We start from the raw sequence: 57,671 nt of genomic DNA, 5'->3' as shown, positions 1-57,671 counted from the left end.
GCCCAAACACACTGTAACCACAATGCTTTGGAAGGAACATTTTTTTCGTTGAGAGTTGCTGCACCTTTAAAAAACAAACCATCTTTTGCCATGGCATAAAACAAACGTGCTCCTGCTAACACCAATCCGTTGTTGCAACCAAATGTAGAAACCATAATTAACGCAGCCATAATAAACGCGGCAGGCGCACCAAAAATCATAGATGCAGCTGCTGCTCCTACTCTATCATTACTCGGAAACATAATTCCTTGTCCTAGTGCATCTGTTGCATTCGGATCACCATGCAATGGCAAGAGTGATAAATACGCAACGTTTGCTAAAATATAAATGATGGTCACGATGAATGTTCCTAAAAATAAGCTACGTGGAATATTTTTTTTCGGGTCTTTTATTTCGGAAGCAATGAAGGTGACATTGTTCCAAGCATCACTTGAAAACAACGAGTTAATAATGGTTGCACCCATCGCACCCAAGAGCGCTGAACCTGCTAAGGGTATAACACTGATTGTTCCATCTGGAGCGAGCGTTGTTTTACTGGCTTCCCACATGTTTGTAAAATTCGCAACCAACACGTCTCCTTTAATTCCGATTGCGATTCCTAAAACAATCAAAGCAAAGAGTGCGAATAATTTTGCGGAAGTAAAAATCAACTGAATGGTTTTTCCATTTTGAACGCCTCTACTATTGATATAAGTAAGAAAAACAACACTTGCCATACCAACAATCTGAGCATAGGTAACTTTATAAGACGCACCAATTTCCAAAATTGTATTGTTTAATTCAGGAAAAAAAACGGAAGTGTATTTTGCAAAGGCTACTGCAACAGCAGCAATTACACCTGTTTGAATAACAGTAAAAACGGTCCAGCCATAAAGGAAAGAAATCATTCGCCCATAAGCGCGTTGAATGTAAATGTATTGTCCGCCTGCGTTCGGCATCATTCCGGCTAGTTCACCATAACTCAATGCAGCAAATACAGTTATCAATCCAGTGAGCAACCAAACCACCAAAAGCCAACCTGCAGAACCGACATCACGTGCCATTGCAGAAGTAACAATAAAAATTCCGGAACCAATCATTGAACCGGCTACAATGCTGGTAGCATCAAGCAATCCGAGTGTGCGTTTTAATTCCGGTGTTTCTGACATTTCTATTATTTTTATCTTTATTCCTTTACAGAAAAAGGACTTTAAAAAAAAGGACGGGGTAAGCCGTCCTTTAAATATTAAAAAACTAAATTCTATTCTTTGTCCTTATCGGGATTATTTAGTTTACTATTCTTTATTCCATATCCAAAATAAATTACCACACCAATCAACATCCAAACACCTAATCGAGCCCAATTAGGCCATCCTAGACCAAAAATCATCGCACCACAAACCACAATACCAAGAATAGGAACTAATGGAACCAATGGTGTTTTGAATTGACGTTTTAACTCTGGATTTTTCACTCGCATAATCCATACACCAGCACAAACTAATATGAAAGCAAACAATGTTCCTATACTTGTCATATCACCAACAATATCTCCTGGAACAAATGCAGCAAACAAACCAACAAACCCTAAAAAGAAAAGATTTGATTTATATGGAGTTCTGTATTTAGGGTGAAGAGTTGAAAACATTTTCGGAACAAGACCATCCACACTCATTGAATAAAACACACGTGATTGCCCCATTAACATTACCAATATTACTGAAGAGAAACCAGCTAAAATAGCTACCGTTACCAATTTTGCTAACCAACCATACTCCAGCATATACGTATTAATTGCATACGTTACAGATGCCTCACGACCATTATTTCTAAAATCATCAACAGAAGCAACACCCGTTAATACATGAGCAAATAAAATGTATAAAATTGTACAAATTGCTAAAGAACCTAAAATACCAATCGGCATATCGCGTTTTGGATTTTTTGCTTCTTGAGCTGCAGTAGAAACGGCATCGAATCCTATAAAAGCAAAAAACACAACTCCGGCAGCGCCAAGTATTCCCATTATTCCACCATAATTATGCGACAATCCAGATGAATCAACATAGGTTGTAGCTTCAGGAATGTAAGGAGTATGATTTACTGGATTCATATAAGACCAGCCAAAAAGAATAAATAAAATTACAATCGCAACTTTAGTGATTACGATAATTCCGTTTACCCATGCCGATTCTTTAGTGCCTTTTATCAGAAGGAAAGAAAGAAGAGCGATAATTAATAAAGCGGGAATATTCATCATACCATGCGCTGTAACAACACCCGCAGCATCTGTGATTTTTTCAAAAGGAGAATGACACCACTCATAAGGAATGTGCATCCCAAAATATTCTAACAACTTATTTAAATATTCACTCCAAGCAATTCCAACCGTAGCAGCGCCCAATGCATATTCTAGTACCAAATCCCAACCAATAATCCAAGCTACAAATTCACCCATTGTAGCATACGAATAAGTGTATGCACTCCCGGCAATTGGAATCATGGAAGCAAACTCAGCATAACACAAACCAGCAAATGCACAACCGACAGCAGCAATAATAAATCCAATTGTTACAGCAGGACCAGCATTGTCTGCTGCTGCTGCTGCTGTTCTCACAAATAACCCCGCTCCAATAATAGCCCCAATTCCAAGAGCGACTAAATTACCTGCAGATAAGGTTCTTTTTAATCCTTTTTCACTATCTCCGGCCTCAGCCATTAATTTGTCAAGAGATTTTTTTACCCAAAGATTTGCCATATTTTTTGTTTTGAATGAATTCCAAATATATACAAGTTTTGATTATAAATGCAAAAATATCAATTCTGTTTTGTTATTTTTACAAACATGATGAATGCATTAATCATAAGCATTTTTGTAATTGGATATATTGCAATTGCCTTTGAACATCCCATTAATATCAACAAATCAGCGACTGCACTTTTAACAGGTGTATTGTGCTGGACTGTTTATATTTTAATGGGTAGCGATAGTCATGCTATAAATGATCAACTGACAGAACATATTGGAGAACTCTCCGGAATTTTATTTTTCCTGATGGGTGCCATGACACTTGTTGAATTGATAGATGCGCACGATGGATTTGATGTGATTACCTCTCGAATTACGACCACCAACAAAAAAAAGCTGCTTTGGATTATTTGTACGATTACCTTTTTTCTTTCGGCTGTACTGGATAATCTAACAACAGCGATTGTGATGGTTTCTTTGTTACGTAAACTAATTGACAATAAAGAAGATCGTTTATTATTTATTGGAATGGTAATTATTGCTGCCAATGCAGGAGGTGCCTGGAGCCCAATTGGCGATGTCACCACCACGATGTTATGGATTGGCGGTCAGATTACTGCCCCCAACATCATGTTAAAATTATTAATTCCAAGTATTATTTGCCTGATTGTGCCTTTATTGATTTTATCCTTCAAGCTAAAAGGCTCGGTTACTCGTCCGGAAATAAAAGAAAACGCTTCCCCGAATCCAACAACTTCTTTAGAACGCAATGCAGTATTCTTTTTAGGAATTGGGGCCTTGGTTTTTGTTCCGGTGTTTAAAACCATCACTCACCTTCCTCCTTTTATGGGTGTTTTATTTGGTTTGGGTGTTTTGTGGGTGGTTACAGAAATCATTCACAGTAAAAAAGATGATGAAGACAAAGATTCATTGTCAGTATTGCACGCTTTACGTAAAATCGACATGTCGAGTATTTTATTTTTCTTAGGAATCTTAATCGCCATTTCTTCTTTACAATCAACAGGGGTATTAGCAAGCTTAGCAAACTACATGAACGACAGCATTGGGAACTTAAACATCATTGTTCCCGCCATTGGTTTATTATCTGCCATCGTTGACAATGTTCCGCTAGTTGCTGCAAGCATGGGGATGTACGACATCAACACTTATCCGACTGACTCTTACATCTGGGAATTTTTAGCGTATTGCGCAGGAACAGGCGGAAGCATTTTAATCATTGGTTCTGCAGCAGGTGTTGCGGCAATGGGAATGGAAAAAATTGATTTTATCTGGTACCTAAAAAAAATCGCCTGGCTAGCCCTTGTCGGTTATTTTGCAGGTGCGTTTGCATATATGGGTATCGAACATTTCTTTCATCTCTAAACTTATCCTATCTTTGCTCATAGGTATTCCGAATGGAATTAAATTTTAAATGTTACAAAAACTACTACATACAATCACTCGTCCTTTCAACGCTCTTTTGATTGTTGTAATTGCATCTACTCTTTTTTCTTCTCCCCTTTTTGCTTCTGAATCAACTGACTCAGAAATTTCAGAAAAGCACATTGATTCACTTTTGATTGTTTTAAAAAATTGTGACAAAGAAGATACGTTGAAACTGAACACCTTGATGAATTTATCATCTGCCTATGAATCGGTAGACCGATCGAAGTCTTTTGAATATATAAAAGCGTCACTTGCACTTGCAAAAAAATTAGATTTCAAAAAAAGAATCGGAATCTGTTATAATTATTTCGGTGATTTGTATTGGTTCTCGGGAGACTATACAAATGCATCCAACAGTTATTTTGAAGCACTCAAAATTTTTGAAGAACTAAATGATCCCTATCGTATATCAGAATGTTACAGGAATATCGGATGGATTTATCAAGGTCAAAACAACTGGCCACTTACTTTAAAATATTACAACGCTGCTTTAGAAATAAATTTAAAAAATGATTTCAAACGCAAACTGATTTCGAGCTACGATGATTTAGGAATTTTGTACAAATTAATGGGCAAATATCCTGAAGCGATTGAATATTGTCACAAAGCAATTGATGTTGCGAAAGAACTTAAAGCCGACAGAGGAATTGCTGCCGGCTATGGAAATTTAGGTTCAACTTATTTCCAAATGAAAGAATATGCTCTTGCAATTGAGAATTATTCTATCGCTCACAAAATTCACTTACAAATCAACGACAATTACAACACGGTTGAAGATTTCAATGGATTATCGGAATGCTATTTACAGCTGGGGCAACCTGGAAGAGCAGTTGAATATTCATTACAGGGATTAGCACTTGCAAAGAAACACGGATACAAAAACAGTGTATCAAATGCCTACAATAAGTTAGCACAGGCCTATGAAAGGCAAAAAAATTATCAACAAGCATTTGAATACCTTCAATTGTATACTGACTTAAAAGACTCGACCTATAATGAACAAAATAGCAGACAAATCAATGAGATGTCGGCTAAGTATGAATCAGAGAAAAAAGAATTAATCATTAGTTCTTTTGAAGAAAAATCAGCTCAGGATAAAAAATTCAAAATCTACCTCGTTATCTTTTGTAGCTTAATTGCGGTGTTTACTATTTTTTTATTCAGAAGTTTTTTGCAAAAGAAAAAAGCGAACAATTCTTTATCTCTTGCCTACAAAGAAATTGAAGTAAAGAACAAAGATATTACCGATAGTATTAATTACGCAAAACAAATTCAACGAGCTCGCCTTCCGAATCCGGCTATCATTCTCAATCGCCTGCCCGATGCATTTGGATTATACAAACCGAAGGATGTAGTAAGTGGAGACTTTTACTGGTTTGCCGAACATGAAAACGGAAAAATATTGCTAGCAGCTGCAGATTGCACAGGCCATGGAATCCCGGGCGCTTTCATGAGTTTGATTGGAATTGATGAGCTTAACCATGCTGCGTTAGAAAAACGACTGGACGATGTTTCTTCCATCCTTTCATCCGTAAACAAAGGTGTAAAAAAAGCCTTGCGTCAAAACGAACAAAATTCTATGTCGCGGGATGGAATGGACATTGCATTATGTATTTTTGATTTAGCCAACAGCATACTCGAATATGCCGGTGCAAACCGCCCACTTTACTATATCAGAGAAAATCAACTCTTCGAAGTTGCTCCTACAAAAGCTGCAATTGGAGGAACCACATCCAATGAACAAGAATTTAAAAGCCATTCCATTGATATAAAAAAAGGTGATATGATTTATGTTTTCACTGATGGTTTTGCGGATCAATTTGGAGGAGACAGCGGTAAAAAATTCATGACCAAGCGTTTTAAAGACTTGTTGCTTTCTATTCACCACTTGTCTGCTGTTGAACAAGAAGCCGCATTAGAAAAAGCTTTAAATGAATGGAAAAAAGACATCAGTCAGGTAGATGATATCTTGGTGATGGGGATACGAATTTAATCAATGATGTTAATTTTCAACTCTTCGTCACCCTGAGCGGAGTCGAAGGGCGCACTATCGGAATACATGATTGGTGTTGTTTTTACAGGCGGCTAGCTCTTGGATTTTAGACCAATTTTCTTCAATCAAAGCTTGCTTTTTCTTTCGACTCCATCCTTTCAGTTTTTTTTCAAAAGCAATTGCGCTAATTGGACCATCAAATATCTGATAATACATTAGCTCTAATGGTCTTCTATCAAAAGTATAGCATCCTTTATTAATTCCTTTATGATGTTGTTTCAGGCGATTCTCTAAATCATTTGTAACTCCGACATAATAGGATCTATCAGAGCAGAGTAAAATATATACATACATATTTTTCATAGATCCCATAGTTATGCTTTCCTCTATTCAATCAGCTACCCTTCGACTCCGCTCAGGGTGACGTTTTAACAATTTACATCATGGACAATGAATAATCTACAATTGTTCATCCAACACTTTTAGTCCTTCTTCGAAGGTGTGAGGACCATATCCTAAATCTTTTCTTGCTTTGCTGATATCAAAACCTGTGCGAGGCGGGCGTTTTGCTGCTTGGTTTAAGTTATCGGATTTTGAAGGTGTAATTAATGCTTTATCCAATTTCCAGAAATTAGCCACACTGTAAACCAATTCTAAAATACTCATGGTTTTAGGTCCGGACAAATGATAAATTCCGGTTGCCTTTTTATCTGCAATCAAAATACATCCAGCGGCTAAATCTTCTGCCAGTGTAGGGGAACGAAACTGATCGTCCACCACATTTATTTTTTGACCTTTTGTCAAAGCATCTTTCGCCCACAACACAATGTTGGAACGACTCATATTATCTGCAATTCCATAAACGATAATGGTACGCGCGATGGCCCAATTGATGGAACTCTTTTGAAGAATTTTTTCAGATTCGAATTTTGATTGTGCATAATAACTCAGAGGATTCGGAATATCCGTTTCAACATATTCGCTTCCTTTGTTTCCATCAAAAATAAAATCCGTTGAAAGATGAATCAATTGAGAATCCGGTTTATATTGCGTCAAAACATCAACGATATTTTGAACTGCAGTTACATTAATCGCCCAACACTCTTCTCGTTTTGTTTCACATGCATCCACGTTGGTCATGGCAGCGGTATTGATAACCGTATCTGGTTGATACTTTTTGATGATTGCTTCTACTTTTAGTTTATTGGTAATATCTAACGATTCGTAGGTATAACCCGAAGTAAGGTGCATTCTGTTTGCGCCAAGAGAGGTAGCAATCACTTCCACATCCTTGCGTTTAACGTAAGCATGAATCAGCTTTTGTCCAAGTAAACCATTGCTACCGGTGATGAGGATTCTTTTCATTTATTCAGCGAACAGTTCTTTTAATTTTCCAATCTGCTCATTGGTGCCCAATACAAACAATTTTGCATCAGGAATAATTTTGGTGTCGGCACTGGGATTAATCACATAATCACCTGCAGCCGTTTTAAAACCAATAATATTTGCTCCGGACTTATTGCGAATTTCCAAATCTCGAATCGTTTTATTTTGATAGGCTTGTGGTAAATTATCAAATGTAATTTCTTCCAAACGAATATTATCTCCACCTTGTCCAGTAATATAATCAACAAATTCCATCACATCCGGTTTCATTACCAAAGAGGCCATGTGCGCTCCACCCAATTTATCAGGCATAATCACATTCGTTGCTCCTGCAATTTTTAATTTTTTATCGGTATTGTCTTCTGAAGCACGACTGATGATTGTTAGTTTTGAATTCAATGTTTTCGCAGACAACACAATGAATAAATTATCTGCATCGATGGGCAATGTAGTAATTAAAGCTTTCGCTTTTAAGATTCCGGCTTTCAACAATACTTCATCCAAAGTCGCATCGCCTTCCATCACCAAATCTGCATATTGATGATTGATAGCACCAACAATATCTTTCTTTTGTTCAATCACCACAAAGCGTGTATTGTGTTTTTTTAAAACATGTGCAGCTTGTTTACCATTTCTGCCAAACCCGCAAATAATAACGTGATTTTCTAACTTTTCTATTGCTGCGTTCACCTTGTAATTTTTAAAATACTGATTAAACTCTCCATCAATCACATATTGTGAAATGGAAGTAACTGCGTAAGCAAATGTACCAAAACTTGTGATAATTAAAAAGGCGGTAAAAACTCTTCCTGCTTCTGTTAAAGGATGTACTTCCTGAAAGCCAACCGTTGCAACAGTGATAATGGTCATGTAAAAGGCATCCAGAAATTTATAATTTTCAATAATCATAAATCCTACAATCCCAATACAAATAATCATTGCAATGAGAACAAATGGAATATAGAGTCGAGAAAAATGACGAAAATTCAAAGCTTAACGATTTAGTTTTATAAATCCCAAACGCTTCTGCGTTTGCTTTTGAAAGGCTTAAAAAATTCCTTGTTCTCCAATACAAAGGCCATTACAAAATATAGAATAATGGGTGAACCAACAGTAAAAAAAGACAGATAGATAAAGTACATACGGATTTTAGTGGAATTGATTCCGAGCTTTTTACCCCACCATTCACACACACCAAAGGCTTGTGTTTCGAACCAAGATTGAATACGTTTTATCATAGAGCAGTAAATTGTGCTCTAAAATTACGAATTTTTTAACAAATAATTACCTATGGAACAGTTTAGGCATTTTTTAGGATTGCAGTATTCGGTTTTAAGTTGCAACAAGGCTTGTGTAGTATGTGCTGTTTTTGTAGAAACACCCAGCGTTTCCCATTTCTGAATAATTGTATTGTTTTCTCCTGGCGTTTGTTCTAAGAAAGACAAGGCTCTGGCAATATATTTTTCATCATCTTTTTGCTTTCCATAAACAAATAAAAATGGAACAATGGTGTTAATGATAATATTGTTGATACTTTCCTCGCCAAGATGTTTCGACTTTTGATTCGAAGGTTTATCCAACACAAAATGGTTCTCCCAATAATCCGAAACAGATACGTTCATGAGATTTTTTAACTCAGATGCATTTTCAAGCTCCACTATTTTTGAGAACAAATGACTCGATTGATGAATTAAGTTCGCAAATTGTGCAATACGAATGCTTGGGAAATTAATGGGACGCAAACGCAAATACTTCCACAAATGTTTTTCTATGGGCTGCAATTTAAATTTTTGTTTTAGGAAGGCGTATTCATTTTGTAAATGTTGCGGATATTTTTCTTCAAAGTGTTCAAACAACATTCCTGCTTGCCCGAACAACAATGCCTCTATTTGCAACAAGCTGCTTTTATGTTTCCCTAAAACAACAGATGGAATTGACTTTGCAAGAAGTTCAAAAGGTTCCGCATTGGTTTTAAAACCGAAGTTGCGTGCCAGATGTTGATAAAAGGTTTCCTCCCAATTATTATGATTCAAGGCTAAACCATTGAGAATGGATTGAGATTTGCGCTCCAGTCGCTCCAGCAATAACCTATCAATGGTGCTATTCACAACAAAAGTAGGAACCGATGCAATTTGTTTTTCGCATGCAATCCAATCGATGCTGGATTTAAAATCGAGATAATTTTGGTAAAGTTTTCTATGAATACGATCTTTTAGTTCAACCGTAGGGATTTCAGCGCCTGATTGTCGAGACAATGTTTTATCTGCGGTATGCACCACATGTAATACAATATTATCGTATGCTTTATCTTGCTGGTGATTGTGTTTATTCCAGTCGCTGGCATGAATATGCACTTCGATATTGCCTGCCCAAAGGGTATCGCCTACTTTAATTTTCCCATTAAAAAAATCGGGGCCGGCATCAAAATTATGTTCTCCGGGCTTTAGAATTTCAACAAGTTCTCCTTGAGTGGTTTTCAGTTCGAATTGGTCAAACAATCGAAACTTCCAGATGTGATGTAAGAATTCTTCAGTCATACTACTCCTAAAAATTATTTTACTGATTATCGAAGGAGTAGTTTCGAATATCTTTATTTAAAGCAAATTTATAAATATTGCGCCAACAACACTTCCATTTCCTTTTGCAACTTCATTGCCTCTTCTCTTGCTTTCTCGGCAAAATTTTCGCCTGAGCTGGCATAAATAATTCCACGGGAAGAATTAACGAGCAGTCCGCATTGCTTGTTCATTCCATGTTTGGCAACTTCATTCAAACTTCCGCCTTGAGCGCCAACACCGGGAACCAACAAGAAACTATCAGGAACAATTTTACGGATATCAGAAAGCATTTCTGCTTTTGTTGCACCTACAACGTACATCATGTTGTCGGGTGATGACCAAGATTTAGAGGTTTCGAGGACATTCGCATATAATGGAACATTCGCATCAATCCCCCTTGCCCCCTTTTCAAAGGGGGAATGCATAACGTTTAATTGAAAGTCGCTTGCTCCGGAATTAGAAGTTAATGCCAAAAGAATCACCCACTTATTTTTGTATTCCATAAATGGTTTTACACTGTCTTCACCCATGTATGGAGCAACTGTTATAGAATCGAAATTTAAGGTTTCTAAAAATGCTTTTGCATACATTTTAGAAGTATTACCAATATCGCCACGTTTTGCATCAGCGATGGTAAAAATATCCGGACAAGTTTGATTGATGTAGTTGATTGTTTTTTCTAAGCTAATCCAGCCTTTCACGCCTTGTGTCTCATAAAAAGCCATATTGGGTTTAAAGGAAACAGCAAAGTCTTTTGTAGCATCAATAATCTGTTTGTTGAATTCAAAGATAGGATCCTCCGTTTTTAATAAGTATTGCGGGATTTTGGTAATGTCCGTATCCAAGCCTACGCAGAGGAAGCTTTTTTTCTTTTGAATAGTATTGAAGAGTTCTGTTCTTGTCATTTTTACTTCCGTGAGACACACCCCTAACCCCTCTCGAGAGGGGAATAGATTTGAGTTCAAATTAAAATTTTATCGCCAAACACTATTTCATTTTCAAACCTGCCTGCCGGTAGGCAGGTTAAACTCCAATTCCACCTTCTTTCATGCGTTCTGCATTTTCAGCTAACTGCAAGGCGTCAATCATGGGTTGAATTTTTCCGTCCATAAAATCTGTTAAGTTATATACCGTCATGTTAATACGATGATCGGTAATACGATTTTGTGGATAGTTATATGTTCTGATTTTTTCGGAGCGATCGCCTGTTGCAACAATTGTTTTTCTGCGTTTCGAAATCGCATCCAAATGTTTTTGCATTTCTATGTCGTACAATTTCGTACGAAGCATTTGCATTGCAATTTCACGATTTCCTAATTGGGAACGGTCTTGCTGACAAACCACAACAATTCCTGTAGGCTTATGTGTTAACTGAACTTTTGTTTCTACTTTATTTACGTTCTGTCCACCTGCACCACCGGAGCGGGAAGTTTGCATTTCAATATCGCCAGGGTTCAAAATCACATCCACCTCATCGGCTTCAGGCATCACCAACACTGTAGCAGCAGAAGTGTGAACACGCCCCATCGTTTCCGTTAATGGCACACGTTGCACGCGGTGTACACCCGCTTCAAATTTTAAATATCCGTAAGCTCCTTCAGAGTTAACATTGATAATTACCTCTTTGTAACCTCCCATTGTCCCGGGATTAGAATCCACCACTTCATACTTCAATCCTCTTTCTTCCAAATAACGGGTATACATCCTAAATAAATCTCCTGCAAAAATACTTGCTTCATCACCTCCTGTACCTGCACGAATCTCGATCACAGCATTTCTTGCATCTTCCGGATCTTTCGGAATCAACATTTGGCGGATATCGTTTTCCATCTTCTCTTTTTTGGAAATCAATTCGTCAATGTCCATTTTCGCCATTTCACGCATTTCATCATCCTTTTCAGTAGCCAAAATGCTTTTGTTGAATTCTAGATTCTCTACCACATTTTTGTATTCATGGTAGGCTTCTACCACATGTCCAAGTTCTTTGTATTCGATGTTGAATTTTTTAAACTCTTTCATATCGCCAATTACTTTGGGATCCGACAGTTTTTGTTCAACTTCTTCCCATCGTCTTTTTATGGCTGCTAATTTATCTAACACGTTTTTGAATAATTATAAGTTATACGTTTTGAGTTGCAAAAGTACAAAAAAATTGGCAGTTGCCTTCGCCAATGTAATGCCATTGCCTATTGCTTACTGCCATTTTAAATAGTTCTGCGCTAATACTCGAAAATTCCGTTTTCCGATTTTATCGTTAATTTTTTTGTTGCTGAAGCTTCTACTCTTCCCACAATTTGTGCATCTACTCCAAATGATTTTGAAATTGCAATAATATCTGCAGCAATATTTTGAGGAACATATATTTCCATACGGTGTCCCATGTTAAACACTTTGTACATTTCTTTCCAATCGGTGTTGCTTTGCTCTTGAATCAATTTAAACAAAGGAGGAATTGGAAATAAATTATCTTTTACAACATGTACATTGTCCACAAAATGTAAAACCTTTGTTTGCGCACCTCCACTGCAATGCACCATTCCATGAATGTTCGCACGATGGTTATCAATTATTTTTTTAATGATTGGTGCATAGGTTCTTGTTGGTGATAACACCAATTTACCGGCAGAAACTTCTTCACTTCCAACATTAATTTTATCGGTCAATTTTATTTTACCTGAATACACTAAATCTTCCGGAACCGCAGCATCATAACTCTCCGGAAATTTTTTAGCGATAGATTTTTCAAACACATCGTGGCGAGCAGAAGTTAAGCCATTGCTTCCCATACCGCCATTGTATTCACTTTCGTAGTTCGCTTTCCCGGAGGAAGCTAACCCAACAATCACATCACCTACTTGAATATTCGCATTATCGATTACATCGCTACGTTTCATTCTACAGACAACTGTTGAATCAACGATGATGGTACGCACTAAATCGCCCACATCCGCTGTTTCTCCACCTGTAGAGTAAATTCCAATTCCGTAATCTCTTAACTGTTCTAAAACTTCTTCTGTTCCATTAATAATCACAGAAAGCACTTCACCGGGGATATTGTTTTTATTTCTTCCGATGGTTGATGACAAAAGAATATTATCGATGGCACCAACGCAAAGTAAGTCATCGGTATTCATCACAATTGCATCTTGGGCAATGCCTTTCCAAACGGAGATATCGCCTGTTTCTTTCCAATATGTGTATGCTAAGGAGGATTTTGTTCCTGCGCCATCCGCATGCATGACAATGCAATAATTTTCGTCACCGCTTAAATAGTCGGGCACAATTTTGCAAAATGCTTTAGGGAAAAGTCCTTTATCGATTTTAGAAATGGCTTTGTGCACATCTTCTTTGGATGCGGAAACGCCACGTTGATTGTATCTGTTATCGGTCATTTGTTCTAATTAGCATAGAGTCCTAATCTGTCAACCTCATCCGTCCTTCGGACACCTTCTCCAACCGGAGAAGGAAAGCGGAAGTAATTATTCTAAATAAAAACATCCCGTAAAAGTACGGGATGTTTTCTATATTCTTATTCAGAAGAAATCAGATTTTATTCACTTTCTTCCTCTTCACCTTCCGGTTTAGGAGTAGGTGTAGGAGTTGGTGCAACATCTTTAGGTGCATTTGGATCAACGAAATCCTTACGCAATACTGAGAACACGGTACGTCTGTTTTTCTGCATGATTGCTTCAAACTCTTCTTTTGACTTACCTTTTGTTTCTTTCAAGATGTATTTCTCAGTTAAGGTAGCAGTTACAACACCATTTGCATCTTTAATTTCAACTGGTGCTTTTTCACCGTAACCTTTTGCTTTTAAACGCTCAGGGTTGATTCCTTTAGAGATTAAGTAATCCACACAAGATTTTGCACGTGCTTCAGATAATTTCTGGTTAGCTGCATCAGAACCACGGTAATCGGTATGTGAACTTAACTCGATTACGAATGTTGGGTTATCCAACAATGTTTGGTATAAGAAATTTAATGAATCGCGTGGGTTTGAAGGATGCTCTAAATCTGCTTTACCCAAGATATACAATACATCCGGGAAACGGATAAAACGTTCGATAGGCACTAAACAGAAATCATGTTTGAATGTTTTTGCTTCTTCAACACCTACTGTTGTTTCTTTTACTTTATCAGAGCTGTTCAAGAAACCAGATGGAGCTTGTACTGTTTTCACCTCAACTCCAACTTGTGTAGTTAATACATAAGAAGTATTTGGGTTTACATAACGTGCTGTTCCGTTTTCTGCAAATTTATAGTAACCAGCAGCATCTGTTTTTGTTTCTACAGAAGATCCATCAGAACCAACCAATTTAATGGTTACACCTGGAATAACTTCTTTGAATTTACAATCGGTAACAACACCTTCGATAGTGAACAATAATGGAGGAAGAACAAATGACCAGATATCATCAGCACCTTTGGTTCCTTCACGGTTAGAAGAAAGGTAACCTCTTTCTTTTTTACCTTCGAAAATAATTCCGAAATCGTCACCTGCAGAGTTGATTGGGTATTTCATGTTAGTAACGTTACCCCATTGGTCTTCGCCTTTTTTCTCTGCTTTGAAAATATCCAAACCACCCATTCCTAAGTGACCGGTAGATGCAAAATACAATGTACCATCTTCGTGGATGAATGGATAAACATCATTTCCGGGAGTGTTGATACCAGGACCTAAGTTTACTGGTGCTCCCCAATTTTTAGCTTTTTTATCGTATTTGGTCATCCAGATATCATTTTCACCTTGTCCACCAGGCATGTTTGATGCGAAGAACAACGTTTGTCCATCTGAAGAAATACAAGGAGAAGCGTATTTTAATGAATCCAAGCAGAAAGGAACTTTTACAGGCTCACCCCAAGATGTTCCTTTTTTAGGAGCTGACCACAATTGGTTATAAGTAACCATTTTTTTATCTACCACACAGCGTGTGAAGAAAATCATGTCTCCTTTTTTAGTAACTGCACTTAAACCTTCGTTGTCTTTTGTATTTAATGGCTCAGGAAGAGAAACTGGAGTGCTCCATTTTCCGTTTTTATCCATCATTGTTTCAAAAATATCACTAAAGTTTTCTCCGTTTGTTCCATCGATGGATGAACCAATAACACCCGGACGCATAGAAGTGAAGTATAATTTATTGTATTTTTTATCTGCGTAAGATGGAGCAAAATCAGGATCTTTGGTGTTGATCAATGCTACGTTTTCTACTTTGTAACGTGTAGGAGCATCTTTCCATTTTTGAGCTAACTCACAAGATTTAGCACCATTTTCTCCACGTGGATCAGAAGGAACTTCTTTTTTGTAGTTATTATACTCAATTAATGCTTCGTTGTATTTTTCCAATGCTTTTTTAGCATCTGCTAAATACAATTTTGCTTTTGGATCAGTGTAGTTTGCTTTGATTGCTTTGATGTACCAAGCCTCTGCTTGTTTGTTATCACCGATTAAACGGTAACACTCAGCTGTTCTGAAAACGATAAAAGCTTTATCCTCTTTTTTCTTCGCTTTTGTATATGCTTTCTTGTAAAGCTCTATAGAGTTGAAATATTCCTGACTCTCAAATGCTTTTTTAGCATCACTCATAAAATTTTTCTGAGCAATAGCGCTAAAAGAAAATAAGAGAGAAATAGCTAAAACGGCAGTTAATTTTTTAAATATCTTCATAATCGTTTTTTTGGTTTTACGTATAATGGGTGCTAAAATAAATAAATATTTGAAACAAAAAAATTCTTTTTATGTCTATTTTATGTTATCGTTATTGACCTGAAATAAGAAATCCCTGTCAAAAGTTCATTTTAACAGGGATTTCAAAGCTTTTAAGGCTTATTTCGTGAACAATAATTCACGGTATTTCGGCAATGGCCAGCTTTCGTCATCTACCAGAATTTCAAGCTTATCTACGTGATAACGAATTACATCGAAGTAGGCTTTCACCTTATCACAATAGTCGATTGCTTGCTTTTTAACATCGGTAATTGCATTTGCTTTTTTACGAGCTTCGGTCATTTCATCCGACTTCGTTTTAATGATATTGATATGCTCTGAAATCTCGGTAATCATCTCCATTTGAATTTGAGCACTTTTCTTAAACTCAGCAGCCGGCATAATTTCTTTTAAGCCGCGCACATTCTCAATCAACGAGCTTTGGTATTTAATAGCTGTTGGAATGATGTGATTGAACGCTAAGTCAACCATAACACGAGATTCGATTTGAATTTTTTTGGTATACATCTCCAAATAAATATCGTAACGTGCATGTTGCTCGCGCTCGCTCATTACGCCATTGCGGACAAATAAATCCATCGTTTGTTTCGACACAAATGCACTCAATGCTAATGGTGTAGTTTTGATGTTTGAAAGTCCGCGTTTTGCTGCTTCTTTCACCCATTCTTCACCATATCCATTTCCTTCGAAACGTATTTTTTTAGAATCAACAATGCATTGTCTCAATACTTGGAAAATAGCCTCATCCTTCTCTACTCCTTTTGCAATTAATGCATCTACATCTTTTTTGAATTTCACCAATTGATCCGCCATAATCGCGTTCAACACGGTCATTGGACCAGCACAATTTTGTGATGAACCCACTGCACGGAACTCAAATTTGTTTCCTGTAAATGCAAATGGAGACGTTCTGTTTCTGTCGGTATTGTCCAATAAAATATCCGGAATTTTTCCAACGCCAAGTTTTAAAGCCGTTTTTTCATCTGGACTCATTTTCCCTGATTTTACTTTGCTTTCCAACTCATCCAATACATTTGAAAGTTGGGTTCCCAAGAACACCGACATGATTGCCGGAGGCGCTTCATTTGCTCCCAAACGGTGATCGTTATTCGCTCCTGCGATAGATGCACGCAATAAATCAGCATTGTCGTGAACCGCTTTTACCGTATTGATAAAGAAGGTTAAGAATTGTAAGTTCGTTTTTGGTGTTTTGCCCGGGCTCAATAAGTTTTTACCGGTATTTGTTCCCAAACTCCAGTTGTTGTGCTTACCACTTCCGTTTACACCGGCATAAGGTTTTTCATGCAACAACACGCGGAAATTATGTCTGCGGGCTACTTTCTCCATCACATCCATCAATAACTGATTGTGATCTACCGCTAAATTACACTCTTCAAAAACGGGAGCACACTCAAATTGGTTTGGTGCCACCTCGTTGTGACGTGTTTTAATAGGAATACCCAATTTCAAGGATTCAATTTCAAAATCACGCATGAAAGAGGTCGCTCTATCAGGGATTGAACCGAAATAATGATCATCCAACTGTTGTCCTTTTGCAGGTGTATGTCCGAACAATGCTCTGCCAGTCATTGCTAAATCCGGGCGCGCATTAAACAAGGCTTCATCCACCAAGAAATATTCTTGTTCCCAACCTAAAGTTGCATTTACTTTGGTAACGTTTTTATCAAAATACTGACAAACATCCACAGCAGCTTTGTCAATTGCATGCAATGCTTTTAAAAGAGGTGTTTTGAAATCCAATGCCTCACCTGTGTAAGAAACAAAGATGGTAGGAATACACAATGTTTTACCAATCACGAAAGCTGGAGAAGTTGGATCCCAAGCAGTATATCCACGTGCTTCAAAGGTGTTACGAATACCTCCGTTCGGGAACGAAGACGCATCCGGTTCTTGCTGCACTAATTGTCCGCCTCCAAAACGTTCGATGGCTCTTCCGCCTTCTGTTGGTTCAAAAAATGCATCGTGTTTTTCAGCTGTTGTTCCTGTTAAAGGTTGGAACCAGTGCGTGTAATGTGTTGCACCTTTAGAGTTTGCCCAAGCTTTCATAGAAGAAGCCACTTGGTCGGCCATTTTTCTGTCAATTTGAGTTCCTTGTTGCATTGCAGCCATTACGCTTTCGAATGCTTCTTCTGAAAGATATTCACGCATGGCATCGATGCCGAATACGTTTTCTCCAAAAAATTCAGACACCTTGTTGTTTGGCATGTGAACGTCAACAGGCACTCTCGAAAGTACCGTTTCTAATGCTTTAAATCTGTGGATAGCCATTTTTGATTGAGGATTATAGGATTAATGAATTAGGATTTTTATGCTCGTTTTCTGAAAAAATCAAATTTTCGACACAAAAGTAGAAAAAAAGAGGGGGTGGCTGGTAAAAAAAGTGATTATTTTTTATTAACACCCCCTAATAATTGTTAATTTAAGATTAAAAATGGAAAAACTGGGGCGGCAAAGGTGTTTTTTAGGGGGTAAAAATGAAAAACTCCGATTTTCTTTCAAAAAAATCGGAGTTAAGAAATTTAGTTAGACAGGATTATTGAATAATAATTTTCTCGCAAGCTAAAATTGAATTGTTTGAAATGATTTGAATAAAATAAATTCCTGCTTTTAGATCACCTCTATCAAATTCTAATTTATTTCCAACAAAAGGAACCATTTCTATCGCTCTTCCAACTACATCCGTTATTATAATTGTACCTTTTTCACATTTTCCAACCAATTCAATAGTTGTTCTATCAGAAAACGGGTTGGGATAAACCAAAACGGACTCATCAAAAGATTGCTCTACAATACCTGTCAACACATTGCAAGAAAGTCCCATCGAAGGAACATAGCTACTATCATTCAAGCTAAAACAGAGTAAGGTACTTGTGCTTTCAACACTGGGTGTTCCAAAAATATTCTCTAATAATCCACCAATAGTGCCAACACCTTCATATAAATAATGACCAGCACCTAAATGAAAACGCATCCGATATCCTGCAGACGTATAAAAACTATCGATTGCAGTTACTGTTAAAATTGGAGAGCCGTTGTAAACGGAATTTATGGATTGGGGGACTGTATCACCAACATTTAAATTGTAATCATACATTAAAACATCTGAAGTCGAATCGACACCTCCTCCAAAATAATACATTTTTTTTCCGACAGAACGCAGCAATGCAGAATAACCAATTTCCACATACGAAGAAGAACTTAGCGTCTCACCTGCTATACCAATGTTTGTAAAAACACCATTCTTTTTTATTTTTTTGTAGGTCAGAAAATTTATTACTGTATCTCCAACAACGGTGTAATTAAACTCATCCGAATTACCAGACCAACCCGTACCATCGTAATATCTGCCTTTCACTTGCCATTTCGGATTATTCAAAAAATAACCGTTCACTTGTGAAAATGAATTAAATGCCAAAAACAAGAAGCTGATTGTAAAAAGAATGTTTCTATTTTTCATTTTTTTGCAATTTAATATCAGTTAAAACTATAGCTAATATAATAAAAAAATGAGAACAAAAAAAACGTCTTTGCAATTTACAAAGACGTTACCTAATATTTTTTAGCAAACACAGATTCATTAACTGAATTACTTCATCGTATCCTCAATCGCCTTCCCTTCTTCCTTCACCACACTTCCTGCTTCTTCCAACTGCTTTTTCATCCCTTCGCCTGCTTTGCTTATTTCGGATTGAATATCAGCAGTATGTTTTTGTATTTCTTCTTTAAATCCTTCGGTGCCTTTTGCAATTTCGTTTTGAATTTGATTTTTCGCATCGTTGATTTCACGAATTCCTTTCCCTAAGCCTTTTGCTAAGCCCGGTAATTTGTCGGATCCAAAGAACATTACAATCACGAGGATTACAATGACTACTTCACCTCCGCCAAGATTTAAGAATAAGAAAACTGAGTTAAGCATTTTGGTTGTTGGTTATTAGTTATTGATTGTTCGTCAATCAACTAAAATTCTACTACAAAGTTACGGAAAAAAGAAACCCGATAAATTTCTTTATCGGGTTCTTAAAATATTTTCTGTTAATGATTATGCTTTTTTCTCTGCGTCACCTTTTTCTCTTTCCAAATCAATTACGATTGGAGTAGCGATACAGATAGAAGAATAAGTTCCGATAGCAATACCAATTAACAAGGCGAATGCAAATCCTTTGATGGTTGCTCCACCGAAAATAAAGATGGCTAACATTACAAAGAAAATGGTTAACGCAGTGTTGATGGTACGACTCAACGTACTGTTCAAGGCGTAGTTGATTACTTTCACGCGCTCATTTTTATCTAAATCAGCTTTATTACGCTCTGTTAAGTACTCACGAATTCTATCGAATACAACAACCGAATCCACCATCGAGTAACTCATTACCGTTAAAATCGCAGCGATGAAATCCTGGGTGATTTCCAATGAGAAAGGTAAAATACCATCAAAGATTGTATATACTGATAATACAATGGCAACGTCATGGAACAAGGCCACAACCGCACCCAAACCGTATTGCCATTTTTTGAATCGGATGAAGATGAAGATAAACATCACCAAACACGACAACAATACTGCCCAAACAGCTTTGGTTTTGATATCGCGTGAAACCGTTTCTCCAACTTTTTGAGAACTCATGATTTCATATTTCTCACCCAATTTGTTTAACCCTTCGTTTAATTTTGCTTCTACCATTCCTTCTGCATTCTCAGAAGCATCTTCAATTAAATAAGTAGTAGTAATACGAACTTGAGATCCGCCTTCACCATATGTTTTTACTTCAGGTGCTTCACCAAAACTAACTTCTAATGCGTTACGCACATCTTCCGTAGATTTTGTATTGTCGAAACGCACAACATACGAACGACCACCTTTAAAGTCAACACCCAAGCTAAATCCGTCTTTTTTCACGTAAGAGAAAATACCGGCAATAATAACCAAGCCAGAAAAAATGTAATAGTATTTACGTTTTCCAACGAAATCAATTTTGAAGCTCTTGAAGGCATGCTCCGTCATTTTATTACCGAAAGGAATTTCTTTGTTTTTTCCTAACCAACGATCGAACACTAAACGTGTGATAAAAATCGCACAGAATAAAGAAGAAACAATACCGATAATTAATGTTGTTGCAAAACCTTGAATTGGTCCTGTTCCGAAAACATATAAAATGATACCCAATAATAAACCGGTAATGTGTGAATCGATTACAGATGACATCGCATTTTTGTAACCTTCTTTAATTGCAACAGCAGTTGTTTTACCCAAATGCAATTCCTCACGTACACGTTCAAAAATCAAGATATTCGCATCCACCGACATCGCAATGGTTAATAGGATACCTGCGATACCCGGCAATGTTAATACTGCACCAAAAGATGCAAGGATTCCTATTACAAAGAAGTTATTGATTACCATGGCAAAATCTGCCACCCAACCTGCTTTGCTATAATACAAGCCCATAAACACTAACACCAAAACTAAGGCAATTAATGTAGAAGTAAATCCTTTAGAAATTGCTTCCGCACCTAAGATTGGACCAACAGTTTCTTCTGCTACAATGCGAGCAGGAGCTGGTAATTTACCTGCTTTTAAAATCGTTACTAAATCGGTTGCTTCTGCCATGGTAAATGTACCTTCAATAGAAGTATTACCACCAGCAATTTCTCCATTAATCACCGGATACGAATAAACACTGTTGTCCAATACGATGGCAACACATTTACCAACATTATCGCGGGTTAATTTTCTCCAAACATTTGCTGCATCGGTATTCATCGACATAGAGATGTTTGGTGAACCACCACCGTTTTGATCAAACACAACACGTGCGTCTGTAATGATATCACCCGCTAATGGAGCAACGCCTCTTGTTACAGAACCATTCATGGCCATTAATTGAATCACTTTCTCTTCTTTATCAATTGCTTTGAATGTCCAGAAGAAACGAGTGTAAGGCTTGAAGATGGATTTAATTTTCGGATGACGTAAGTACTCTCCGATTTTAGCAGTATCAGAAATTAACGCGTAACCGATAACCGGTCCTTGTTGTAATCCTTGAAACTCTTGTTTTTCGTTGAACTTATAAGCCGGATTTAAAATCGAGAAAAGTGGATTTTCTCTTCTTTGTTTTTCAAGCGTATCATTTTTAGATGCCAATGGATTTGCTGTATCTTTCGAAGCAACACCTAATTGATCATTTAATGATTTAGACAAAGAATCTTTTTTAACTACTGTTGAATCAATACTTGCAGCAGCTGTTGAAGCAAGTGTTGAATCTTTTGCTGCTGTATCTTTCGCAGTAGATGGGCTTAAAATTTCTTTTAAACGGGTATTTGCTTTGGCCATTGCTTCAGCAATACCATCTTTTTCTTCGCTGTTATCGTAAGCAATCCAGAACTCCAAATTCGCAGTTCCTTGTAATAATTTACGAACACGTTTTTTGTCAGTTACACCCGGTAATTCGATTAAGATACGACCAGAAGAAGCCAAACGTTGGATATTCGGTTGTGTTACCCCAAATTTATCGATACGTGTACGCAATGTTTTTTCTGAAGTCTCAATCGCTTCATCCATACGGTTACGCAAAAACTTTAATACATCTTCATCAGAAGTATTAAAATCAATCTTCCCTTTCAACTCAATGGTTTGGAAGTTAATTGCTAAACGACCGGTTGGGTTTAATTTTTTATATTCTTCACCAAAAAGGGTAACGTAATCCTTTGCAGATGTTCTTTGCGCTGCTGTTGCATTTTCCAATGCTTTTAAGAATGCAGGATCGTTACTATTGTTAGAAAGACCACGGATAATCTCAGATACAGAAACTTCCAAGGTAACGTTCATACCACCTTTCAAATCCAAACCTAAGTTTAACTGACGGTTGCGAACTTCCTCGTAAGTATATTGAAGAGGCCACAAATCAATAACTGTTACCTTTTTAAGGGAATCCAAGTACAATGCTTCTCTGGATTTTTTTACTGAATCCAAATAGGTATTTTGCTCAACCTCAAGAGCCGATACTTTTTTAGCAGCATCAACAACATCGGGTCTTGCAACATATTCTTCAGAATATGCTTTCGCATCTTTTTCAATATTAACGCCCACATAAGTAAACATTAAATAATAAGCACAGGCAAGAGCCAGTAAAATCGCAAACAGCCTAATAGCGCCTTTGTTCCGCATAATTGTATTTTTTTTGGTTAATTCAGTTAAGTAAGTAACGTAGTAAAATCGGGTTAAACCCTATTCCATATTTCACTCCTTAACCCTTTTACTTTTTAAATTAAGGGTGCAAATATAGAATAACAATTATTATTTACCAATTTTATGTCGATTTGGTTGATTTTGACATTTTGGGGCTATCTTTGGAAGACCATCCCCGGTATTTTGGCCATTCGCATTGGTCCGAACCTTCTGCCAATTAATTTCGTTATATTTGTATACACAATTATCATATGAAAGAACCAAAATCTATTCTCGTTGTTGTATTCCTTTTTGCTTTATTAAACACTGCAAAAGCACAGCCTTTTTTGGAATGGTACGATAGTATTCAGGTTAAAATCGGTGCAACAACCATCGCAAACCCATGGGCAGGAGGTTTGAACTTTATTCAAGCCTCAAACATCGACTTGGATCTGGATGGAGTAAAAGATTTATTCATTTTTGATAAAACAGGGAATAAAAGCCGAACCTTCCTGAACAATGGAACAGTTGGAGCTGCCGATTATACCTATAACCCTTATTACGAAACCAAATTTCCGCAACTCAGAGAATGGGTACTTTTGGTAGATTACAATTGTGACGGGAAAGAAGATATTTTTGGCTATTCGAATTATGGTGGCGGGTTTGCTGTTTATAAAAACACGTCCAGCATTAGTACCGGTTTGCAATTCACCTTAGTCACCAATCTTCAATACTCCATTTACAATCCGCCTTCCGGTTCCCTTATCAATTTATATGTGAGCTCTTCCGATATTCCGGCCATTACCGATATAGATAATGATGGCGATGTGGATGTCGTGACCTTTTCCATCGGTGGAAGCCAAATGGAATATCATAAAAACATGAGTATGGAATTGTATGGCACTTGCGATAGTTTAAAATTTCAGATTGCCAATCGCTGCTGGGGATATGCCAGTGAACATCCACTAAATAACAATTATACCTTATTTGATACCTGCGTAGGAAATGTCAGCACACCTGAATTTCGCCCTACAGATGAAGAAAATCGTTCTGCATCGCGCCATTCGGGCTCTTGTGAATTGTGCATCGACTTGAATGGAGATGGCGCAAAAGAATTTATTGCCGGTGATGTATCCTACAACAATTTAACAATGCTTACCAATGGTGGAACGCCTACCGATGGCAGTTTTGTTGCAAAAGACACCGCATTTCCTTCCAATAATGCGAGTACCATCGCATTAGACCTAACCATTTTCCCATGTGCTTTTTATGCCGATGTGAACAATGATGGTGTCAAAGATTTGATTGCGAGTCCGAGTGCTCCCAATGTTTCTGAAAATTTTAACAGTGTTGTCTACTATAAAAATAACGGCACAAACAGCTTTCCTATTTTTCAATTCCAGCAATCCAACCTCTTACAAGACCATATGATTGAAGTTGGAGAAGGTGCATATCCTGCATTTTTTGATTATGATGGTGACGGATTACTAGATATGTTTATTGGAAACTACGGCTATTGGGGGCCTTCTGGGTATGCCCATCAAATTGCTCAATTTAAAAATATTGGCACCGCTACAGTTCCAAAATATGAGTTAGTCACCCGCGATTACGATGGCTTTGATGGAACAGGCGCACCACTTAGTTCATTGGGAATTGTAAACATGGTTCCGGCTTTTGGAGATTTAGATGGCGATGGTGATTCGGATATGATGATTGGTGGATACAACGGACGATTACATTATTTCAGAAACATTGCTTCCGTTGGAACATTGGCGCACTTTGTTTTAATTGCAGGAAATTTTCAAAACTCTGCCGGTCGCATTATCGATGTTGGAGATTATGCCGTTCCACAAATTGTGGATATGGATGCCAATGGAACTAATGATTTGGTAATTGGCAGTAGAAATGGAAAACTGGCTTACTACCGTCACACAGGCACAACAGCTGTTCCGGCTATGGATTCGATGACACATAGTTTCGGAGGAGTAACTGTTAATCTTCCGGGGTATTTTACCGGATACAGCTATCCTTATGTTTTTAAACAAGGCGGAGTCACCAACATGCTTGTTGGAAATGAAAGCGGTTTTATTCGTAGATACAATAATATCGATGGAAATTTAAACGGAACATTCACCTGGGTCGATTCTACTTTTTTAAATATTTTTCAAGGTAGCAGAACCGCTCCACATGGAGCAGACATCAACAACGATGGACTGATGGATTTAATTGTCGGGAATTACGAAGGTGGTGTCTCTTTTTATAAAGGGGTTACAGCACTTACCACTTCTAATTTAGACCCGCTTATCAATTTCAATTTTGACTTATTTCCAAATCCTGCCAACAATAGCTTTACGATACATATCTTGAATGAAGAAAATAAAACCTATGTATTAGATTTGTATAATGTGATGGGACAACAAATTACTTCCGAAAAAATAAACAACAATATTTTAGTGCTAAATACAGAGCATTTTTCTCCGGGAATGTATATCTGTAGAGTTTCTGAAGTGAATGAGAAAGAACAAAAGAAATCCGGTTCATTGACGAAGCGCATTATTATTCAACACTAGAAATTGACTTATGGCATACATGCGCACGTTTACGTTTGTTATTTTCCTTTTCCTTTTTTCCATTGCATCCGCACAACCGAACTTTCAATGGCACGATAGCATACCCGTAAAAGTATCCGGAAATTATTTAGACAACCCTTGGGCGGGAGGATTAAATTTTGTTCAAATCTCGAACATTGATTTAAACATTGACGGTAAGAAAGATGTGATTACGTTCGACCGAAGTGGAAATAAACTCCGCACATTCATCAACAACGGAACTGTTGGTGCAGTAGATTTAACCTATGCTCCGGAATATGAAAACAATTTTCCTTTTCTTCACGATTGGGTTTTATTAGTAGATTATAACTGCGATAATAAAGAAGACATTTTTGCTTTTTCGGATATAGGTGTTGGGATAAAAATTTACAAAAACATTTCTACAGTTTCAACCGGATTGCAATTTTTATTGGTGGAAGATTTACTTCCAACAAAATACAATCCTCCTACACCTACTCTTTCAACACTATACATTACCCCTGTTGACATCCCTGCATTTTGCGATATCGACAACGATACAGATATCGACATTGTTACTTTTTCAAACAGCAGCACATATATTGAATACCATCAAAATCAAAGTATGGAATTGTATGGAAGTTGCGATAGTTTAATTTTTGAAATCGCGAACAAATGTTGGGGATATGCCTCGGAAGATGCGATGAGCAACAACTTCACTTTAAACGACACGTGTGTATCCAATATAAGCACTCCGGAGTTGCCGGTTTATGAATCAGATGTACGTTCATCGCTTCACTCCGGTGGCAGCGAATTGTGTTTGGACTTAAATGGCGATGGCGATAAAGAAATAGTAATTGGTGACATTTCGTACAACAATCTAACGATGCTTACCAATGGCGGAACGCCTACCAACGCGCACTTTACGGCTATTGATGTTAGTTTCCCAGCGAACAATTTAAGTACAACCTCAACAAACATGACCGTTTTCCCGGCTGCCTATTATGCCGATATGGATTACGATGGTGTAAAAGATTTAATTGTTTGTCCGAATGCCCCCAATTTTTCTGAAAACGCCAACAGCTTAGTGTACTATAAAAATAATGGCGCAAACAATTTTCCCGATTTTGAATTTGTTCAAAACAATGTTTTACAAGACAACATGATTGAACTCGGTGAAGGGGCGTATCCTGTTTTATTTGATTATGATAATGACGGATTAAAAGATTTATTTATCGGAAACTATGGTTATTATGCGCCTTCCGCGTTTCAACCAAAAATTGCGCAATACAAAAACATCGGAACGGCAACACACCCGGAGTTTGATTTAATCACCTTGAATTATATGAATTTAAGTTCGTTGAATATATTAAACATGATTCCAACATTTGGTGATTTAGATGGCGACACCGATGCAGATATGATTATCGGAGGATTTGACGGAAAACTGCATTACTTTGAAAACACCGCCAGCATTGGAGCTACGGCTAACTTTACACTCGTAGCGGCTAATTTCAAAAACTCCAACAACAGAGTAATTGATGTTGGCGATTGTGCTGCACCACAAATTGTGGATGTGGATGGTGATGGGAAAAATGATTTAATTGTTGGCGCAAGAAACGGAAAACTGGCATACTACAATCACATCGGTACAGGAACAACTTCAATTCCTGCCATGGACTCTGTTTCCCATTTTTGGGGAAATGTAAAAGTGAATCGCCCGGGATATTTTATTGGCTACAGCTATCCATTTTTATTTAAACAAGGAGGCGTTTCCAAATTAATGGTTGGTGCTGAAAGTGGCTATTTGCAGATTTACGATAGCATTGATGGGAACTTGGGTGGCACATTCACAAAAACGGACACAACCTTTTTAAACATCTTTCAAGGAACACGCACTGCACCTTTCGGAGCAGACATTACCAATGATGGTTTAATTGATTTGATGGTAGGAAATTATTCGGGTGGACTTTCTTTTTACAAAGGAACATCCGGTTTTATTTCTGTTGAAGAAAATGTGCTCAATTTTAATGTAGAACTTTTTCCGAATCCGGCAAGCAACGCATTTACAATCAAAATCATTAACGAAGAAAATAAAAATTATGTGGTTGATGTATATACTTTAAAGGGACAACTAATAACTACAAATCGAATTGAGAACAATACCATTTCAATCAACACCGAAAATTTTTCGCAAGGAATGTACATTTGTAAAATTTCGGAAGTGAATGAAAAAGGAATAAAACAAAGCGGTTCGTTGTCGAAGAGAGTAATTGTACAGCATTAACCTAAACTTATTTACAATCTTTTTTATTCTATTATTAAAACAAAAAAAAAGGAGTCCCAACCGGAACTCCTTTTTATATTTTAATGTTTTTTCTCCTATTTCACCAATAATTTCTGTACAGTTGTTCCTTCGTTGGTTTGAGCAACAATGGAATAAACACCTGCACTCCAATTTATCGTATTGATAAAATAATTGGTTGTTCCTGATTTAAAGCTACCATCATGAATCACTTCCACTACTTTGCCGGTGATATCCGTAACAAAAAGTTTACCGGAGAGTTTACGTTCGTTTGTAAAAGGGATACATGTAATTCCATGGCTCGGATTTGGATAAACCGAAGTAGCGAAAATACTTGTTAAGTTTTCATTGATTCCAACTGGACCAAGCACTCTGAATTGCCAATATCCTTCAGGAGCCGGCATCGGACGCACTTGTTGTTTACCACTGTTTGCTTGTCCGTGTATGTAATAGAAAATTTGTGTTCCAACCGGTTGAGCAGGAATAAAACCTGTCCAGGTATCCGTTGCAGCACTTGTTAAAGTCATCGCAACAGAATTATACGGCAGAGTGGTATCGGTTGTCCAATATACTTGTGCATTTGCAATTCCTGATTTATGCTGAACAATCGCATCAATTTGATAAGGCGTTGTTGAATTATACGTATCAGAAAGATTATTGTGCACGATGCGCAATGGATCAGCAACACCAACGCTGTGCGTGATGCAATGAATCACACCACTTTGAGCAATTAAATTTGCACCCGTATTATCTGCATCGATGGTGACCACTTTATAACCTGGCATGTTTTGTTTGATAATTCTTACAGCAGTAGTATCATATTCTTCGCGGTAAGCAGGCATAATAATTGTTTTGTTCACAATCACGAAATTGGAATACGTACGATAGTATGCATCACCAAAAGGAGTTCCAGCATAACTTCCTCCGGTACTTGGCGGCATTGGAACGCGAACAATTTTATATGGATTTCCCCAAGGGTCATTAAAGTTGCTTAATACATATGCAATGTTCGCTTCGATTTGAGGACCATCAGAAATTCCTGCTGGAAACTCACCTACAAGAATGGTTTTCTCATCTAAAAATTTCATGTGCATATCAATGTGATGAATGCCGTCATATGGAAGCACATCCATTTTTATATATCTGTTAATGCCATGGAAATCTTGAACAATCGAGTTAATGACAGGCTCGGTATGATTTGGATAAGCAAGCGAATAACTTCCTGCACCATCATTTTCTTCTAAAATTAAATCCGAAGCAAATGCTGTTTCGATTCCATCAATCATCCAATTTCCACCAGTGTTCATTAAGTTATTGGGCGCAACCAATGTTTGGTACAACGGTACATTCAAAAAAGAAGAATAGGCTAAAGGAATATCATCATCATCGGGGCGCGGACGATTGTAAATCCAATCCACCAATATTAATGAATCCACATCATTCAAATAACACGTGTTGGCTGCATAATCACGAATCCAGATGGAGTTAAAAGCCACTTCAATAAACTTTAAGTTCGTTAATGGAATTCCATTAGAAGTCAAATCCGATTTTACAGCATTTGAATCCGCACAATGAATAATTACATTACATTCTAATTGAGCTGCTGCAACAATCTGACGATGGATAGATGGAAAACCGGTCCAGGTGATTAATAACGCCTGCGACTCTTCCCATTGGGCAGCTGTACGAACAGGCAATGTAGGCGGAGTAGTAATCGGAGCGCGATACGTTGTATTCGGAGCTTTATTGATTCTACTTTTTAAATAAGCATCCATTTTCAATTCTTCACCGGGCGCAAAGCCTTTGGGTAAAATGGTTGGTTCTTGGGCAAATGCAAAAATGGTAGCACTAAAAAGAACTAAAGAAAGTAATCGTTTTTTCATTTTTAAAGAGATTTACTATCAAAAATACAAGATTTCAATTCCAAAAGCAAGTTTTTAATATCGAAAAGATTCTTACTTTTGCGTTCGAATGCACAAACAATTAAAAAAATATTTGACAATTTTTTTCCTGTTTCTATTATTGTTTCCCAATATAGAAAAAGGAGTTCATGCGTTTGAGCATCACAACGAAGTGCATTGTTCTATCACCGATCACCATTTTCACGAATTAGAAAGTGAGTGTGCAATTTGTGATTATACACCTTCCGTTTCCAACGACATACCATCCAACGACATTACGTTTGTTATTTCATCGCAACGTTTTTCTCATATTACCTTTTCGGAAGGCATCATCATTCCGCATACCTTTTCTAACTTACCTTCTCGCGCACCTCCTATCGCTTAGTTTTTATTTTCAAAATTCTGTTGATCACAAAAACGTGTTCAACAATTGTTGTATTTAAACTAAGAAATAACTATGCGAAATATTATTTTGCTCCTGCTTATTCATTTAAGCATCAGCGCTTATTCAGCAAACACTGCTGAAGTTGGAAAAACTATTCTAACAGGAAAAATAACAGACAAAACAACAGGAGAACCCATTCCAGGGGCAACGCTTTATATTCCTGATTTAAAAACAGGAACGATAAGCGGAGCGGACGGAACTTATAAGATTGCGAATCTTCCTCAAACAAAAATTGTTCTTCAGGTAAGTTTTACCGGTTACAAAATGATTTTAGAAACCATTGACCTTTCAGAAACAACTGTAAAAGATTTCGCGCTCGAACTTTCAGCAAAAGAAATCAATGAAGTGGTGATTACCGGATCATCGCAATCCGGTGAGCGAAACCGAACAGCGACTCCAATTATTATTGTTATTAAAACATAATTATTACAGAGTGCATTAACCAATATCATTGATGCAATTGCCAAACAACCCGGTATTTCACAAGTGACAACCGGAGCTGGAATTTCAAAACCGGTAATCAGAGGTTTGGGATATAATCGTGTGGTGGTGGTAAATGATGGTATTCGCCAAGAAGGTCAACAATGGGGGGATGAGCATGGAATTGAGTTGGACGAATTATCCGTTAACAAAGTAGAAATCTTAAAAGGCCCTGCGAGTCTTTCTTATGGCTCAGACGCCATTGCAGGTGTAATTAATATGATGAGTGCTCCTACACTTCCGGATGGAAAAATAAATGGAAACATCATCGGAAATTACCAAACCAATAATGGATTGATTGCATACTCTGCTAATATTTCCGGCAATATCAAAGGATACATTTGGGATTTCCGTTACACCAATAAAATGGCACATGCCTACCAAAACAAATACGATGGATATGTTTTGAATTCAGGATTTAAAGAAAATGCTTTAACCGGAATTATCGGTGCTAATAAGTCGTGGGGCTATTCACATTTGCATATTAGCATGTATGAATTGACACCTGGAATTGTTGAAGGCGATCGCGATAGCGCCAGCGGGAAGTTCATCAAACCCATTGTTGTGAACGATACAACCGAAGAGAGTGGTTATTGCAGAAGAAAAGGATTATAAAAAATACGTTACAGGTATTCCCACTACCAAAAGATAAAACATTATAAAGTTGTGTTAAACAATAATTTTATTGTCGGGAAAGGAAATTTAAAAGCAACAATTGGTTTCCAACAAAACCATCGTCAAGAATTCGGAGATGTATTTAACACCAATAATTATGGTTTGTACTTTTTATTAAACACGATAAACTATGACCTGAGATATGTTTTTCCGGAAAAGAAAAAGCGTAGTCTTTCTATTGGCGTAAACGGTATGCAACAAATTGCTCAAAACAAAGGCATCGAATTTTTGGTTCCTGAATACAATCTCTTGGATATCGGAGGATTTCTGATTGCAAAAAAATCATTCGACAAATTAGATGTGAGTGCCGGTATCCGATACGATGTTAGAAAGCAAAACAGTACAGATTTGTTTCTGGATTCGTTGGGAGCAAAAACAGATGTATCCGACTCAAGCACCATTCATCAGTTTACCAAATTTAATTCGACATTCTCCGGCATATCTGGAAGTGTAGGAGCCACCTATCAATTCTCAGAATTCGTTTATGCAAAACTGAACATTGCAAAAGGGTATCGTGCGCCTAATATTAGTGAACTAGGTGCCAATGGTGAGCACGAAGGAACCGGAAGATATGAAATTGGAAATCCAAATTTAAAAGCAGAGAGCAGCTTACAATTTGATCTTGCCTTGGGTTTAAACTCCGAACACATCACACTGGAAATTGATGCATTTCACAATTCGATTGATCGATTTATCTTTTTGCAAAAACTCAACAGCGTAACCGGTGGCGATTCATTAACCGGTGGAGCCAACACCTTTGAGTTTGTTCAAGGGAATGCTACACTATTGGGAGGAGAAATTGCCATCGACATTCATCCGCATCCCATCCATTGGTTACATTTTGAAAACTCATTTTCATTTGTGCAAGCTACACAAAAGAACCAACCGGATTCTACGAAGTATCTTCCATTAATCCCAGCTCCAAAATTGGTTTCGGAGCTCAAGGCAGATATAAAAAAGATTGGGAAATTTATTTCAAATGCCTATGTGAGTGTTGAATTGGAAAATTATTTTGAACAAAACAATTTCTATTCTGCATTCGGAACCGAAACACGAACGCCTGGATACTCATTGATTAATGTTGGATTAGGAGGAGATTTTGTAAGAAAAACAAAAACAATTTGTTCTCTTTATATCTCGGCAAACAACATTACAGATGTTGCCTACCAAAAAATCATTTAAGCCGATTAAAATATGCTGCGGAAAATAATGCAACAGGAAGAAGAGGCGTATACAATATGGGAAGAAACATTAGTATCAAACTTATTATACCTTTAGAATTGAAGAAGTAAAAACAAAAAATCCTTGATTTAACAATCAAGGATTTTTTTTATTATCTCCCAAGTTGAAATTGATAACCGACAATTAAAATTGCTTCAAAAAACCAGAAGGAATTACTAGATTTTCCGTTTCCCCTGCCTTGTGTTAAGGTGTTGATATAATTTGCATAACCACCTTTTCCGGTAAATTCCAAATATCCATTTCTTAAAAACTCGCCTCTAAATCCTGCTTCTACGCCACCGACAATCCCGGAAACCTTCCAACCATTATTTACACGGTTACCAAAAAGTGTAACATCTGTTCGAGGATAAACAAATCCAAAGCCCGGCTTCAAAATAAAACCGACATTATTTTTTAAATTTTTCGATTCAGCCAATTTCCATCTTTTGATAAGTGAGAACATAAAAAAATTAGCGCCATCACTGTGTTCATAATGTAAAAAGTTAGTAGGATCCAAAATCGTATCCTTATCAAAATACTGTCCGTTCACATGACCGGTTACTCTCACTTTTTGATAATCGTCAACAATGTATTTTGCATGATCATAGTTTAGTTCAAATCCAAAATCACGTTTATCATTAAAGAATGCACCCATCCTTACACTAAACTGTGGAATGGTAATATTCGCTACATCCGGAATGTTTTCAAACTGAGGTCGATCATGAGCGGTTGCATTGTGAACGGTAAAGTCGTAGGAATAAGCTGTTCCTTTTATAACTTGAGGATTATTCTTTTCGCTTTGCATATGAATATCTCCTTTACTATACCAATCGCGATTATAGCCCCAACCAAGGTAGAAGGTTGGTTTCTTTTTTTTGACTTTTAAAGAATCATTCAGTGTAGAAAATCCAGAAACAAAAGAGAGACAAAAGAAAAAAACGAATGCAATTCTAATCTTATATTTTTTAAACATACTTTTCATTATTTAAGCGAATCAACTGTATTTATTGAGCAATGATGATTTTATTTTGATAAATGGTACCATCGCTTGTCGATAGTACAAGAAAATAAATCCCCGAACTTAAGTCATGTTCCATCGTATCGTGATTGGATCCGCTTGTTAATAGCAACGATTTATTTTTCATTACTTGGCCCATAGAATTATAAATTGCAACATCTGCCTTCAATTCTCTGGCAGCATAGATTTGCATGTCGATAACGCCATTTGAGTTCATACTGGTAAAAATAATTTCAGGAGTCACGTCCATTTCATCAACAGAAACATTTGGGACAAACATTCCTTCCATGTATTGCACTTGTGCTCCGGCAGTATTGCTAAACACAACATGAAATTTTCCGTTGTTGTACACCAAATCCGGGCGAGATTGGTGTCCGCCTAATCCTTTTGTGATCGTATCAATAACAGTTCCCAGTCCGGCAGCTCCGGTAACAGACCAAGAAAACAAGACTTCTTGATAAGAACCATTGTATCCCAGCCAAACAATTCCAAGCGTATCCCCTTTTCCTGCTATCACCGGATAATTTTGAGTGGATAAACCAACAGGATACAACTGACGGTGCTGTCCAATTTGTTGATCGTTAATATTCATCGTACCAATGTATACACGTGCATCACCGGTGCCATCACTCATCCATGTATACACCAGTGAATCGCCAACAATAAGACCTGATGGTGCACTGGAAGGACAAGAAGAAACGACCCAATTGGTTGTATCAATATTTGATGAAACAGGAAAACTTGTACAAGTATCTGAAGAAAGGGATGTCCACATTTCTCTTAAATTGCTGATATTATTCCGGAACAGCAAAGCTTGATGCGTAGGAGAAAAGGCCATCGTTCCGGTGCAACAATCGCAAGCCTCACCAGGGGTTACGGGAGTAACGTTTGGTAAAAATGTTACTCCACCATCAATTGATTTTGCAACAGTATGTTTCGGATTCGCCATTGTAATTGTATCTGCGCCCATATAATTTTACTACAGGGTTACCTCTGGAAGGACAGTAACAAAAGGGAAACTCGGTATTCGGCCTGTTTCATGATTGATTCTTACTGTATCGGAAAATGTCATTCCACCATCAATAGAACGAACAGCATACGCTTTTCCGGAAGCGACAGGAATGGTTGTAAATACAACAAATACAGTATCACCCGAAGAACCAATTTCGGCACCAGCCCAATTGGCCACAAACGGATTAATACCGGTTGCATGCACAGCCAAAGGAGATGAAAAGGCTGCTCCGATTTTGCGAGAAGAATAGGTTCGAGCGGGAATATTGTCTTGCCAGATGACAACAGGAATATCTCCATTTGTCAATGTTAATCTTGGATAAATATTGTTGTGTGTTGTTCCTACGCCAACATTTTCAGGGTATCCCCAATGCACACCGAATGTTTGTGAGAACGAAACAAAAGAAAAACTAATTCCGAAAAGAAGTGTTACAACATTTTTCATTTGAAACTTATTGCTTGATAATTTTTTTATTTACAATCTTATTTTCAGAATGAATTTGAAAAATATAAACACCCGAATTCCAATTCTCCATATCAATTTCAATTTGATTTTCTGTTGTTTCAATAGCAAAGAGCTTTTCACCAAGAATATTTAACACTGAAATGTTTTTTTGCTGTCCATTTGTTCCGTATAGAAAGTCAACAACAACTAAATTATTTGTTGGATTGGGGTATATTTTCACCATATCATCCGGAGAAGTATTTTCGTTCACACCAATGGTAGCAGGATCGATAACTAAAAAAGTCCCCATCATTCCATCGTCTTCATGGTGCAATAAATGGCAATGGTACATATACGGAACTGCTGGATCTGCAAAGGTTGTAAATTGAGTAATAAATCGAACCGTATCATTTGGTTTAACAAGAATCACATCTTTTAACCCTTGGTATTCGGGAGGAGGAGGTAGTCCGTTTATATCCAAAACATAAAATTCAATATCATGAATATGAAACGGATGTGCAACCATGGTACTATTTGTTAGCTCCCATATTTCGATATCATTTAAATAGGTAACAATATTTATGGAGTCCATATGAAACTCTTGTTCATTAATCATAAATGGTCCATCCACATAGCCTTGATCACCACTCAAAAGCGTATCAGCCGAAAAATGAAGATAACGTGTAACATCGGCATTCACTTCTAACAAAGGAACTTTCGGATTAAAGGAGGTTGGAATAGTTGTAACAGGACTAGCCGTTGGAGCTACAACATCTAAACGAAGCACATCAAAATCCAGCCCATTCAGATAATTATCATAATAACCCAATGAAATTACGATTGAACTCGTACCAACTGAATCTGCTCCAATAATACCTCGTGGCAACTCAGATGCATAACTTTTCAAAAAAAGTTGTGTCCCAATTGAATACGAAGACAAATTGATTAAAATTTCTGCTCGTTCACCAGTTGACAAACGAACTCGATTAGTAAGATGAGGAGCAGACAACAATCCACCGTCACTGCCGATTAAATAAAAATTAGAATTGTCAGACAACCCAAAATTATAGGTTCTATCGGCCGATCCATTGAGTAATCTCAAACGAACAACTTGTTGAGGCACTTGCAGAAAAGCATCAATGGTTCCATTCACCATCAATACACTGTCTTCATGAGTTGCAGTAGCAAACTGATACAATAAATCGAATGCTTTCGATTGGACAATAACCGGAAAATCGTCAACACCATATCTGCGAGGCAATGTATACGTTGCCTCAGTGCTGTCACGAACGATAATCATTCCGGCCAAACCTTTTGAAACTTGAATTTCTGTTTTACTTTCACCATGAGGATGATACCAAAAAGTACCCGCTTCATTTCTCATTTTAAACGAAGGACTCCAAGTTGCTCCTGGCGTAATGATTTGATGGGGGCCGCCATCATTCATTGCGGCAACATGAAAGCCATGCCAATGCACCGTTGTGGGTTGAGTAATCGAATTGGTAACATTTATCGTAATACTATCACCCTTATTGATTAACAATGTTGGCCCTAAAAAAGTTCCATTGTAGCCATAGGTAGGTGTATTATTTGTTCCAATAAACTGCTCTACTCCTGATTGTACATTTAAATTAAAAACCGTCCCGCTTAGTGTATCAGGAATAAAAAGAGGATTCTGCGAGAATGTATTGAGAGAAGAAATACATAAAGCAGAAAAAATGAATGCGCGAATAAAAAATGTCATTAGTGAATGATATTTAATTTCTGTTGGGTAATGGTTTCGTTTGAATTAATTTTTACAATGTATACTCCATCAGCATAAGCACTTGTATTCAATGTCTCTATAATTAATCCATTCTGGTTTTTTTTATCCAAAACAGTTGTTACCAACCTACCACTAATGTCATACAATTCGATTTTCAGATTTGTAATTTCTTTTAAATCAAATGAAATTTTTACTTCATCTGCTGCCGGATTCGGAAATAATTTCAGTCCGGAAACTAAATTGTTTTCAGTAACTCCGGTTCCATTTAGAAAGTTGCGAATATCCGTAGCCATAATTGTTGTATCGGCAGAAGTATAGCTCAAATAAGGTGAACCTAAAACAGTATGAGCAGTCCCTCCTCCCAGAACAACAATCGTTGGCATTCCCATTCCACCGTAATAAGCAACTTGCAGCGCACCACTATCAGCAGGAATAGATGTCACTCCATTTGTTGTTACCCAAGAATTAATTGTTGAGCAGGTATATGTATTGGTAAATCCAAAAGCATATGCTTTAATCATTCCTGGGAATTCAGCCATTAGACCGGTCTTCATTATCTCCAAATCTGCAGATGCATCAATACAAGGACTGCAGCTTGTCATAAAAAACTCTATAATCACTGCTTTTCCGGCATCTAAATCAGCAAAAAGGCTTTGAGGATTTCCATTACAATCAACAAAATCGTAATTCATTGCGGTTGTTTGAGCATTTGAGGAAGTGAGATTCATCCAGAAAGCTGCACCTAAGAATAGTGTGTAAATTTTTTTCATGTTGTGGTTTTTATTGAATACTAATTTTTTTTGTAAATGACTTCTGATCGATTGAAAGATTGATGTAATAAATACCGGAACTTAACTTATTTTTTAAAGATAACTCATCTTTTTGTTGTCCTGCATTTTTACTTTTGTTGTTTAGTTTAAATACTTCTCGGCCAAAACTATCAAAAACAGACACGCTTACTTTTTTATCTTTCTTTAAAAAATAATTCAAAACGATTTGATTCGTTTCACCATTATAAAATGCATTTGTGTTTGCCACATCAACAATTTCATTGATAGAGAACAAAGGAGACAATCGAATTCGAAATGTATTGTTAAATATTCTGTCACCTGTTGCAGTATTATTGTTGTTTGTACTGTTGGTTGCATAATAAAATACAATATCACCTACATCACCGGATGGCGCAGTCCAATCAAACGTCCATTCATTAAAGCCAGGAGAAAGTTCGGGAGTACTAACTGTATTATGAGTAACGGAAGTTCTAAAATCGGCCCCGACCATGTGAGTCACCTCATGTGTGCGAATAACATCTGTGACCACCACGGTTCCAGCCTCTAAACTAGTAGCATCCACAATGGCTTGGCATTCAAATCCAAAGCGTTGTATCCCGAAATTCTGAGTTCGGATGGTGATGGTATATGTTTGTCCTGGCAAGTAGGTAGAATCCGCCTGAGAAAAAATAAATGTATTTACAGTTGTATCGTTATATGTAACAGGCGAACCAACATGGCAACCTGATTTTGCACACGTATTATCTCCAGGCGCACCGGTACTTCCTGGGTGAGCTCCAGCTGATTTTTTATATGTAAAATGTCCAAAAAACAAAGGCAAGCAGACAACAGCAAGAAGGATAACTATTTTTTTGTAATTCATTTACATCTAATATTTAATATATTAACACTTTGGATGTTGTATAAACTCTATCATTTTTATCTGTCATATCATCATTTGCTGAAACACCTGCAGCATAGAAAGAAACAGGGCCTACAGCTGTTGGCGGAGCGGTCCAATTTACAACCCACTCACTCATCCCCTCAGATGTAGGATCAGTACCTTTAAAAGAATACGTAACATATTCTCTATCGGTAAACGCTGCAGGATTTCTTACAAGTTGCGTTCTTATTGGATCAGCAATCTGAAAAGAACCAACACTGGAAAGAGTACTAGGATTAAAGGCCAACAATTGGAACCCGAAACGGTTTACATTCGGTTCTGCAATCTTAACCTTCACTTGATACGTCTTCCCGGGGATGTAGTTTGTAATATCACTTCCAATTTCAATTGACAAAGCTGCAAATCCCGAATTTAGTTTATTGTCATCATGACAACCTGAAGTGGCACACGTTTGCTCACCAGGCGCACCAGTATGTGCTCCAGGAGCACCCGAACTAGATCGCTCCGGAGCTGCTGCAATCACTATAACTCCAAGAAATATAACAATAGCAATAACTAATCTATTTTTCATCCCGAAAGGCATTTGAATTTATCTTAAAGGTAGCACAATTGAACGAAGTTTGCAATAGTTTTTCGATTTTATTTAAGCCCATTATTAGCAATTGGTGCTATCGTTAACTTTTTTCTAAAAAAATCTATCTTTTCTTCGTACCTTTATAATCGTAATTTTATTACAATGAAAACATTTTATTCCACAGTGATCACATTGCTATTGTTTTCGAAAGCAACTTTTGGACAAACAACTGCACAAGACTGGACAAAAACCGACTGCACAAGTATCAATCACACACTATACAACTACTTGAATAATGAAGAAGTTGTAATCATGGAATTCGCTATGGGTTGCGGAAGTTGCACCGATGCAGCAACTTATTTATTAAACTCGAAAGATAAATATGCGGTTTCTCACCCAGGCAAAGTACATGTTTTCTATATGGACTATTGGCCTGGAAATGATTGTGCAATTGATGTATTGCCAACAACCAGCCCATATGCATTTGACGCAACATTCGACCACTGCTCATTAGAAAAGGACTATTATTTTCTTGGCAGCTCACCCATGCCTGGAATTGCTATTGCAGCAGGAAGTTTCCACCAAATAATTTATCAAAGTAACAACTTTGCTATTGACGACACATTGTTAATTGAACAAGCAATCACCGATTTTTTTGCAACCGCATCTGTGAATGATAGTGATAACAGCAACTCACTTGTGATTTCACCCAATCCCTCCAATGGAGAAATGATTCTTTCTATCAATAATACAGAAAATCAAAAAACTAAAGTTTTGCTTTTCAATATTCAGGGGCAATTAATTGCTGAGCTTTTAAATGAGGATCTTCAAACTGGTGAAACACAAAAGAAAATTGACCTAAGCTATTTACCTAAAGGTATTTATTACCTCAGTAAAATTAATTACAAAGAATCCGTTAACAAAAAATTTATTATCACAAATTAACTTGTCATTTTTCGCAAAACATATCGCAATTCTTTTGGTCGCAGTTCTATTATTCCAATCTGCTGGAAAGCTTATTGTTATTGTTAAATACTCCCTTAATAAAGATTTTATCTCAACCGTTTTATGTGAAAACAAGGCAAAACCAATTCTTAAATGTAATGGTAAATGTCATTTAAAAAAGGAGTTACAAAAAGAAGAAAAAAAGGAAAATTCACCTTCCAATAATGTAAAAGAAAAATTTGAGATTCAATTTTTTTGCTCCATTGAAAAAACAAATCAACCCTTACAAACGCAGCCTGAAGAGAAATTAAATTTCAACTATTTATTTTCTAATTCATCCAAACACTTAGCGGCCATTTTTCATCCTCCCCAGGCCTAATCTTACACCAATTTTAGTATTCAAGAACAATCGCTACTGTTTGCTGGCGTGTTGTTCAATTTCGTACAAAGTAATTTGATTCATATGATAAAACTATTGACCTATTTGGCAATGGCTTTATTCCTGTATGCGGTTAAAGAAATCGTTACGGTGAAGCTATTGATCAAAAAGATACAAGCAATAAAAAAATAAAAAATTTTAACATTAAAATAATCACTAAATTTATAACTATGAAAAATTCAATCAAAATTTTAAGCGCTCTGTTTTTAATCGGAGCTGTAAGTCTTTCATCTTGTAAAAAAGATCCAGATGAAGAACCAACACCTACACCAACACCTGCAGCAACAACCGGAAGTCTTGCACTTCATTTCGAAAACATGGTAGGTGATAGTGCCTTGGTATTCAACACACAAACTTATGTAACTGCAAACAGTGATTCTTTTACCGTATCTACATTCAAATATTACATCAGCAATATCGTTTTAACAAAAAGTGGCGGTGGAACATATACAGAATCTGAAAGCTACCATTTAATTGACGCAAGTGATCTTGCTACAGGAGAAATTACACTTACCAATGTTCCGTTGGGTGACTACACTGGCATTTCATTTATGATTGGTGTAGATAGTCTTCGTAATGTTTCTGGAGCTCAAACAGGTGCACTTGACCCTGCAAACGGAATGTTCTGGAGCTGGAGCAGTGGTTACATCATGATGAAATTCGAAGGAAATTCACCGCAATCAACAGCTGCAGCAAATGGATTATTATTTCATGTTGGAGGATTTTCCGGTGCAAACAACACATTAAAAACGGTATCTCCTTCTTTTGGTGTTGATGTTGCCTCTGTTACAACAAGTGCTACTCCTGAAATTCATTTGAAGACAGATATTTTAGAGTTATTTACAACTCCTACCAATGTTGATTTTTCTACATTGAATACCATACACATGCCGGGTGCAAATGCTAAAACAATTGCAGATAATTATGCTGATATGTTTACAGTAGAACACATTCACAACTAGTAAAAATGTTTTTAAAAAATGCACTTAAATACACGATGGTCGCTGCAACTATAATAGTTGCAGCGAGTTCGTGTGAAGTTGATCCTCCTATCGTTGAAGAATTACCTGCAGATAACATTCGTCTGATTGTCCCTCCGGGCTGGCCTTATCCGAATTATGATTTCACAGGCAACCCATTAACAAAGGAAGGTTTTGTTTTAGGAAGAAAATTGTTTTATGACCCGCAACTATCAAGAGACAATACGGTTTCATGTGGAAGTTGTCACCAGCAATTTGCAGCCTTTTCTCATTTAGATCATGTGGTCAGCCATGGAATAGACGGACTTTTAGGAACAAGAAACGCACCCGGATTATTTAACTTAAACTGGCACACATCGTTTATGTGGGATGGTGGAGTAAATCACATTGAAGTACAACCAACTGCTCCTATTACCAACCCTGTTGAAATGGATGAAAGCATTGCCAATATGGTAATCAAAATCCAAAATGATCCGTCTTACACAGCAATGTTTAAAGATGCTTTCGGAACAGAAACGGTTACCAGTCAGCTTATTTTCAGAGCTATCACTCAATTTCAAGGAATGTTAGTTTCGTATAATTCAAAATACGATAAATATTCCAGAGGAGAAATAATCCTAACAGCTTCCGAACAAAATGGATTAAACTTGTTCATGGACAAATGCAATTCTTGTCATACTGCTCCTTTATTTACAAATATGGCTTTTATGAATAACGGATTGGATAGCGTTTTCACAGATGCTGGAAGAGCAACAATAACATTACTTGCAGCTGATTCTGGAACATTTAAAGTTCCATCGTTACGCAATGTGAATTTAACACGACCGTATATGCACGATGGAAGATTCTCCACATTGAGCCAAGTGATGGATCATTATAGCAGCGGAGTTGTAAACTCAAGTACGATAAGTCCAGGAGTAGTGGGTGGAATTCCGCTAACTTCAACTGAAAAAGCAGATCTAATTGCATTTTTAAAAACACTCTCAGATACCGAATTTATTACTGACCCTAGGTTTAACGATCCTTTTGCACCTTAATTCAATATTAATGAAAACAGCTATAACACTCTTAAGTGTTATAATTACCAATAGTTTATTTGCTTGTGATTTTTGCGGTTGTTTTATGGGCATCACCCCATATGATAATCACAGCAGTATTACTGCAATGTACCGTTATAAAATGTTTAACGGCTATCAGAATACAGATCAACATCACAATGTATTTCAGAAAAGTGCTCTTTCATCAAACACTTCGTCAAATACATTCGCCAATTCAAATGGTAATTATAATGCATTGAAACACGGAAGCACCGGCAGTCCAAACACTGAACCCGTGCAACCAAAGCACTTACAAAGTGATTACGAATTATATACTACAGCCGAACTCCGTGCTAAATTTTTTATTCATAAGCGAATCGAACTAAATGCGGTTATCCCTTTTACAATGAACACAAGCAGTAAAAGTGATCTAAAACAAAAAATTTCAGGCATCAGCGATCTGACATTTTTTACAGGGATTCATTTGATTAATCGTACGATGACAGAAAAGTTCCAACACCGCTTAATCTTAGGTGCCGGAATAAAACTACCTGTAGGCGATTATTATCAGAAAGATGAAAACAACCAACGTATTGACTTTTTATTACAACCCGGCACAGGAAGCATTGATTACATGAGTTATTTAAATTATGTTTTCGGATATAAAAAACTGGGAATTAATTTCATGACCGCCTACAAAATCAATGGCGACAATTATTACCATGAACGAATTGGAAATAGCACAACCAATTACCTCAACCTTTTTTATAAATTCCGTCAGGATAAAGATTTAAAACTATTTCCTTCCATCCAAGGATATTATGAGTATACAAAAGGATTGTATATCGATAAGGTTTACCAACCCGCAACGGAGATGAACATTGCAACAGCAGGGATTGGACTGGATGTGTTTTACAAACAAATTTCCATAAATACCTCTTTTCAATTACCTATATCCGAAAAGAAATTCGATGGCAACCTCGCAACAGCGGGAAAATTTTTGGTCGGATTGACCTATAGTTTCAATCAAAAGAAATATCTTTTAAAATCCAAAAAAGAATCTTAACTTTATACAAATAAATAATCTCATGAAAACACTTTTAAATATACGACCATCCTTTTCTTTACAGCAATACTTACATTCACTTTTTCTGCTTGTAAAAAAGAAGGCACTGGCGGAAAATCCAGTGTAACAGGAAATGTGAAACACCATACTAAACTTATTCCCAATGCAATTGTTTACATTAAATATGGCGCAACGGAATTCCCAGGAACAGATGTTTCTGTTTACGATGATAAAGTAACAGCAGATGCAAATGCTCATTATGAGTTTTCAGGACTTCAAAAAGGAGATTATTATCTTTATGGTGTAGGTTATGACGATGCAATTTTAGAACAAGTAGTTGGAGGCATTTCTATTAAGTTAAGAAGAAACGAAGCGCTTACTTCGGATGTTCCTGTTACAGAATAAAACGAAATGATTACAAAAAAAAACACATTCCTTTTTTCAGCAGTTCTGATATTCGGGATGTGTTTTTTTTCGACTTGTACCAACGAAAAAGGAATTCCGGATTACAACCAATTTCCGGACGATGTCGGGAAAATCATTTTTACCAAATGCGCTACACCGGGCTGTCACACCGACCAAAGCAAAGGCGCTGCAGGTGGTTTATCTATGGAAAGTTGGGATAAACTATTTGAAGGCGGAAGTGGTAGCGCTGCTGTTATTCCATTTCGACATGACTACAGCACATTTTTCTCTTACATCAACACCTATCCTGATTTAGGGGTTACACTTTCTCCAACGATGCCCTACAATGAAACAAAGTTGACCAGAGAAGAAGTGACGCTAATGAAAAACTGGATCAATGCAGGTGCTCCAAACAGAGATGTAGATGTTAAATTTTCCAACAATCCGAATCGTAAAAAGTTTTATGTCACCAACCAAGGCTGTGATGTAGTTACGGTATTTGATCAAGAAACATTATTACCAATGCGATACGTTAATGTAGGTAGTTCTGCTAGCAGTGAATCACCGCACATGATTCGCGTTTCTCCGGATAATGAATATTGGTATGTTGTTTTTTTAGCTGGGCAATATTTAGAAAAATACAGAACAAGTGATGATAGTTTTGTAGGAAGAGCATTTATCGGCTCAGGGTATTGGAACACATTTGTTATTACAAGCAATTCTCAAACAGCTTTTTGTGTGGATTTAAGTCCGACTGCAGCAAAAGTTGCGACAGTTGATTTAACGAATATGACCGCCACCGTTCAATCCGGATTCTCTTACCCACACGGCTCTGCTTTAAATTCCAATGACGACACATTATACATCACTCAACAAACTAACAGTAGTAAATTATACAAAATTCCAGTTGCTGATTTCAGCGCTTATTCTGAAGTAAACTTATACACCAGCTTACCTGCATCCAATTTAAATGCACATGAAGTTCGCTTTAATCCAACCGGTACAAAATATTTTGTAACCTGTCAGGGAACATCAGAAGTTAGAATAATGCAAACAAGCAACGACTCGTTACTTGCAATTATTCCGGTAGGTGCATTGCCATCAGAAATGAGTTTTTCAACGACAACTCCATATGTTTATGTAACATGTACAGAAGACACACTTAGCTTTCCTGGCAAACGAGGTTCAGTTGCCATCATCAATTATTTAACAAATACCTTACAAAGTGTTATTTATACCGGACATCAACCACATGGGATTGAAGTAGACGATGTAAAAAAATTAGTCTACGTTGCAAACAGAAACGCAACGAGTGACGGACCTGCACCTCATCATTCCGGAGAATGTGGAGGAAGAAACGGGAATGTAACATTCATTGATTTAGTGACTCGAACGATGATTACGAATCAAAATGGAACTGTAAAAAAAGTAGAAGTTTCTGTTGACCCCTATTCTATTTCAGCACGACAATAGATGCCTGAACTACCCAGCAATACTGCAATCATTCTGTTTGATGGCGTTTGTAATTTCTGCAATGCGTCTGTCAACAAAATCATTAAACACGATAAAAAAAACAGATTTAAATTTACCGCACTTCAATCCGAAACTGGAAAACATTTATTAGAAAAACACCACATCGATTCTCAAAAAATTGACAGCATCATTTTGATTGAAAACAATACCGTTTTTATAAAATCGACAGCCATTTTAAAAATCAGTAAACACCTCAACGGATTGTACCCACTTGCGTTCGGCTTTATTATAATTCCAACATTTGTCCGTGATGCAGTTTATGATTTTGTTGCAAGAAACAGATATAAATGGTGGGGCAAAAAGGACAGTTGTATGGTTCCGACTGCAGAAGTAAAATCTAAGTTTATTTAAAAGTGAAGTCGAAAAGTTATTTCTTGATTTTAGAAAATTTTAATTTCAAAACATTCTTTTCATAATCAATCACCGCCTTGTATTTCAAAAGAAGATCACTTCCCAAAACCCCATCTACCGGCTTCAAACCAATTTGATGATACGATTGATTGACATGTGACAAGTCAAGTAAAATTGTTTTATACCCATCGATTTCCAAATCTCCGATTTTTAATTTTTTAATAAAAACTTGTTCGCTCTGCATCGTGTTTGTTCCCAACCCACTCGACAAACTATCATGTTTTTCAAATGTTTTATCAGAAACGTATTTCGCAATTCTTGTTTTATCAAAAACAGTTTTAGAAGCACCGGTATCGATAATCACATGTGCAACTTTTTTATTGATGTACATTTTTAGCAGCAAATGAAATCCTTCACCAGCAATATCTAAAACTTTAAAAGGGATTGTTGTTGTCATCGTATGAAAAAAGGCGACCGATAAATCAGTCGCCTTTGTATAAAAATCAATAAAAAAAAATTAAACAGTAATTGTGCTTAAAATGTTGTTCATGTTGCGAACTGCATCTGCACTTTTTGCGAATGCTGCTTTTTCTTCTTCGTTTAATTTAATGTCCACAATTTTTTCCCAACCATTTTTTCCGATGATAACAGGAACTCCAAGACAAATATCTTTTTGTCCGTATTCACCATCCAAATAAACGCAGCAAGGGAATAATTTTTTCTGATCATTCAAAATGCTATCCACCAAAGCTGCAACAGCAGCTCCAGGAGCATACCAAGCAGAAGTACCAAGCATTCCAGTTAATGTTGCTCCACCTACCATTGTGTCAGCAGCAACTTTTTTCAATTTGTCAGCATCAATAAATTGTCCAACCGGAACACCTTTATAAGAAGCCATTCTAGTTAATGGAATCATGGTTGTATCACCATGTCCACCAATTACCATTCCTTCGATATCGTTAGGAGAAGCATCCAATGCTAAAGACAAATAACATTTAAAACGAGCGCTATCAAGGATTCCACCCATTCCGATGATTCTGTTTTTAGGCAATTTGCTTTCTTTCAAAGCAAGGTATGTCATTGTATCCATTGGGTTACTCACCACAATTACAATGGCATTCGGAGAATGTTTTAATAAATTTTCGGTAACGTTTTTAACGATTCCGGCATTGATTCCGATTAACTCTTCACGAGTCATACCCGGTTTACGAGGTACACCGCTTGTGATGACAACCACATCGCTGTTTGCTGTTTTTGCATAATCGTTTGTACTTCCGCTAACACGGGTATCAAATCCGTTTAATGTTGCGGTTTGCATCATGTCCAAAGCTTTTCCTTCAGCGAAATTTTCTCTGATATCAAGCAAAACTACTTCTGAAGCGATTTTACGAAATGCCAATACATCTGCGGATGTAGCACCTACATTTCCTGCTCCTACTACGGTTACTTTCATTTTATTATAATTTTATAGGGTTATCAAAATTTGAGTGCTAAATTAGAAAAGAAAAACATATCCAACCATTAAGTTTTAAACAGATTTCGGTTTTACTAACATTTTGGCCGTTTTATGGAAAACGAATGCAACTTTCCTTCACTTTTTTGCATCAACCATTAGGTTGAGAAAAAAAGCTTATATTTATAACGATAAAACTCTCTTAACAATCATTTAATGAAAAAATTAGTACTCTCTATTATTGCCATTTTCGGCTTATTTGTTAATTATACAATGGCTCAAGGTGGCGACTGTTCTACAGCAGATCCATTTTGTACAGGAGTAACCTATACATTTCCAGCTTCAACCACCACTACCGCTCCGGTAGGCCCAAACTACGGTTGCCTAGGCTCACAACCAAATCCGGCATTTTATTATGTTCAGATAGCTACTTCAGGTACTTTAGAAATTGATATTGAACAAACCGATGCTTCTGGATCAGGTCAAGATGTGGATTTTATTTGCTGGGGGCCATTTACCTCTCCTGCAGCAGGTTGTGCATCCGGATTAACCGGTTCAGCAGTTGATTGCAGCTATTCAACTGCAGCAGTTGAGACCTGTACAATCCCATCAGCCATAGCTGGGGAATTTTATATTTTGATGTTAACCAATTTTGCTGGAGTACCTGCAGATATTACTTTTCAATCAGATCCGTCCAGTACTGCTACTACCAACTGTGCAATTTTATGTAACATGACTGCATTAACGGCAGTACCAGGGCCTTGTAATCCGGCCACAAATACCTATACACTCACTGGAACAATTACCTATACGGATCCTCCTGCAACAGGAACACTCACAATAACGAATAGTTGTAGCGGGGTCACGCAAGTCATCAATCCGCCATTTCCGCCTACATCCATCGGCTATTCATTAGCAGGATTGCCGGCTTCAGGTGCAGGATGTACTGTTACCGCTGTATTTTCTGCCGACCCATTATGTACACTCACAACTGCATTTACTGCAACCGCACCTTGTACGGTAACCTGCTTAATATCTGCAGTTTCAGCAACTCCAACAGCATGTAATACCACAACACAACAATACGATGTAAGTGGAAGTGTAACATTTGTAAATGCTCCTGCTACCGGAACATTAACAATTACCAACTCTTGTGGTGGAACCCCTGTTGTTTTAAATGCGCCCTTTGTTAGTCCTGCCGCCTATAGTTTCCCAGGATTGCCAGCTAACAGCGCTGCTTGTAATGTAACGGCTGTTTTTTCAGCTGACCCTGCGTGTACCTTTACGCAAGCATATACAGCGCCTGCACCATGTCCGATAACATGTTCGATTACTACTCTTTCTGCTACTCCATCAGCTTGTGACCCTGTTACGAATAACTATTCCGTTACAGGAAGTATTTCATTTGTCAATCCTCCAGCAACAGGTACCTTAACAGTAACCAGCTCATGTGGTGGAACTGTGCAAACCTTAAACCCTCCATTTGTAAGTCCATTGGCGTATGCTTTAAACAGCTTATCATCTGATGGATTGCCATGTGTTGTGACAGCAGTATTTTCTGCAGATCCGGCATGTACATTAACACAAAACTATACCGCCCCAGCATCTTGCTCTTCTTGTCCGGTTACCGCAGGAAATAACGGACCGATTTGTGAAGGACAAACTTTAAATTTAACAGCAACCGTTGTTGCTGGCGCAACGTATAGCTGGACAGGTCCGGGAGGATTTGTATCAGCGGTGCAAAACCCGACTATTCCTGCTGCAACAGCTGCGATGTCAGGTGTGTACACCGTAACAGTAAATGTAGTTGGACCTCCATCTTGCACTGCAAGTGCCTCTACAACAGTTACAGTTAACCCACTTCCAATAGTGACAGTAAACTCACCAACAACTTGTACAGGAATATCTACAACATTAACAGCAACGGGAGCAACATCCTACGCTTGGTCGACAGGCGCTGTAACAAATCCAATAACAGTTCCGGGAACTGCTGGAACCTATACCGTAATTGGAACAAGTAGCGGTTGTACCGGATCAGCGGTTGCAACAGTAACTACATCACCTCCTCCAACTGCTATTTTCACTGGAGATACCTTAAGCGGTTGTAACCCTGTTATATGTAACTTCACAGCAAGCACCGCAGGAAATCCTGGAGCGACTTATACTTGGAATTTTGGTGATGGTAGCACTGGATCTGGACCAAATGCAACTCATATTTATACAACGAACGGATGTCATACTGTTACTTTGACTGTAAGTTTCGGAGCGGGATGCTCAACAACCGACTCTATTCCATGTATGATTAATGTATTCCCACAACCTGTTGCTAATTTTTATTTTTCACCGACCACCATTGACATTTTAAATCCTACAGCCTATTTTACGAATACCTCTACAAATGGAAGTACTTGGTTATGGAACTTTGGAGACCTAACATCTTCTACACAGCAAGACCCAAACCATACATGGAGCAATATTGGGTACTACCCCGTTACACTTTACGCAACAACAGCGAATGGATGTATCGATTCAATAACGTACATGATTATTATTGATGATATTATTACAGCATACATTCCGAATACATTTACGCCAAATGCAGATGGGGTTAATGATGTGTTCAATATTTACTCTCATGGTATTTCTCCTGACAAATATGAAATGATGATTTTTGACAGATGGGGAAATAAAATTTACCATACTCGTAATATTAACGAAGGCTGGAATGGATCAGTAAACAACAACGGTGAAGTAGTGCAAGAAGATGTATATGTTTACCGCTTCAACTATCAGGATTTCAAAGGAAAAAAACACAAAGCGATAGGACATGTTACTATTGTGAAATAAGACTACTAAACAGCAAGACATTATTATAACGGACTACTAAACAAATTACGCATGAAAAAATTACTCCTCGTTCTCTCTATTTTTTTCTTTGCAACTCTCCAGAGTTATTCACAAGGCAGTTGTGCCGGAGCAGCACCATTTTGTACTGCATCAGGGGTTAACTTCCCGGCATCTACCAGTACGGTAGCACCAGTAGGTCCCAACTACGGATGTTTGGGTTCACAACCAAATCCAGCTTGGTATTATTTAAATATCGCAACTGCGGGTAACATTCAAATTCAAATTTCAAGTACTCCAGCAGTGGATATCGATTTTGCTCTATGGGGACCATTTGCTTCGCAAGCAGCCATGTGTGCCGGAATTAGCGCTTCACCTATCGATTGTAGTTATTCGACTGCAGCAACAGAACAAATTGATATTACAGGAGCAGTGGTTGGTCAATGGTACATGATGCTGATTACGAACTTCTCTGGTTTACCTACAAACATTACCGCTGTAGCAGAAAATGCACCAGGTGCTGATGGAACAACCAACTGTGCGATTTTATGTAATATGACCGGATTAACTGCTATTCCGGGACCATGTGCACCTGCAACAAATACATTTACCGTTACAGGAACAATTACAACAACAACTCCTCCATCTACCGGAACATTAACGATAACGAGTTCGTGCGGTGGTGCCCCCATTGTATTATCACCACCTTTTGCCACCTCCATACCCTATTCATTTCCCGGCATTCCTGCCGGCACCGGATCGTGTACGATAACGGCCACGTATTCTGCTGATCCTACATGTACCTTAACAACCACCTATGCCCGACCCGCGCCCTGTAGCGGATGTACTGTAACTGCAGGAAATTCAGGTCCGATTTGTGCCGGTGCAACCTATGGATTAACAGCCACAACAGTGGCAGGTGCAACCTATTCATGGACCAGTTCATCCGGATACTCTTCCGGGATACAAAATCCAACAGGAATTGCCTCACCCGCAGCAGGAACATATACCTACACCGTAACTGCTACCGTAGGCGCAACAACATGTACCTCTGTAACTACACTAACGGTTAACCCAGTGCCTACAGTTACACTTGAACCGAATTTAACGTTTTGTGCTGGAGCTGCTGTTCCTGCAAATACATTTGTAAGCACCCCTGCAGGTGCTACGTTTACCTGGACAAACTCTAATCCAGCTATTGGATTAGCAGCCAGTGGAACCACGAGTACACCTGCTTTTACAGCAACCAATGCAACTACATCACCCATCACATCAACAATAACAATTACTCCAACTATTGGCGCATGTCCGGGTCCTACAAGTACATACACAATTACAGTAAATCCTCAACCAACTTCTACGTTCACACAATCACCAAATCAATGTTTAACTGGTAACTCTTTTACCTTTACTAACACAGCAGCGATGGGTGCAGGCTATACACAAACCTGGAATTTTGGTGGTGGTGGTGCTACTCCGGCTACAGCAACAACAAGTCCGGTAGTCGTAACCTATACTACACCGGGTACTTACACCATCACACATACCGTAACAGGCCCTGGAGGATGTACATCAACAACAACCTCTACTGTTACTATTTTTGCAATGCCGATTGTAACAGTGAATGACCCAACTATTTGTGCGGGACAAACTGCAACACTAACAGCAGGTGGAGCATCCACTTACACATGGACAGCTGGTGCTACATCGACAGGTGTAACCACTGCATCCGCTTCCCCTGTCACAACAACATCTTATACTGTAACAGGAACAAATGCAAACGGCTGTACAGCTACAGATGTTGCGACTGTTACAGTTAATCCATTACCTGTAGTCACACCCGAACCAAACTTAACGTTCTGTGCCGGAGATGCTGTGCCTGCAAATACATTTAATAGTACTCCAGTTGGAGCTACTTTTACCTGGACCAATTCAAACACTGCCATTGGTTTAGCTGCAAGTGGAACTACCAGTACACCTGCATTCACTGCGACCAACGCTACTGCTGGCCCAATTACAGCTACCATTAGCATCACTCCTACTTTAGCAGGATGTGTTGGGACTCCAATTACCTATACAATTACTGTAAATCCTGTTCCTACAGTTGTTTTAGAACCCAACTTAACTTTTTGTCCGGGCGCAGCTGTGCCAGCAAATACTTTTGTAAGTAGTCCGGCAGGAGCAACCTTCACATGGACCAATTCGAATACCGCTATTGGTTTAGCAGCAAGTGGAACAACGAGTACTCCAGGATTCACTGCTACGAATGCTACAGGTGGACCAATTACTGGAACCATAACCATCACCCCTACTTCAGCGGGATGTGTTGGAACTCCATCAACCTATACAATAACAGTAAATCCGACTCCTGCAGTAACCGTAAACTCCCCTACAATTTGTCCGGGTGGAACGGCAACATTAACTGCAGGTGGAGCAGCAACTTATACTTGGACTGCAGGTGCCACACCAACAGGTGTTACTACAGCAACAGCATCACCTGCGACAACCACAACCTATACTGTTACTGGAACATCAGCTGCTGGTTGTACTGCAACAGCAGTAGCAACTGTAACAGTTGCCTCAACTTTGGCGATCACCGTTAACTCGCCAACAATTTGTGCAGGAAGTACAGCGACACTTACAGCCAGTGGAGGAACAACGTACACTTGGAGTGCCGGTGCTACACCAACAGGTATCAATACCGCTAGTGCTACTCCTGCAATTACAACAACCTATACTGTAACAGGAACATCAGCCGGATGTAGCAATACTGCTATATCCACAGTAACTGTTACTCCTTTGCCAACTGTGGTTGCAGAACCTAACTTAACATTTTGTGCTGGGGTAGCAGTTCCAGCAAATACATTTGTGAGTGTACCAGCGGGTGCAACATTTACTTGGACCAACTCGAATCCAGCAATCGGTTTAGCTGCAAGTGGAACAACAAGTACTCCAGCATTTACTGCGACCAATGCAACTGCAGGTCCGATAACTGCAACCATCACCATCACACCTACGAATGCGGGATGTGTGGGCACACCTGCTACTTATACAATTACTGTAAATCCATTACCAATTACAACCGTTACCTCAGCAACAATTTGTCCAGGTGGTTCGGCTGTACTAACAGCAGGTGGAGCTACAACCTATACATGGACAGCAGGTGTAACCGTTACCGGTGTTAACACTGCAACTGCGAGCCCTGCAACAACAACATCATATACTGTTACAGGTACATCAAATGGATGTACCTCTACAGCAGTAGCTACTGTAACTGTTTCAGCATCTTTAACGGTAACTGTAAATTCACCAACTATCTGTAATGGTCAAGTAGCGACCTTAACAGCAGGTGGCGCAGCAACGTATACATGGAGTGCCGGAGCATCTTCAACCGGTGTAAACACCGCTGATGCAGTTCCGTCAACTACAACTTCTTATACTGTAACAGGAACAAGTTCCGGTTGTACAAATACTGCAGTAGCTACAGTTACAGTAAATCCATTACCAACAGTAACTGTCAATTCTCCTACAATTTGTGCAGGAAGTACAGCTACGTTAACAGCAACAGGAGCAGCATCATATACATGGACAGCAGGTGCAACACCATTAGGAGTAAATACTGCAACTGCTTCACCGGCAACTACAGCCTCTTATACCGTAACAGGAACAACAGCAGGCTGTACAGGTTCTGCCGTTGCTACAATCACAGTAAATCCATTACCAATCGTTGCTGTAAATTCACCAACGGTTTGTCCGGGTCAAACGGCTACCCTCACAGCAACAGGAGCAGCAACCTACACGTGGAGTGCTGGTGCAACACCAACGGGTGTAAATACAGCAACAGCTACACCAGGAGCAACAACATCCTATACAGTAACAGGAACATCATTAGGATGTACAGGAACCGCAGTGGCAACAGTTACTATCGGGGGATCAATTACTGTTACAGTTAACTCACCAACAATTTGTCCGGGAGGAACTGCAAACTTAACTGCTACTGGCGGTGCAACCTACGTATGGAGTGCCGGTGCAACACCAACAGGTGTCAATACAGCAAATGCTTCACCGGGAACAACAACAACTTATACAGTAACAGGAACCAGTGGAGGTTGTACCGGCTCAGCCATTGCTACCGTTACGGTTTCCCCTGCAATTGCCATCGTTGTTAATTCACCGACTATTTGTAATGGACAAACCGCAAGCTTAACTGCCACTGGAGCCACCACATATACATGGAGTGCCGGAGCATCTAGCACTGGAGTAAACACTGCTGATGCAACACCAGCAACCACCACAACTTACACGGTTACCGGAACAACAGGAAGTTGTACAGGAACTGCAATTGCAACCGTAACTGTTACACCTCTTCCAACAGTTACAGTAAATTCACCGGCAATTTGTATTGGTGCAAGTGCAACATTAACTGCTGGAGGTGCTACAACCTACGTATGGAGTGCCGGAGCAACCTCAACTGGGGTAACTACAGCAACAGCATCGCCTGCAACAACAACAACTTATACAGTTACTGGAACTGCATCCGGATGTTCAAGCACCGCTATTGCAACCGTTACTGTGAATCCTTTACCAATTGTTACAGTAAATTCACCGAGTATTTGTCCGGGAAGCACCGCAACATTAACTGCAGGAGGTGCCACCAGCTACACATGGAGTGCAGGTGCAGTTCCTGCAACTGTTAATACAGCTACTGCATCACCAATCGTTACAACAACTTACACAGTAACAGGAACTTTATTAGGATGCGTTTCAACTGCAACTGCTACAGTAACCATTAATGCATCCTTAACCGTTGATGCAGGACCAAACGACACCATTTGTTTTGGAGGCAGTACTTCATTAACCGTAACACCAAACGGAGCAGGATATTCTTATAGCTGGACACCTGCAGCTGGATTAAGTGCTACAAATATTTTCAATCCATCTGCAAACCCTGCAGCAACTACTACTTATGTTGTTGTTGTAACAGACATCAATGGATGCACTGGAAACGACAACGTGACCATTTATTCCGACCCACAAATTAATCCAACGGTTACAGGAGTTAACATAACTTGTAACTCTGCTTGTAATGGCTCAACAACTGTTGCCACAACAGGTGGTTCAAACGTTTACACTTATTTATGGACAAGTGGAGCAACAACTGCTACCAGTGGCTCACTTTGTCCTGGAACATACTCAGTAACAGTAACTGATAGTTGGGGATGTACTGCAAGTGGCAGCACATCAATCACACAACCAACATTATTAGTTGGTTCCATTACAGCTTCTACACCAGTATTATGTAACGGTGCTTGTAACGGAACAGCAACTGCTGCCGGTGCAGGAGGAACAGGAGCATACACGTATTCTTGGAATACTGTTCCTGCACAAACAAGTGCGACAGCGACAGCTATGTGTGCAGGCACGTATACAGTTACTGTTCGCGATGCAAACAACTGTACAAGTACGGCAACCGTTACAATCACTGAACCTTTTGCACTTACAGCATCTATCACCGCTCAAACAAACGTAAACTGTTTCGGAGGTAGCACTGGAAGTGTTACTGTTGCTGGTTCAGGCGGTACACCAACCTATCAGTATTCAATCAATGGAGGTACAACTTTCCAAGCCAGTGGAACATTCTCTTCGCTTGCGGCTGGCAGTTATACAATAATTGTAAGAGACGGTAATAACTGTACGGTTGCTCAAGCAGTAATCATTACGCAACCAACTGCTATTACATCTTCTGTAACAGCGCAAACGAACGTAGCTTGCTTTGGTGGAGCTACAGGCAGTGTAACAGTCGCAGCTGCAGGCGGAACACCAACTTTCCAATATTCAATCAATGGAGGAACAACTTATCAATCCAGTGGAACATTCAATACATTAACTGCTGGACCATATACCGTAACTATTCAAGACGGAAACGGATGTCTATTCACACAAGCAGTAACAATTACTCAACCAACACAAGTAACAGTAACAGCTACAAAAATCGATGCTACATGCGGTGCAGCTAATGGTTCATTAACTGCAACCGGAGCTGGTGGAACACCTACCTATACTTATTCAATCGGAGCAGCTTTCCAACCAAGTGGAAACTTCACAGGATTAGCTGCAGGTACTTACACTGTAACAGCAAGCGATGCAAATGGATGTACAGGAACAACAACCATTACAATTGTTGACTTAAGTGGATTAACAGCTTCTATAACAGCACAAACAAACGTTAGTTGTAACGGAGGAACAAACGGAAGTGTTACTGTAACAGCTTCCGGATCTACCAGCCCATATCTATATTCCATCAATGGTGGTGTATTGGGTGGTAGTGGAACATTTACAACATTAGGGCAAGGAACCTACACTGTTGTCGCTCAAGATGCGAACGGTTGTACAGTATCGGTGCCTGTTACAATCACGCAGCCAACAGTATTAACAGGAACAATTAGTGCACAAACAAACATTAACTGTTTTGGTGGAAGCAACGGAAGTGTTACAATTGCAGCTGCAGGTGGCACCACAACTTATACCTATTCATTGGATGGTGGTGCATTTGGAACAAGTGCAACTTTCTCAGGATTAACATTAGGAGCTCATACAATTACTGTTCAGGATGCAAATGGTTGTACAGTTGCCGTACCGGTAACAATTACACAGCCTACTGCATTAACGTTAACTACTTCAGTAACCAACGCAACCTGTGTTGCGGCAAACGGTTCCGCAACAGTAACAGCTACTGGAGCGACACCAACCTATTCGTACTTATGGACTCCTGCAGGAACAGGATCAACCACATTAACGAATAGTGCAATCACTGCAGGTAATTATACGGTGACAGTAACTGATGCAAACGGTTGTACACAATCCGCTACAACGGTTGTGGGTTCTAACCCGGGTGGCACAGCAGTGATTTCATCAAGCATCAACGTTTCTTGTACTGCAGCAAACGATGGAGAAGCAACGGTATCGATGGGTGCAGGAGCGACACCTCCGTTTACTTATGCTTGGACACCAACATCACAAACAACGGTAACAGCTACGGGACTAGGACCTGCAAGTTATACCGTTACGGTAACAGATGGAAATGGATGTATTTCTACAGCTACAACTGTAATTACAGAGCCAACTTTATTAACGCATACATTCACAACTTCTAACGTATCTTGTTTCGGTGGCAACGATGGATTTATCACCATTAACCCTGCCGGTGGTACTCCAGGATATACATATCTATGGGTACCGGGAAGTTACACCACGCAAACCATTGCAGGTTTATCTGCAGGAACCTATACATGTGTTTACACCGATGCAAATGGTTGTCAAAAAACAGGATCTGTTACTATAACAGAACCTGCAGGAATGACCATTACATCCACTCAAGTTGACGCAACCTGTAGCATGGCAAACGGAAGCGCAACTGTTTCTGTTGGTGGTGGAACAGGTCCGTATACATACTTATGGAGTGATGCTGCAGCTCAAACAACAGCTACTGCTTCCGGATTACCTTCAAACACCTAT

39 protein-coding genes and 1 pseudogene (2 of these 40 cut by a window edge) are annotated in these 57,671 nt (G+C 38.3%); 15 read left to right on the top strand and 25 right to left on the bottom strand.

Annotated elements, in window-relative coordinates:
• A protein-coding gene (locus IPP64_03945; GenBank protein ID MBL0328576.1) for an amino acid permease crosses the window boundary here: on the bottom strand, nucleotides 1–1,148 show its 5' portion. The gene continues 304 nt to the left of window position 1, outside the view; 1,148 of the gene's 1,452 nt are visible here — the first part of the coding sequence; the start codon lies at nucleotides 1,146–1,148; the stop codon falls past the left edge of the window.
• A 92-nt stretch (nucleotides 1,149–1,240) separates the two neighbouring features.
• Nucleotides 1,241–2,737, bottom strand: coding sequence for an amino acid permease (locus IPP64_03940; protein MBL0328575.1), 1,497 nt, complete (start codon nucleotides 2,735–2,737; stop codon nucleotides 1,241–1,243).
• A gap of 90 nt (nucleotides 2,738–2,827) precedes the next feature.
• Between IPP64_03940 and nhaD the strand changes: the two genes are divergently transcribed.
• Both nhaD and IPP64_03930 read left to right on the top strand, forming a co-directional pair.
• A complete protein-coding gene (nhaD, locus tag IPP64_03935) occupies nucleotides 2,828–4,111 on the top strand; it encodes a sodium:proton antiporter NhaD (protein ID MBL0328574.1) in 1,284 nt (427 codons plus the stop codon).
• 49 nt (nucleotides 4,112–4,160) lie between these two features.
• A complete protein-coding gene (locus tag IPP64_03930) occupies nucleotides 4,161–6,167 on the top strand; it encodes a tetratricopeptide repeat protein (protein ID MBL0328573.1) in 2,007 nt (668 codons plus the stop codon).
• Between the two features lie 54 nt (nucleotides 6,168–6,221).
• Here the strand turns inward: IPP64_03930 and IPP64_03925 are convergent, their stop codons facing one another.
• The 13 genes from IPP64_03925 to secDF form a co-directional block, all read right to left on the bottom strand.
• Nucleotides 6,222–6,530: a GIY-YIG nuclease family protein gene (locus IPP64_03925; GenBank protein ID MBL0328572.1), complete on the bottom strand. Its 309-nt coding sequence runs from the start codon at nucleotides 6,528–6,530 to the stop codon at nucleotides 6,222–6,224.
• 96 nt (nucleotides 6,531–6,626) lie between these two features.
• Nucleotides 6,627–7,532: an NAD(P)-dependent oxidoreductase gene (locus IPP64_03920; GenBank protein MBL0328571.1), complete on the bottom strand. Its 906-nt coding sequence runs from the start codon at nucleotides 7,530–7,532 to the stop codon at nucleotides 6,627–6,629.
• Entirely contained in the window at nucleotides 7,533–8,492 is a 960-nt protein-coding gene (locus tag IPP64_03915; GenBank protein MBL0328570.1) for a potassium channel protein, read from the bottom strand.
• Between the two features lie 68 nt (nucleotides 8,493–8,560).
• Nucleotides 8,561–8,791: a PspC family transcriptional regulator gene (locus IPP64_03910; protein MBL0328569.1), complete on the bottom strand. Its 231-nt coding sequence runs from the start codon at nucleotides 8,789–8,791 to the stop codon at nucleotides 8,561–8,563.
• Nucleotides 8,792–8,815: 24 nt separating this feature from the next.
• Nucleotides 8,816–10,090: a DUF2851 family protein gene (locus IPP64_03905; protein ID MBL0328568.1), complete on the bottom strand. Its 1,275-nt coding sequence runs from the start codon at nucleotides 10,088–10,090 to the stop codon at nucleotides 8,816–8,818.
• A 68-nt stretch (nucleotides 10,091–10,158) separates the two neighbouring features.
• Nucleotides 10,159–11,016: an orotidine-5'-phosphate decarboxylase gene (pyrF, locus tag IPP64_03900; protein MBL0328567.1), complete on the bottom strand. Its 858-nt coding sequence runs from the start codon at nucleotides 11,014–11,016 to the stop codon at nucleotides 10,159–10,161.
• Between the two features lie 118 nt (nucleotides 11,017–11,134).
• Complete coding sequence (gene prfA, locus IPP64_03895; protein ID MBL0328566.1) at nucleotides 11,135–12,211, bottom strand: peptide chain release factor 1; 1,077 nt, start codon at nucleotides 12,209–12,211, stop codon at nucleotides 11,135–11,137.
• A gap of 119 nt (nucleotides 12,212–12,330) precedes the next feature.
• Nucleotides 12,331–13,503 (bottom strand): phosphoribosylformylglycinamidine cyclo-ligase, encoded by a 1,173-nt coding sequence (locus IPP64_03890; GenBank protein MBL0328565.1) that lies wholly within the window; start codon nucleotides 13,501–13,503, stop codon nucleotides 12,331–12,333.
• A gap of 158 nt (nucleotides 13,504–13,661) precedes the next feature.
• Entirely contained in the window at nucleotides 13,662–15,776 is a 2,115-nt protein-coding gene (locus IPP64_03885) for an OmpA family protein (GenBank protein MBL0328564.1), read from the bottom strand.
• A gap of 159 nt (nucleotides 15,777–15,935) precedes the next feature.
• Nucleotides 15,936–18,125 carry a glutamine synthetase III gene (locus IPP64_03880; GenBank protein MBL0328563.1) on the bottom strand — a complete coding sequence of 730 codons (2,190 nt, stop codon included), beginning with the start codon at nucleotides 18,123–18,125 and terminating at the stop codon, nucleotides 15,936–15,938.
• 265 nt (nucleotides 18,126–18,390) lie between these two features.
• The gene (locus IPP64_03875; protein ID MBL0328562.1) at nucleotides 18,391–19,314 is read right to left on the bottom strand and encodes a T9SS type A sorting domain-containing protein; all 924 of its coding nucleotides are present in this window, start codon (nucleotides 19,312–19,314) and stop codon (nucleotides 18,391–18,393) included.
• A gap of 129 nt (nucleotides 19,315–19,443) precedes the next feature.
• On the bottom strand, nucleotides 19,444–19,773 hold the full coding sequence (locus IPP64_03870) for a twin-arginine translocase TatA/TatE family subunit (protein ID MBL0328561.1): 330 nt from the start codon (nucleotides 19,771–19,773) through the stop codon (nucleotides 19,444–19,446).
• Between the two features lie 123 nt (nucleotides 19,774–19,896).
• Complete coding sequence (gene secDF, locus IPP64_03865) at nucleotides 19,897–23,022, bottom strand: protein translocase subunit SecDF (GenBank protein ID MBL0328560.1); 3,126 nt, start codon at nucleotides 23,020–23,022, stop codon at nucleotides 19,897–19,899.
• 272 nt (nucleotides 23,023–23,294) lie between these two features.
• Between secDF and IPP64_03860 the strand changes: the two genes are divergently transcribed.
• Both IPP64_03860 and IPP64_03855 read left to right on the top strand, forming a co-directional pair.
• The gene (locus IPP64_03860; protein ID MBL0328559.1) at nucleotides 23,295–25,592 is read left to right on the top strand and encodes a T9SS type A sorting domain-containing protein; all 2,298 of its coding nucleotides are present in this window, start codon (nucleotides 23,295–23,297) and stop codon (nucleotides 25,590–25,592) included.
• Nucleotides 25,593–25,602: 10 nt separating this feature from the next.
• The gene (locus IPP64_03855) at nucleotides 25,603–27,876 is read left to right on the top strand and encodes a T9SS type A sorting domain-containing protein (GenBank protein ID MBL0328558.1); all 2,274 of its coding nucleotides are present in this window, start codon (nucleotides 25,603–25,605) and stop codon (nucleotides 27,874–27,876) included.
• A 95-nt stretch (nucleotides 27,877–27,971) separates the two neighbouring features.
• Here IPP64_03855 and IPP64_03850 read toward each other — a convergent pair whose 3' ends face one another.
• Complete coding sequence (locus IPP64_03850; GenBank protein MBL0328557.1) at nucleotides 27,972–29,777, bottom strand: agmatine deiminase family protein; 1,806 nt, start codon at nucleotides 29,775–29,777, stop codon at nucleotides 27,972–27,974.
• 112 nt (nucleotides 29,778–29,889) lie between these two features.
• Here IPP64_03850 and IPP64_03845 point away from each other — a divergent pair, with 112 nt between their 5' ends.
• Both IPP64_03845 and IPP64_03840 read left to right on the top strand, forming a co-directional pair.
• A complete protein-coding gene (locus tag IPP64_03845; protein ID MBL0328556.1) occupies nucleotides 29,890–30,180 on the top strand; it encodes a hypothetical protein in 291 nt (96 codons plus the stop codon).
• Between the two features lie 72 nt (nucleotides 30,181–30,252).
• Nucleotides 30,253–32,687: pseudogene (locus IPP64_03840) on the top strand (TonB-dependent receptor).
• Between the two features lie 41 nt (nucleotides 32,688–32,728).
• On the opposite strand, the gene IPP64_03835 reads toward IPP64_03840, so the two are convergent.
• The 7 genes from IPP64_03835 to IPP64_03805 are packed head-to-tail and all read right to left on the bottom strand — an operon-like array spanning nucleotide 32,729 to nucleotide 39,100.
• On the bottom strand, nucleotides 32,729–33,589 hold the full coding sequence (locus IPP64_03835; protein ID MBL0328555.1) for a hypothetical protein: 861 nt from the start codon (nucleotides 33,587–33,589) through the stop codon (nucleotides 32,729–32,731).
• A 31-nt stretch (nucleotides 33,590–33,620) separates the two neighbouring features.
• On the bottom strand, nucleotides 33,621–34,604 hold the full coding sequence (locus IPP64_03830) for a T9SS type A sorting domain-containing protein (protein MBL0328554.1): 984 nt from the start codon (nucleotides 34,602–34,604) through the stop codon (nucleotides 33,621–33,623).
• A gap of 9 nt (nucleotides 34,605–34,613) precedes the next feature.
• Nucleotides 34,614–35,090, bottom strand: a complete 477-nt coding sequence (locus IPP64_03825; GenBank protein ID MBL0328553.1) for a hypothetical protein — start codon at nucleotides 35,088–35,090, stop codon at nucleotides 34,614–34,616.
• A 7-nt stretch (nucleotides 35,091–35,097) separates the two neighbouring features.
• Entirely contained in the window at nucleotides 35,098–36,834 is a 1,737-nt protein-coding gene (locus tag IPP64_03820; protein MBL0328552.1) for a multicopper oxidase domain-containing protein, read from the bottom strand.
• Nucleotides 36,834–37,625 carry a T9SS type A sorting domain-containing protein gene (locus IPP64_03815; GenBank protein MBL0328551.1) on the bottom strand — a complete coding sequence of 264 codons (792 nt, stop codon included), beginning with the start codon at nucleotides 37,623–37,625 and terminating at the stop codon, nucleotides 36,834–36,836. The genes IPP64_03820 and IPP64_03815 overlap by 1 nt, the downstream gene beginning before the upstream one ends.
• A gap of 10 nt (nucleotides 37,626–37,635) precedes the next feature.
• Nucleotides 37,636–38,508 (bottom strand): T9SS type A sorting domain-containing protein, encoded by an 873-nt coding sequence (locus IPP64_03810; protein MBL0328550.1) that lies wholly within the window; start codon nucleotides 38,506–38,508, stop codon nucleotides 37,636–37,638.
• 13 nt (nucleotides 38,509–38,521) lie between these two features.
• Nucleotides 38,522–39,100: a hypothetical protein gene (locus IPP64_03805; protein ID MBL0328549.1), complete on the bottom strand. Its 579-nt coding sequence runs from the start codon at nucleotides 39,098–39,100 to the stop codon at nucleotides 38,522–38,524.
• 165 nt (nucleotides 39,101–39,265) lie between these two features.
• Here IPP64_03805 and IPP64_03800 point away from each other — a divergent pair, with 165 nt between their 5' ends.
• The 7 genes from IPP64_03800 (at nucleotide 39,266) to IPP64_03770 (ending at nucleotide 45,859) form a co-directional block, all read left to right on the top strand.
• The gene (locus IPP64_03800) at nucleotides 39,266–40,048 is read left to right on the top strand and encodes a T9SS type A sorting domain-containing protein (protein ID MBL0328548.1); all 783 of its coding nucleotides are present in this window, start codon (nucleotides 39,266–39,268) and stop codon (nucleotides 40,046–40,048) included.
• A gap of 609 nt (nucleotides 40,049–40,657) precedes the next feature.
• Nucleotides 40,658–41,449, top strand: coding sequence for a hypothetical protein (locus IPP64_03795; GenBank protein MBL0328547.1), 792 nt, complete (start codon nucleotides 40,658–40,660; stop codon nucleotides 41,447–41,449).
• 5 nt (nucleotides 41,450–41,454) lie between these two features.
• A complete protein-coding gene (locus tag IPP64_03790) occupies nucleotides 41,455–42,504 on the top strand; it encodes a cytochrome-c peroxidase (protein ID MBL0328546.1) in 1,050 nt (349 codons plus the stop codon).
• Nucleotides 42,505–42,514: 10 nt separating this feature from the next.
• Nucleotides 42,515–43,570 (top strand): hypothetical protein, encoded by a 1,056-nt coding sequence (locus IPP64_03785; protein ID MBL0328545.1) that lies wholly within the window; start codon nucleotides 42,515–42,517, stop codon nucleotides 43,568–43,570.
• A 135-nt stretch (nucleotides 43,571–43,705) separates the two neighbouring features.
• Nucleotides 43,706–43,975: a hypothetical protein gene (locus IPP64_03780; GenBank protein MBL0328544.1), complete on the top strand. Its 270-nt coding sequence runs from the start codon at nucleotides 43,706–43,708 to the stop codon at nucleotides 43,973–43,975.
• Between the two features lie 6 nt (nucleotides 43,976–43,981).
• Complete coding sequence (locus tag IPP64_03775; GenBank protein MBL0328543.1) at nucleotides 43,982–45,448, top strand: YncE family protein; 1,467 nt, start codon at nucleotides 43,982–43,984, stop codon at nucleotides 45,446–45,448.
• Entirely contained in the window at nucleotides 45,449–45,859 is a 411-nt protein-coding gene (locus tag IPP64_03770) for a thiol-disulfide oxidoreductase DCC family protein (protein MBL0328542.1), read from the top strand.
• Between the two features lie 16 nt (nucleotides 45,860–45,875).
• Here IPP64_03770 and IPP64_03765 read toward each other — a convergent pair whose 3' ends face one another.
• Together IPP64_03765 and mdh are read right to left on the bottom strand one after the other, a co-directional pair.
• On the bottom strand, nucleotides 45,876–46,316 hold the full coding sequence (locus IPP64_03765; GenBank protein MBL0328541.1) for an aspartyl protease family protein: 441 nt from the start codon (nucleotides 46,314–46,316) through the stop codon (nucleotides 45,876–45,878).
• Between the two features lie 60 nt (nucleotides 46,317–46,376).
• Nucleotides 46,377–47,312, bottom strand: a complete 936-nt coding sequence (gene mdh, locus IPP64_03760; GenBank protein ID MBL0328540.1) for a malate dehydrogenase — start codon at nucleotides 47,310–47,312, stop codon at nucleotides 46,377–46,379.
• A 216-nt stretch (nucleotides 47,313–47,528) separates the two neighbouring features.
• On the opposite strand from mdh, the gene IPP64_03755 reads away from it, so the two are divergent.
• On the top strand, nucleotides 47,529–50,159 hold the full coding sequence (locus IPP64_03755; protein MBL0328539.1) for a PKD domain-containing protein: 2,631 nt from the start codon (nucleotides 47,529–47,531) through the stop codon (nucleotides 50,157–50,159).
• Nucleotides 50,160–50,210: 51 nt separating this feature from the next.
• Nucleotides 50,211–57,671, top strand: partial view of a gliding motility-associated C-terminal domain-containing protein gene (locus tag IPP64_03750; GenBank protein MBL0328538.1) — the 5' portion only. The gene runs 3,864 nt beyond the window's last position; only the first 7,461 of its 11,325 coding nucleotides appear in the window; its start codon is at nucleotides 50,211–50,213; its stop codon lies off the right edge, out of view.

The sequence above is a fragment of the Bacteroidota bacterium genome, assembly GCA_016722565.1.
In the GTDB taxonomy this organism is placed as follows: Bacteria; Bacteroidota; Bacteroidia; order 2-12-FULL-35-15; family 2-12-FULL-35-15; genus 2-12-FULL-35-15.
Note: the sequence above shows the minus strand (reverse complement) of the source record. Positions and strands in the feature narration are given on the sequence as shown.

Excerpts from the sequence above, each read along its gene's own strand:
- IPP64_03940 (MBL0328575.1), bottom strand. The coding sequence starts at position 2,737 with ATGGCAAATCTTTGGGTAAAAAAATCTCTTGACAAATTAATGGCTGAG.
- nhaD (MBL0328574.1), top strand. The coding sequence starts at position 2,828 with ATGAATGCATTAATCATAAGCATTTTTGTAATTGGATATATTGCAATT.
- IPP64_03930 (MBL0328573.1), top strand. The coding sequence starts at position 4,161 with ATGTTACAAAAACTACTACATACAATCACTCGTCCTTTCAACGCTCTT.
- IPP64_03925 (MBL0328572.1), bottom strand. The coding sequence starts at position 6,530 with ATGAAAAATATGTATGTATATATTTTACTCTGCTCTGATAGATCCTAT.
- IPP64_03920 (MBL0328571.1), bottom strand. The coding sequence starts at position 7,532 with ATGAAAAGAATCCTCATCACCGGTAGCAATGGTTTACTTGGACAAAAG.
- IPP64_03915 (MBL0328570.1), bottom strand. The coding sequence starts at position 8,492 with ATGATTATTTGTATTGGGATTGTAGGATTTATGATTATTGAAAATTAT.
- IPP64_03910 (MBL0328569.1), bottom strand. The coding sequence starts at position 8,791 with ATGATAAAACGTATTCAATCTTGGTTCGAAACACAAGCCTTTGGTGTG.
- IPP64_03905 (MBL0328568.1), bottom strand. The coding sequence starts at position 10,090 with ATGACTGAAGAATTCTTACATCACATCTGGAAGTTTCGATTGTTTGAC.
- pyrF (MBL0328567.1), bottom strand. The coding sequence starts at position 11,016 with ATGACAAGAACAGAACTCTTCAATACTATTCAAAAGAAAAAAAGCTTC.
- IPP64_03890 (MBL0328565.1), bottom strand. The coding sequence starts at position 13,503 with ATGACCGATAACAGATACAATCAACGTGGCGTTTCCGCATCCAAAGAA.
- IPP64_03885 (MBL0328564.1), bottom strand. The coding sequence starts at position 15,776 with ATGAAGATATTTAAAAAATTAACTGCCGTTTTAGCTATTTCTCTCTTA.
- IPP64_03880 (MBL0328563.1), bottom strand. The coding sequence starts at position 18,125 with ATGGCTATCCACAGATTTAAAGCATTAGAAACGGTACTTTCGAGAGTG.
- IPP64_03875 (MBL0328562.1), bottom strand. The coding sequence starts at position 19,314 with ATGAAAAATAGAAACATTCTTTTTACAATCAGCTTCTTGTTTTTGGCA.
- IPP64_03870 (MBL0328561.1), bottom strand. The coding sequence starts at position 19,773 with ATGCTTAACTCAGTTTTCTTATTCTTAAATCTTGGCGGAGGTGAAGTA.
- secDF (MBL0328560.1), bottom strand. The coding sequence starts at position 23,022 with ATGCGGAACAAAGGCGCTATTAGGCTGTTTGCGATTTTACTGGCTCTT.
- IPP64_03860 (MBL0328559.1), top strand. The coding sequence starts at position 23,295 with ATGAAAGAACCAAAATCTATTCTCGTTGTTGTATTCCTTTTTGCTTTA.
- IPP64_03855 (MBL0328558.1), top strand. The coding sequence starts at position 25,603 with ATGGCATACATGCGCACGTTTACGTTTGTTATTTTCCTTTTCCTTTTT.
- IPP64_03850 (MBL0328557.1), bottom strand. The coding sequence starts at position 29,777 with ATGAAAAAACGATTACTTTCTTTAGTTCTTTTTAGTGCTACCATTTTT.
- IPP64_03835 (MBL0328555.1), bottom strand. The coding sequence starts at position 33,589 with ATGTTTAAAAAATATAAGATTAGAATTGCATTCGTTTTTTTCTTTTGT.
- IPP64_03830 (MBL0328554.1), bottom strand. The coding sequence starts at position 34,604 with ATGGGCGCAGATACAATTACAATGGCGAATCCGAAACATACTGTTGCA.
- IPP64_03825 (MBL0328553.1), bottom strand. The coding sequence starts at position 35,090 with ATGAAAAATGTTGTAACACTTCTTTTCGGAATTAGTTTTTCTTTTGTT.
- IPP64_03820 (MBL0328552.1), bottom strand. The coding sequence starts at position 36,834 with ATGACATTTTTTATTCGCGCATTCATTTTTTCTGCTTTATGTATTTCT.
- IPP64_03815 (MBL0328551.1), bottom strand. The coding sequence starts at position 37,625 with ATGAAAAAAATTTACACACTATTCTTAGGTGCAGCTTTCTGGATGAAT.
- IPP64_03810 (MBL0328550.1), bottom strand. The coding sequence starts at position 38,508 with ATGAATTACAAAAAAATAGTTATCCTTCTTGCTGTTGTCTGCTTGCCT.
- IPP64_03805 (MBL0328549.1), bottom strand. The coding sequence starts at position 39,100 with ATGAAAAATAGATTAGTTATTGCTATTGTTATATTTCTTGGAGTTATA.
- IPP64_03800 (MBL0328548.1), top strand. The coding sequence starts at position 39,266 with ATGAAAACATTTTATTCCACAGTGATCACATTGCTATTGTTTTCGAAA.
- IPP64_03795 (MBL0328547.1), top strand. The coding sequence starts at position 40,658 with ATGAAAAATTCAATCAAAATTTTAAGCGCTCTGTTTTTAATCGGAGCT.
- IPP64_03790 (MBL0328546.1), top strand. The coding sequence starts at position 41,455 with ATGTTTTTAAAAAATGCACTTAAATACACGATGGTCGCTGCAACTATA.
- IPP64_03785 (MBL0328545.1), top strand. The coding sequence starts at position 42,515 with ATGAAAACAGCTATAACACTCTTAAGTGTTATAATTACCAATAGTTTA.
- IPP64_03775 (MBL0328543.1), top strand. The coding sequence starts at position 43,982 with ATGATTACAAAAAAAAACACATTCCTTTTTTCAGCAGTTCTGATATTC.
- IPP64_03770 (MBL0328542.1), top strand. The coding sequence starts at position 45,449 with ATGCCTGAACTACCCAGCAATACTGCAATCATTCTGTTTGATGGCGTT.
- IPP64_03765 (MBL0328541.1), bottom strand. The coding sequence starts at position 46,316 with ATGACAACAACAATCCCTTTTAAAGTTTTAGATATTGCTGGTGAAGGA.
- mdh (MBL0328540.1), bottom strand. The coding sequence starts at position 47,312 with ATGAAAGTAACCGTAGTAGGAGCAGGAAATGTAGGTGCTACATCCGCA.
- IPP64_03755 (MBL0328539.1), top strand. The coding sequence starts at position 47,529 with ATGAAAAAATTAGTACTCTCTATTATTGCCATTTTCGGCTTATTTGTT.